General features: G+C 45.1%; 55 protein-coding genes (1 of these 55 running past the window's edge). 39 read left to right on the top strand and 16 right to left on the bottom strand.

Features of this window, described 5'->3' with window-relative positions; all coding sequences use genetic code 11:
- Both F8C82_RS00275 and F8C82_RS00270 read left to right on the top strand, forming a co-directional pair.
- A protein-coding gene (locus tag F8C82_RS00275) for a tryptophan 2,3-dioxygenase family protein (RefSeq protein WP_151691440.1) crosses the window boundary here: on the top strand, positions 1–125 show its final stretch. 841 nt of this gene lie to the left of the window's left edge; the window shows 125 of its 966 coding nt (coding positions 842–966); its start codon lies off the left edge, out of view; the stop codon is at positions 123–125.
- Positions 126–128: 3 nt separating this feature from the next.
- Positions 129–1,427, top strand: coding sequence for a peptidoglycan DD-metalloendopeptidase family protein (locus F8C82_RS00270; RefSeq protein WP_151691439.1), 1,299 nt, complete (start codon positions 129–131; stop codon positions 1,425–1,427).
- Positions 1,428–1,512: 85 nt separating this feature from the next.
- On the opposite strand, the gene groL is transcribed toward F8C82_RS00270, so the two are convergent.
- From groL to miaB, 8 genes are all read right to left on the bottom strand, one after another.
- A complete protein-coding gene (groL, locus tag F8C82_RS00265; protein WP_151691438.1) occupies positions 1,513–3,144 on the bottom strand; it encodes a chaperonin GroEL in 1,632 nt (543 codons plus the stop codon).
- A gap of 49 nt (positions 3,145–3,193) precedes the next feature.
- Complete coding sequence (locus tag F8C82_RS00260; RefSeq protein WP_151691437.1) at positions 3,194–3,481, bottom strand: co-chaperone GroES; 288 nt, start codon at positions 3,479–3,481, stop codon at positions 3,194–3,196.
- A gap of 169 nt (positions 3,482–3,650) precedes the next feature.
- A complete protein-coding gene (secG, locus tag F8C82_RS00255; protein ID WP_151691436.1) occupies positions 3,651–4,013 on the bottom strand; it encodes a preprotein translocase subunit SecG in 363 nt (120 codons plus the stop codon).
- A 30-nt stretch (positions 4,014–4,043) separates the two neighbouring features.
- The gene (locus F8C82_RS00250) at positions 4,044–5,516 is read right to left on the bottom strand and encodes a hypothetical protein (protein ID WP_151691435.1); all 1,473 of its coding nucleotides are present in this window, start codon (positions 5,514–5,516) and stop codon (positions 4,044–4,046) included.
- Between the two features lie 2 nt (positions 5,517–5,518).
- A complete protein-coding gene (locus F8C82_RS00245; RefSeq protein WP_151691434.1) occupies positions 5,519–6,022 on the bottom strand; it encodes an LptE family protein in 504 nt (167 codons plus the stop codon).
- Positions 6,022–7,275, bottom strand: coding sequence for a sigma-54 interaction domain-containing protein (locus tag F8C82_RS00240; RefSeq protein WP_151691433.1), 1,254 nt, complete (start codon positions 7,273–7,275; stop codon positions 6,022–6,024). The genes F8C82_RS00245 and F8C82_RS00240 overlap by 1 nt, the downstream gene beginning before the upstream one ends.
- Positions 7,272–7,676, bottom strand: coding sequence for a hypothetical protein (locus F8C82_RS00235; RefSeq protein ID WP_151691432.1), 405 nt, complete (start codon positions 7,674–7,676; stop codon positions 7,272–7,274). Before F8C82_RS00235 ends, F8C82_RS00240 begins: the two co-directional genes overlap by 4 nt.
- The gene (gene miaB, locus F8C82_RS00230) at positions 7,673–9,136 is read right to left on the bottom strand and encodes a tRNA (N6-isopentenyl adenosine(37)-C2)-methylthiotransferase MiaB (protein WP_151691431.1); all 1,464 of its coding nucleotides are present in this window, start codon (positions 9,134–9,136) and stop codon (positions 7,673–7,675) included. The genes F8C82_RS00235 and miaB overlap by 4 nt, the downstream gene beginning before the upstream one ends.
- Positions 9,137–9,352: 216 nt before the next feature.
- Here miaB and topA point away from each other — a divergent pair, with 216 nt between their 5' ends.
- From topA to F8C82_RS00190, 8 genes are all read left to right on the top strand, one after another.
- On the top strand, positions 9,353–11,671 hold the full coding sequence (gene topA, locus F8C82_RS00225) for a type I DNA topoisomerase (RefSeq protein ID WP_151691430.1): 2,319 nt from the start codon (positions 9,353–9,355) through the stop codon (positions 11,669–11,671).
- An 8-nt stretch (positions 11,672–11,679) separates the two neighbouring features.
- Positions 11,680–12,843, top strand: a complete 1,164-nt coding sequence (locus tag F8C82_RS00220; RefSeq protein WP_151691429.1) for a formimidoylglutamase — start codon at positions 11,680–11,682, stop codon at positions 12,841–12,843.
- Between the two features lie 102 nt (positions 12,844–12,945).
- On the top strand, positions 12,946–13,965 hold the full coding sequence (locus F8C82_RS00215) for a PorP/SprF family type IX secretion system membrane protein (RefSeq protein ID WP_151691428.1): 1,020 nt from the start codon (positions 12,946–12,948) through the stop codon (positions 13,963–13,965).
- A gap of 58 nt (positions 13,966–14,023) precedes the next feature.
- Positions 14,024–15,442, top strand: coding sequence for a T9SS ring complex lipoprotein PorK/GldK (porK, locus tag F8C82_RS00210; RefSeq protein WP_151691427.1), 1,419 nt, complete (start codon positions 14,024–14,026; stop codon positions 15,440–15,442).
- Positions 15,443–15,495: 53 nt separating this feature from the next.
- Positions 15,496–16,176: a type IX secretion system motor protein PorL/GldL gene (gene porL / locus F8C82_RS00205; RefSeq protein WP_223279400.1), complete on the top strand. Its 681-nt coding sequence runs from the start codon at positions 15,496–15,498 to the stop codon at positions 16,174–16,176.
- 38 nt (positions 16,177–16,214) lie between these two features.
- Positions 16,215–17,756 (top strand): type IX secretion system motor protein PorM/GldM, encoded by a 1,542-nt coding sequence (gene porM / locus F8C82_RS00200; protein WP_151691426.1) that lies wholly within the window; start codon positions 16,215–16,217, stop codon positions 17,754–17,756.
- A 20-nt stretch (positions 17,757–17,776) separates the two neighbouring features.
- Positions 17,777–18,634, top strand: a complete 858-nt coding sequence (porN, locus tag F8C82_RS00195; RefSeq protein WP_151691425.1) for a type IX secretion system ring subunit PorN/GldN — start codon at positions 17,777–17,779, stop codon at positions 18,632–18,634.
- Positions 18,635–18,685: 51 nt separating this feature from the next.
- Positions 18,686–19,720, top strand: a complete 1,035-nt coding sequence (locus tag F8C82_RS00190) for an NAD(P)/FAD-dependent oxidoreductase (protein WP_151691424.1) — start codon at positions 18,686–18,688, stop codon at positions 19,718–19,720.
- Here the strand turns inward: F8C82_RS00190 and F8C82_RS00185 are convergent.
- Complete coding sequence (locus tag F8C82_RS00185) at positions 19,710–20,093, bottom strand: DUF983 domain-containing protein (RefSeq protein ID WP_151691423.1); 384 nt, start codon at positions 20,091–20,093, stop codon at positions 19,710–19,712. The two genes, F8C82_RS00190 and F8C82_RS00185, sit on opposite strands and share 11 nt — an antisense overlap.
- Before the next feature lie 62 nt (positions 20,094–20,155).
- On the opposite strand from F8C82_RS00185, the gene F8C82_RS00180 reads away from it, so the two are divergent.
- From F8C82_RS00180 to F8C82_RS00170, 3 genes are all read left to right on the top strand, one after another.
- Positions 20,156–22,084, top strand: a complete 1,929-nt coding sequence (locus F8C82_RS00180; RefSeq protein ID WP_151691422.1) for an ABC-F family ATP-binding cassette domain-containing protein — start codon at positions 20,156–20,158, stop codon at positions 22,082–22,084.
- On the top strand, positions 22,048–23,658 hold the full coding sequence (locus F8C82_RS00175; RefSeq protein ID WP_151691421.1) for an alkaline phosphatase family protein: 1,611 nt from the start codon (positions 22,048–22,050) through the stop codon (positions 23,656–23,658). The genes F8C82_RS00180 and F8C82_RS00175 overlap by 37 nt, the downstream gene beginning before the upstream one ends.
- A 139-nt stretch (positions 23,659–23,797) precedes the next feature.
- Positions 23,798–26,593: a hypothetical protein gene (locus tag F8C82_RS00170; protein ID WP_151691420.1), complete on the top strand. Its 2,796-nt coding sequence runs from the start codon at positions 23,798–23,800 to the stop codon at positions 26,591–26,593.
- Between the two features lie 143 nt (positions 26,594–26,736).
- Here F8C82_RS00170 and F8C82_RS00165 read toward each other — a convergent pair whose 3' ends face one another.
- A complete protein-coding gene (locus F8C82_RS00165) occupies positions 26,737–27,354 on the bottom strand; it encodes a response regulator transcription factor (RefSeq protein ID WP_151691419.1) in 618 nt (205 codons plus the stop codon).
- A 116-nt stretch (positions 27,355–27,470) separates the two neighbouring features.
- Here F8C82_RS00165 and F8C82_RS00160 point away from each other — a divergent pair, with 116 nt between their 5' ends.
- Positions 27,471–28,376 (top strand): sensor histidine kinase, encoded by a 906-nt coding sequence (locus F8C82_RS00160; RefSeq protein ID WP_151691418.1) that lies wholly within the window; start codon positions 27,471–27,473, stop codon positions 28,374–28,376.
- Here the strand turns inward: F8C82_RS00160 and nadE are convergent.
- Entirely contained in the window at positions 28,373–29,161 is a 789-nt protein-coding gene (nadE, locus tag F8C82_RS00155; RefSeq protein ID WP_151691417.1) for an NAD(+) synthase, read from the bottom strand. The genes F8C82_RS00160 and nadE overlap by 4 nt on opposite strands.
- A gap of 43 nt (positions 29,162–29,204) precedes the next feature.
- Between nadE and gldB the strand changes: the two genes are divergently transcribed.
- Positions 29,205–30,206 carry a gliding motility lipoprotein GldB gene (gldB, locus tag F8C82_RS00150; RefSeq protein ID WP_151691416.1) on the top strand — a complete coding sequence of 334 codons (1,002 nt, stop codon included), beginning with the start codon at positions 29,205–29,207 and terminating at the stop codon, positions 30,204–30,206.
- Between the two features lie 14 nt (positions 30,207–30,220).
- A complete protein-coding gene (gldC, locus tag F8C82_RS00145; protein ID WP_151691415.1) occupies positions 30,221–30,559 on the top strand; it encodes a gliding motility protein GldC in 339 nt (112 codons plus the stop codon).
- Between the two features lie 59 nt (positions 30,560–30,618).
- Here the strand turns inward: gldC and yihA are convergent, their stop codons facing one another.
- Complete coding sequence (gene yihA, locus F8C82_RS00140) at positions 30,619–31,257, bottom strand: ribosome biogenesis GTP-binding protein YihA/YsxC (RefSeq protein WP_151691414.1); 639 nt, start codon at positions 31,255–31,257, stop codon at positions 30,619–30,621.
- 247 nt (positions 31,258–31,504) lie between these two features.
- Here yihA and F8C82_RS00135 point away from each other — a divergent pair, with 247 nt between their 5' ends.
- The 16 genes from F8C82_RS00135 (at position 31,505) to F8C82_RS00060 (ending at position 50,145) form a co-directional block, all read left to right on the top strand.
- Positions 31,505–31,975 carry a division/cell wall cluster transcriptional repressor MraZ gene (locus F8C82_RS00135; RefSeq protein WP_151691413.1) on the top strand — a complete coding sequence of 157 codons (471 nt, stop codon included), beginning with the start codon at positions 31,505–31,507 and terminating at the stop codon, positions 31,973–31,975.
- On the top strand, positions 31,962–32,876 hold the full coding sequence (rsmH, locus tag F8C82_RS00130) for a 16S rRNA (cytosine(1402)-N(4))-methyltransferase RsmH (protein ID WP_151691412.1): 915 nt from the start codon (positions 31,962–31,964) through the stop codon (positions 32,874–32,876). The genes F8C82_RS00135 and rsmH overlap by 14 nt, the downstream gene beginning before the upstream one ends.
- A complete protein-coding gene (locus tag F8C82_RS00125; protein WP_151691411.1) occupies positions 32,873–33,196 on the top strand; it encodes an FtsL-like putative cell division protein in 324 nt (107 codons plus the stop codon). The genes rsmH and F8C82_RS00125 overlap by 4 nt, the downstream gene beginning before the upstream one ends.
- A gap of 37 nt (positions 33,197–33,233) precedes the next feature.
- Positions 33,234–35,180, top strand: a complete 1,947-nt coding sequence (locus tag F8C82_RS00120) for a penicillin-binding protein (RefSeq protein WP_223279399.1) — start codon at positions 33,234–33,236, stop codon at positions 35,178–35,180.
- On the top strand, positions 35,177–36,640 hold the full coding sequence (locus F8C82_RS00115; protein ID WP_151691409.1) for a UDP-N-acetylmuramoyl-L-alanyl-D-glutamate--2,6-diaminopimelate ligase: 1,464 nt from the start codon (positions 35,177–35,179) through the stop codon (positions 36,638–36,640). The genes F8C82_RS00120 and F8C82_RS00115 overlap by 4 nt, the downstream gene beginning before the upstream one ends.
- Positions 36,640–37,878, top strand: coding sequence for a phospho-N-acetylmuramoyl-pentapeptide-transferase (gene mraY, locus F8C82_RS00110; protein ID WP_151691408.1), 1,239 nt, complete (start codon positions 36,640–36,642; stop codon positions 37,876–37,878). The genes F8C82_RS00115 and mraY overlap by 1 nt, the downstream gene beginning before the upstream one ends.
- 3 nt (positions 37,879–37,881) lie before the next feature.
- Entirely contained in the window at positions 37,882–39,228 is a 1,347-nt protein-coding gene (gene murD / locus F8C82_RS00105; RefSeq protein ID WP_151691407.1) for a UDP-N-acetylmuramoyl-L-alanine--D-glutamate ligase, read from the top strand.
- Complete coding sequence (locus tag F8C82_RS00100; protein WP_151691406.1) at positions 39,229–40,416, top strand: FtsW/RodA/SpoVE family cell cycle protein; 1,188 nt, start codon at positions 39,229–39,231, stop codon at positions 40,414–40,416.
- Positions 40,409–41,506 carry an undecaprenyldiphospho-muramoylpentapeptide beta-N-acetylglucosaminyltransferase gene (murG, locus tag F8C82_RS00095; protein WP_188477435.1) on the top strand — a complete coding sequence of 366 codons (1,098 nt, stop codon included), beginning with the start codon at positions 40,409–40,411 and terminating at the stop codon, positions 41,504–41,506. Before F8C82_RS00100 ends, murG begins: the two co-directional genes overlap by 8 nt.
- Entirely contained in the window at positions 41,503–42,849 is a 1,347-nt protein-coding gene (murC, locus tag F8C82_RS00090; RefSeq protein ID WP_151691405.1) for a UDP-N-acetylmuramate--L-alanine ligase, read from the top strand. Before murG ends, murC begins: the two co-directional genes overlap by 4 nt.
- 2 nt (positions 42,850–42,851) lie before the next feature.
- Positions 42,852–43,577 (top strand): cell division protein FtsQ/DivIB, encoded by a 726-nt coding sequence (locus tag F8C82_RS00085; protein WP_151691404.1) that lies wholly within the window; start codon positions 42,852–42,854, stop codon positions 43,575–43,577.
- Between the two features lie 7 nt (positions 43,578–43,584).
- Positions 43,585–44,991, top strand: a complete 1,407-nt coding sequence (ftsA, locus tag F8C82_RS00080) for a cell division protein FtsA (protein ID WP_151691403.1) — start codon at positions 43,585–43,587, stop codon at positions 44,989–44,991.
- A gap of 63 nt (positions 44,992–45,054) precedes the next feature.
- Complete coding sequence (gene ftsZ / locus F8C82_RS00075) at positions 45,055–47,256, top strand: cell division protein FtsZ (RefSeq protein ID WP_151691402.1); 2,202 nt, start codon at positions 45,055–45,057, stop codon at positions 47,254–47,256.
- Between the two features lie 130 nt (positions 47,257–47,386).
- The gene (locus F8C82_RS00070) at positions 47,387–47,722 is read left to right on the top strand and encodes a helix-turn-helix transcriptional regulator (RefSeq protein WP_151691401.1); all 336 of its coding nucleotides are present in this window, start codon (positions 47,387–47,389) and stop codon (positions 47,720–47,722) included.
- Between the two features lie 231 nt (positions 47,723–47,953).
- A complete protein-coding gene (locus F8C82_RS00065) occupies positions 47,954–48,367 on the top strand; it encodes a hypothetical protein (protein WP_151691400.1) in 414 nt (137 codons plus the stop codon).
- Between the two features lie 602 nt (positions 48,368–48,969).
- Positions 48,970–50,145, top strand: a complete 1,176-nt coding sequence (locus F8C82_RS00060; RefSeq protein WP_151691399.1) for a tyrosine-type recombinase/integrase — start codon at positions 48,970–48,972, stop codon at positions 50,143–50,145.
- A 31-nt stretch (positions 50,146–50,176) separates the two neighbouring features.
- On the opposite strand, the gene F8C82_RS00055 is transcribed toward F8C82_RS00060, so the two are convergent.
- From F8C82_RS00055 to F8C82_RS00040, 4 genes are all read right to left on the bottom strand, one after another.
- On the bottom strand, positions 50,177–51,064 hold the full coding sequence (locus F8C82_RS00055; RefSeq protein ID WP_151691398.1) for a DNA adenine methylase: 888 nt from the start codon (positions 51,062–51,064) through the stop codon (positions 50,177–50,179).
- 5 nt (positions 51,065–51,069) lie between these two features.
- The gene (locus F8C82_RS00050; RefSeq protein ID WP_151691397.1) at positions 51,070–52,320 is read right to left on the bottom strand and encodes a hypothetical protein; all 1,251 of its coding nucleotides are present in this window, start codon (positions 52,318–52,320) and stop codon (positions 51,070–51,072) included.
- 681 nt (positions 52,321–53,001) lie between these two features.
- A complete protein-coding gene (locus tag F8C82_RS00045) occupies positions 53,002–53,289 on the bottom strand; it encodes a Bor family protein (RefSeq protein WP_151691396.1) in 288 nt (95 codons plus the stop codon).
- A gap of 142 nt (positions 53,290–53,431) precedes the next feature.
- The gene (locus tag F8C82_RS00040; protein WP_151692886.1) at positions 53,432–54,067 is read right to left on the bottom strand and encodes a S24 family peptidase; all 636 of its coding nucleotides are present in this window, start codon (positions 54,065–54,067) and stop codon (positions 53,432–53,434) included.
- Positions 54,068–54,219: 152 nt separating this feature from the next.
- Between F8C82_RS00040 and F8C82_RS00035 the strand changes: the two genes are divergently transcribed.
- The 7 genes from F8C82_RS00035 (at position 54,220) to F8C82_RS00005 (ending at position 57,634) form a co-directional block, all read left to right on the top strand.
- Positions 54,220–54,456, top strand: a complete 237-nt coding sequence (locus tag F8C82_RS00035; protein WP_151691395.1) for a hypothetical protein — start codon at positions 54,220–54,222, stop codon at positions 54,454–54,456.
- 208 nt (positions 54,457–54,664) lie between these two features.
- Positions 54,665–55,021 carry a hypothetical protein gene (locus tag F8C82_RS00030; RefSeq protein WP_151691394.1) on the top strand — a complete coding sequence of 119 codons (357 nt, stop codon included), beginning with the start codon at positions 54,665–54,667 and terminating at the stop codon, positions 55,019–55,021.
- Between the two features lie 158 nt (positions 55,022–55,179).
- Complete coding sequence (locus F8C82_RS00025) at positions 55,180–56,097, top strand: hypothetical protein (protein WP_151691393.1); 918 nt, start codon at positions 55,180–55,182, stop codon at positions 56,095–56,097.
- Between the two features lie 11 nt (positions 56,098–56,108).
- Positions 56,109–56,483 (top strand): hypothetical protein, encoded by a 375-nt coding sequence (locus F8C82_RS00020; RefSeq protein WP_151691392.1) that lies wholly within the window; start codon positions 56,109–56,111, stop codon positions 56,481–56,483.
- 88 nt (positions 56,484–56,571) lie between these two features.
- The gene (locus F8C82_RS00015) at positions 56,572–56,982 is read left to right on the top strand and encodes a hypothetical protein (RefSeq protein ID WP_151691391.1); all 411 of its coding nucleotides are present in this window, start codon (positions 56,572–56,574) and stop codon (positions 56,980–56,982) included.
- Positions 56,979–57,335: a hypothetical protein gene (locus tag F8C82_RS00010; protein WP_151691390.1), complete on the top strand. Its 357-nt coding sequence runs from the start codon at positions 56,979–56,981 to the stop codon at positions 57,333–57,335. Before F8C82_RS00015 ends, F8C82_RS00010 begins: the two co-directional genes overlap by 4 nt.
- On the top strand, positions 57,323–57,634 hold the full coding sequence (locus F8C82_RS00005) for a hypothetical protein (RefSeq protein ID WP_151691389.1): 312 nt from the start codon (positions 57,323–57,325) through the stop codon (positions 57,632–57,634). Before F8C82_RS00010 ends, F8C82_RS00005 begins: the two co-directional genes overlap by 13 nt.
- The last annotated feature ends 37 nt before the right edge of the window (positions 57,635–57,671 follow it).

Genomic DNA, 57,671 nt, shown 5'->3' with positions numbered 1-57,671 from the left:
AGAAATACCTCCCTCCACGTTTCCAAAAGCGAATTTTTTATCCAGAAATCTGGACCGATCACGAAAAAGAAGAATGGGGTCGCGGTTGGGTAAACGACGTCCTAAACGACTTGAAGGCGAAGTAATTCATGAAGTGGAAAAAGAAGACCATTCGATTTGCCATCCTTGCAGGTCTGGTAACGATTACGGCCATTGTTATTAGTATTCAACTGGTACCTGAGCGCGTGGAGGTGGAAGAAAACCTCAACGAGCTTGCAGTTACTGAGCCGATAGAGACTCCAACGCTTTACGGCATTGATATGACCGGCCTCACGGTGGAGAAGAATACGATTAAATCAGGCGAGACCTTTGGATTAATCCTCGATCGCTATGGCATCCCTAGCTTGGCAGTCCACAAAATCGTAACCGCTTCTGATTCCGTATTCGACGTTCGTCGATTCCAAGTGGATAAATCGTACGCAGTCCTTCGCCGTAACGACTCTGCTGCTACTGCGGAATACTTCATCTATGAAAAATCGCTCACGGATTACGTTGTATTCCACCTTCAAGACTCTATCTGGGCCAAAGCTGGAGTGCGTGAGGTTACGGTAAAGCGACGTGAAGTAGCTGGTGTTATTGAAGGAAGTTTATACGTATCGCTTCAAGAACAAGATGTGAGTCCTGTACTCGCAGTCCGACTTTCTGAGATTTACGCTTGGACCATCGACTTCTTTCGCATTCAAGCAGGGGATACCTACCGTGTTATTTTCGAAGAAGAGTACATCGACGACTCCATCTTTGTAGGCACAGGCAAAATCATCGCGGCGAACTTGAATCACATGGGAGACGATGAATACGCTTTTGGCTTTTTAGATTCTACCTATGGCACCTATGAGTATTACGATGAAACGGGCGAGAGTTTGAGAAAAGCATTCTTGCGAGCTCCGCTTCAATTCGGCCGTATATCATCCAGATACACCCAACGACGTTTCCATCCCGTTCAAAAGCGTTGGAAGGCTCACTTGGGCACCGATTACGCCGCACCTACCGGAACGCCTATTCTCGCCACTGCAGACGGAAGAGTTATTCGAAGAGCTTATACTAGTGCGAATGGAAACTACGTGAAGATTGAACACAATTCCGTTTATACTACCCAGTATTTGCACATGAGCCGATTTGCTAAAGGGGTAAATGTTGGCGACAGAGTTCGTCAGGGAGATGTCATTGGATATGTTGGATCTACGGGATTGGCAACTGGCCCCCATGTATGTTACCGCTTTTGGAAGAACGGGCAGCAAGTAGATCCACTGAGAGAGAAACTTCCGGATGCAGAACCTATTGCCGAGTCCATCCGACCACATTTCATGGCCATCATGGAACCTTTGAAAGAAGAACTCGACGCATTGACCATACTCAAAACTAGAAACAGAGAGGTCGCATCGCGATAACTTCAGACGATTTCAGTTCAAATCGACACCAAATAAAAAGGGCCACCTCAATGAGATGGCCCTTTTCTATTCTAGGGATGTGATCTTACATCATGCCAGGCATACCACCACCCATAGCTCCGGCAGCGCCGTCGTTATCGCTAGGGATTTCTGTGATTGCTGCTTCGGTAGTCAATACGAGACCCGCAACAGAAGCTGCGTTTTCCAAAGCTACACGTGTAACCTTAGTTGGATCGATGATACCTGCTTCATACATGTTGCAGTAAACATCATTCTTCGCGTTGAAACCGAAGTCGCCCTCGCCTTCTTTCACTTTCGCTACTACAACGCTACCTTCCATACCGGCATTTGCCACAATCTGGCGAAGTGGTTCTTCAACTGCGCGATAAATGATAGCTATACCTGTAGTTTGATCGTCGTTGTCGCCTTTCAAATTCTCTAGGGCTCCACTCACGCGAACCAATGCTACACCACCACCAGGCACAATACCTTCTTCGATAGCAGCACGAGTTGCAGCAAGTGCATCGTCAACGCGATCTTTCTTCTCTTTCATCTCTACCTCTGAAGCTGCACCTACATAAAGAACAGCAACACCACCAGCGAGTTTAGCAAGACGCTCTTGCAACTTCTCACGGTCGTAATCTGAAGTAGTATCTTCAATTTGAACCTTGATTTGATTCACGCGAGCAGTGATATCCGACTTATTACCTGCACCGTTTACAATCACAGTGTTGTCTTTGTCGATATCCACTTTCTCAGCCGTACCCAACATGTCCAGTGTTGCGTTCTCCAATGAGAATCCACGCTCTTCTGAAATCACGGTACCACCGGTTAGGATAGCGATATCTTCCAACATCGCTTTACGGCGATCGCCAAAGCCTGGAGCTTTAACAGCAGCCACCTTCAAACCACCACGTAGTTTGTTCACTACTAGAGCGGCCAAGGCTTCGCCTTCCACGTCTTCAGCAATAATCACCAAACCGCGACCGCTTTGTGCAGCGGGTTCGAGAATTGGAAGCAACTCCTTCATCGTGCTGATCTTCTTGTCGTAGATCAAGATGTGTGGGTTCTCCATTTCGGTGTGCATCTTATCGGTGTCCGTTACGAAGTACGGCGACAAATACCCACGGTCGAATTGCATACCTTCTACTACGTCAACGTACGTATCGGTACCCTTTGCTTCTTCAACAGTGATTACACCTTCTTTCTTCACTTTAGCCATCGCTTCAGCAATCAACTTACCGATAGCAGGGTCGTTGTTTGCAGAAATGGTTGCTACTTGCTCAATCTTCTCGTTGTTGTCACCAACTTCTTGGCTCAACTTTCTCAATTCAGCAATAACAGTTTCAACCGCTTTGTCGATACCGCGCTTAAGGTCCATTGGGTTGGCACCTGCAGCCACGTTTTTAGCACCGTGGTTGATGATGGCTTGAGCGAGTACCGTAGCAGTAGTTGTACCGTCACCTGCAAGGTCTGCAGTTTTAGACGCTACTTCTTTTACCATCTGAGCACCTAAGTTCTCAAGCTTGTCTTCTAATTCAATTTCCTTAGCCACACTCACCCCGTCTTTTGTTACGGTTGGAGCGCCAAATGATTTTTCGATAACCACGTTACGACCTTTTGGTCCGAGGGTTACTTTAACAGCATTGGCCAATGCGTCTACACCACGACGAATTCCGTCGCGAGCAGTTACATCAAAGTCGATGTTCTTTGCCATTTTCCTTGATTATTGGAATTTAACTTTCAATGATTAATGAGGGGGTGAATTAGATAATCGCTAGGATATCTGACTCACGCATGATGAGGTAATCTGCACCTTCGTACTTGAACTCCGTACCAGAGTACTTGCCGTACAATACACGATCACCCGCCTTTACTGTAGGCTTACCATCTTCAGCGTCTTCGCTTACTGCGCGAACTACACCTTGTTGTGGTTTTTCTTTTGCGGTGTCCGGGATAATGATTCCCGAAGCTGTTTTTGTTTCAGCTTCTGCAGGTTCTACAACTACTCTGTTCTTTGTTCCTGCAATGGGGCGGATGCCAAAGTCTGCCATGTTGGAATCGATTTTATTTGGGTTAGACCTCTTTTGTTTTACTGCTCGCAATAAGTCACAAAATATGCCAAGCCCATTACCGTGCTGCAATTGTCAGTCTAGGCATAAAAAAAATGCCACCCTGTGTCAGGATGGCATTTTTTAAGTGACAGTACTCTGTCAAATGAGTTTATTCACCTTCAGGCATTTCAAGGTCTTGCTGAACTGGACTAGCTGAAGGAACGCCTTGAGTAGCTCCGTCGTACGTCCCTGCATCCATTTCCATTTCAGACTGGGCTGGGATGTTTGATTGAGTTTCAGATGATGTACCTGCACCTGTAATATTGGTAGACAAAACGAGTACCAACAACGCAGTTGCCAATCCCCAAGTTGCTTTGTCCAAGAACTCGTTGGTCTTTTGAACGCCACCCAACATGTTGGCTGAACCTCCAAAAGAAGCGCCCAATCCGCCGCCTTTTGGCTTCTGGATCAAAATGATGCCAATCAAAAGAAGGCATACGAGGATGATGAGGATAGTTACTAACAGTGTCATATTTAAAGTCTTAGATCTTGTCTTGTTGTGTCACGACTTCTTAATCTGCCTTCGCAGCTCGGAAATCTGGTTTGCAAAGAAACTACTTTTCTCAGGATATTTCAAACGTAAAATTTCATAAGCACTCAGGGCTTTTTCCAATGCCCCTTGTTGCCTGTATACTTGAGCAAGTGTTTCTGTAATAAAATCGTCTCCTACTTCACTTCCCATGGCCGAAACATCAATGCGCGGTTTGGACACCGAGGTTGACTTAGAAGGGTGATCAACGTGCTTAACGGGCTTGATCTTGGGTTGTTCTTGAATAAACCTATCGATTAAATCCATCTTAAGCGCGCGTTCTTCCGCCTTATTTGAACGAGTTTCAGTGTGCTTTTCTTCCTGCTTCTGTTCAGTTGCAGGCTTCTTAGTTTCCACTTCTTCTTCTGGCAACATCACGAATTCATAAGCCGGTGCATCGGCTACGGTTTCGTCTTCATGTTGATTTTTCTGCTTGAGCCAAGAAACGAAGTCAAGCTCTACAGATGAGGACAGCAACTCTTCCATGGCATCTTCCTCTTGAGAATCTCCCGTCAAATCGTCTAAAACAATGGGACGTGCAAAGATTCTCTCTTCTGGCTCTGCCTGTACAGGTTCGCTTTCTTCTACTTCCTCTTTAGAAGAGACATCTACCAATGGAGGCAAAGCTCCCAAGGCACTCAAATCAAGGGGTGTCCCTGCTGAAACTTCTTCTTGAGGCTCTTCTACATCTTCAGATGATTTCTCCTCTTGCACGATCTCAGCAGCCGACTCTTCCGATTCTGGACGTTGGTCTGCTAGAGCAATGGTATCAGCAACCTCTGTTGGCTCGTCTTGAACGTCCTCTATTATTGGAGATTCAACAGCTTCTTCTACATCCTCGGTTTTTGCAACCGATTCTTCCGACTTCGGGTCCGTCTCATGTGGATGACCGTATTCCGATTGCAGTTTGCGACTCTTCTCAACGATGGCACGAACGCGTTCAGGAAGGTGACTCAAATCATCACCTAGAACAGTTGGCTTTGCATGGACGGCAGGTTTAGAAGCGGGTTGAACTGGCTTCGGCAAAGGAGCTTTCAGTTCTTTCTCCACGTTTGGCTGAACATCCACGGGAGGTTTTGAAACCGAGTTCTCATCTTGAGGTTTGCGTTCGGGCTGACTTACCGTTTGAGGTTCAGGCTTGGACGATGGCTTGTTAACTGCGGGCTTATGGATGGATTTCGCTGCCTCTGGAACCTCCAATGGAGATCGATCATCCTCTCCTTCTACCCATTCCATCAACACGCCACGATTCCCCGTGAGCATGGAAGTCTTCTTCAATTGAGCCGTTGCTAAATAGCTCTGCTGATTTTGAAGACCTTTTAAGTATAGCTGATGTAAAATAGCGGAATACGGGAAGTCCTTCAGTGCGTTTTCCAAAGCAAGGGTAGCCTGCGCATCAATAGATGCAGGATCTGCTAACCAAACTTGTAAATCTTCCCTTCTCACTTTTACCAGTTCACTAGTGCCCTGTTAAAAATATTCTCGGCAAGTTCTTGATTGATCTGCTCTACCAATGCGGCTTCAACCGAGCTGAAATCTTGATCAGCTGGGAAATCACGAAAGCGAGAGAACACCTGCTCGAAACTCTTATCAGGGTCGAGATTATTGGTAAATATAACGTTCACACTAATGGTAAGGCGGTTTTGCGACGTAGTTTCGGTTGTCGTTGCCGCTTTTGCACTAATCGAATAGCCAACGATAGATCCCTCAAAATGCAAATCTCCTCCCGATGAAATCATGGACAGAGAAGTCTGTTGAACGAAAATCTGACGTAGTTGCTCCGTGAAAGTCTGACTTAATTGTGGGTTTACGTATTCGGCGTAGTTGGGAAAAATAGCCACCGAAATGGTTTTGGCATTCCCAATATCTCCACCGGTAAAAGAATAACCTCCGGTACAGCCCGACAAAAACAGAAGTGGCGCAAAAACCAAAGTGTAGAGTAACTTTCGCATTACGTGAGGTTGTATTGTTTGATCTTGCGGTAAAGAGTTCTCTCGCTGATTCCAAGTTCCTCAGCGGCATCCTTTCTTCTACCTCTATTTCTTTCGAGCGCCTTTTTGATCAATTCCACCTCTTTATCTTGAAGGGAAAGGTTCTCGTCTTCTACCGTTTCTGTGTCCTCAAATTCCTGGCGAAGTATTTCGCTCGGTTTTTCAATCACTGGAACATAACTATCACCAAAATCTCGGAACGAGTCTTCGTTGTTGCCTCCGATAATCTCTCGAACCAATTGCGGATGGTCCGCTTGGACTGTTCCCAAATCGCCTTTTCGAATCAACTCAGAAACGAGTTGTTTCAAGTTGGTGATATCCTGACGCATATCAAACAAAACCTTGTACAGAATTTCGCGCTCGGAACTAAAATCACTACCCTTACCCGATGCACCAGAAGCATCTTCTAAGCGCATTGGCAAGCGAGAGGCCGTAATGTCTGGAATGTACTCTTTCAGCGTAGCTGCGTCCAATTCTCGATCGCCTTCTACTACAGAAATCTGTTCTACCAAATTTCTCAGCTGGCGAATATTACCCGGCCAGCGATACTCTTCTAGAACTTTCACCGCCTCTGGACTCAATCGAACCGTTGGCATGTGGTACTTATCTGAAAAATCCATCGCAAACTTGCGGAACAAGAGGTGAATATCCTCTGTGCGTTCTCGCAATGGCGGAAGGTGAATTTCAACCGTATTCAAACGGTAGTACAAATCCTCGCGAAACTTATTTCGCTGAATGGCTTCCATCATTGCCACGTTGGTTGCCCCAACCACACGAACATCCGTCTTTTGAATTTTTGATGAACCCACACGAATGAATTCACCTGTTTCCAAAACACGAAGAAGTCGAACTTGTGTAGGCAGCGGTAGCTCCCCTACTTCATCCAAAAAGATGGTACCTCCATCAGCTTCTTCAAAGTATCCCTTTCGCGATGACGTTGCACCGGTAAAGGAACCTTTCTCGTGACCAAACAATTCTGAATCGATCGTTCCCTCGGGAATTGCCCCACAGTTAACTGCGATGTAAGGCGCGTGCTTGCGGTGACTAAGGTGGTGGATGATCTTTGGTATCGATTCCTTACCCACACCGCTTTCTCCTGTAACCAACACTGAAATATCGGTGTTCGCTACTTGAATCGCCTTCACCACCGCTCTGTCCAAACCTGGTGAGCGACCAATCAATCCAAAGCGTTGCTTGACTTCTTGTACGTTCATCGTACGTCGTATTTCAACTCTAGAGGTTTCCCCGTATAAATGCGGGTCCCCGTGTTTATATTAATAACAAAGTCTCGCGTTGAACGGATCACGACATACTTGGCTGAAGGAAAGGCCTTCTTGAACTTCATTTCCGTGTACATACCTGTCCACATGGAAGTCCACAACAAGTTGTCGTTTTCGTTATAGATCAATACTTCAAAGGGAGTGACGAGATTATCGATGCACATTTCTTTACCGATGTGATAAACGCAAATCGATAACTCTCCAAACTTCTTTATCTGTTCAGACTGAACGACAAAAGACAGACTATCGTCGTGCCACGTTCCATCTTCAGATTGAACTTGACCAAAGGCCCCAAGCCCCAAAACGAGGGCCAACATCGTCAATATACTTCTCATCTACGAACGAGTTCAATCGCCTCACCAATCATGGTTGCTGAGGTGCATGAATTTACTTTAACTCTCACCAAATCTCCAGCGCGGTAATCTTCTTTTGGAAATACAACTACACTGTTCTGGTCATTTCTACCAAATAGGTCTTGGTCTGATTTCTTCGAAAACCCCTCCACCAAAACGACCTGTTCGGTTCCTACAAAACGCTCCATACGAGCCTGTCCATCGCGATTTTGTTGTTCGATGATTTCGCGAAGGCGACGTTTCTTCACCTCCAGTGGAACATCATCTTCCATCTTGCGCTCCGCATAAGTGTTTGGACGTTCGCTGTAGAAGAACATGTAACCAAAATCGAATTGAACTTCCTTCATCAAGCTCAACGTCTCTTGGTGATCTTCTTCCGTTTCGGTTGGGAAACCAGCGATGATATCGTGAGAAATCCCACAGTCAGGAATGATAGTGCGCACGCGACGAATCAAATCGAGATATTGCTCGCGTGTATGTCCGCGGTTCATCAATTCCAATACACGTGAACTTCCCGACTGGAAAGGCAAGTGAATGTAATTACAGATGTTGTCGTATTTCGCAATGGCGTGCAAAACGTCATCCGTCATATCTTGTGGATTACTGGTAGAGAATCGAATTCTCATTTCAGGAGCTGTTTCTGCCACCTTACCCAGTAAGTCGGCGAAAGAAACGGCCGTAGCCTTCGCCATGTCTGAAGCCTTGTCGAAATCCTTCTTCAAGCCTCCTCCATACCATAAATAGGAGTCCACATTTTGTCCGAGGAGTGTAATCTCTTTGTACCCTCTATCTCTAAGATCAATCACCTCTTCCAAAATAGTTTGAGGATCGCGACTGCGTTCTCTACCACGAGTAAAAGGAACCACACAGAAGGTACACATGTTATCACAACCTCTCATAATAGAGATGAAGGCCGTAATCCCATTTCCACCCAAGCGCACTGGCTCGATGTTGTCGTAGGTTTCTTCTTTAGAAAGAATCACGTTCACCGCTTTGCGACCTTCGTCCAACTCTTCCAAGAGGTTTGGTAAATCGCGGTAGGCATCTGGCCCAACAACAAGGTCTACCAACTTCTCTTCATCCAATAGTTTGCTTTTCACGCGCTCAGCCATACAGCCCAACACGCCAATGCGCATATCTGGACGTTCCTTCTTAATGGTATTGAAGTTCGCGAGGCGATTTCTCACCGTTTGCTCTGCTTTATCTCGAATGGAACACGTATTCAGCAAAACGAGGTCTGCTTCCTCCATATTCCCAGTCGTCTCATATCCTTGCTTATCTAAAATAGAAGCAACGATTTCAGAATCTGAAAAATTCATTTGGCAACCGTAGCTCTCAATGTAGAGTTTGCGCTTGCCGTTCGTTTGTCCCTCGATAATGAGTGCTTCGCCTTGGCGACCCTCATCCATGGTCTTTTCTTCGAGGTTGTTTTCTTGCATCATCGAATCACATTTTCATAGTGCTGTGCAAATGTAAGCAATATGCCCGCTCTATCTGTCAAAATGACAGCAACAGTTGATGAACGAAAGTGAAGTGGAAAACGTATAGAGTAGGTCAATTCTAAACCGAGGAGCATATAAATTGCCTCCAAAAAAAATTTGTCCTTTACTTTGTACGCGCAAGACAGTAACGGTCACCTTACCTAAACCAAGGAACGCATGTCCAAAAATCTCGTAATAGTTGAGTCACCTGCCAAGGCAAAGACCATTGAAAAAATCCTGGGAAAGGAATTTAAAGTGGAGTCGAGTTTTGGCCATATACGAGACCTCGTTTCGAAGGGAATGGGTGTTGAGATTGAAAATAACTTCAAGCCGATCTACGAAGTTTCCAAAGAGAAACGCGATGTAGTGAAGAAGTTAAAGAAAATGGCAAAGGAAGCAGAAACCGTATGGCTCGCTTCCGATGAAGACCGCGAAGGGGAAGCTATTGCATGGCACCTAGCGGAAGCTCTAGACCTCGACCCAAAAACCACCAATCGAATTGTATTCCACGAAATCACCAAGACAGCGATTGTACGTGCGGTAGAAAACCCTCGTAGAATTGACACCAACTTGGTCAACGCTCAACAAGCGCGTCGAATTCTTGATCGCTTGGTGGGGTTTGAACTATCTCCAGTCCTTTGGAAAAAGGTTCGCCGAGGCTTGAGTGCTGGTAGAGTTCAGAGTGTGAGTGTTCGTCTCATTGTAGAGCGCGAACGCGAAATCAGAAACTTTGAGACCAAGAACAGTTTCCGGGTAGTTGCTCAGATGAAGAACAACAACGGCGACATCTTCCAAGCGGAACTCAACCACCGTTTTGAAAAAGAGGAAGAAGCCATGGCTTTCCTCGAAACGTGCAAAACGGCGGACATGAGCATCGTCAATTTAGAGACGAAACCCGCCAAACGCACTCCCGCACCACCGTTCACTACATCTACCCTTCAACAAGAAGCGAGTAGAAAATTGAGTTTCTCTGTGAGTCAGACGATGTCGGTTGCCCAACGCTTGTACGAAAGTGGTATGATCACCTACATGCGAACCGACAGTGTGAACCTATCTCAAGATGCATTGAGCGCCGCGCAAGCTGAAATCTCTTCCTACTACGGAGAAGAATACAGCCACACGCGTCAATACAGCAATAAAAACAAAGGAGCTCAAGAAGCACACGAAGCCATCCGCCCAACCAGCATGGCCAATCACGCCGCCGGAGCCGATCGTCAACAAAAGAGATTGTACGATCTCATTTGGAAGAGAACCATCGCCTCACAAATGGCCGATGCCAAATTGGAACGAACCACCGCGCACATCGAAGTGAATGGAGCCGTTTACCAATTCGTTGCAAAGGGAGAGGTGATTCAATTTGACGGATTCCTTCGTGCCTATTTAGAAGGTACAGACGACGAAGAAGTTGAAGAAAAGAACATGCTCCCGCGTTTAACACTCAACGAGAAACTATCCGCAGAGAGCATCACAGCTACCGAAAGATTCACCAAGCACCCTCCTCGTTTTACAGAAGCGAGTTTGGTAAAGAAACTCGAAGAATTGGGGATTGGTCGTCCTTCTACCTACGCACCTACCATCTCTACCATTCAAAAGAGAGGGTATGTAGAAAAGTCGGACTTAGAAGGCGAGCTTCGCGATTATCAGCAACTCACTCTTGAGAATGGTACTATTGAAGTGGTGACTAACCAAGAGCGAACAGGTGCAGATAAGGGCAAGATGATTCCAACCGATATTGGCATGGTGGTGAACGACTTCCTTGTAGAGCACTTCGACTCTGTGATGGACTACCATTTTACGGCCAATGTTGAAAATGAATTTGACCGCATTGCAGAAGGCAATGAAGAATGGGTTGAAATGCTCAATCAATTCTATGGACAATTTCACGCCAAGATTGAAGATGCGGCGGGAGCCGAACGTGCAAGCGGAGAAAGATTGCTCGGGCAGCACCCTGACTCAGGCAAACCTATCTACGCCAAAGTAGGCCGTTATGGCCCCATGGTTCAAATGGGCGACGCCGACGATGAAGAGAAACCGCAGTTCGCCTCGATCCCAAAAGACATGCACATCGATTCTATCGAATTGAACGATGCCCTCGAGCTCTTTAAACTTCCTCGAGTAGTTGGTGAATACAAGGATAAGCCGATCAAAGCTGCCATTGGACGATTTGGCCCATACGTTCAGCACGAAAAGACGTATGCTTCACTCAAAGACGATCTCAATCCACTAACTGTTGATTTGGAAACGGCGATTCAGCTGATTGAAGAGAAGCGCGAACAACAGGCCAACCGAAACATCAAGGAGCTTGTAGACGGAGAGACCAAGATTGAAGTACTGAATGGACCTTATGGCCCGTACCTCAAGAGTGGCAAACGCAACTTCAGAATTCCGAAAGGCACTGATGCCGCAGCCATCACTTTAGAAGAAGCAAAAGAGATCATTGCAGCAGCGGGCGAAAAGAAACCAGCGAAGAAAAAAGCTCCTAAAAAGAAAAAATAGTCAGCTTCATGCTCAACGACATACTGTCTCCTATTCCCGATCACATCGTTCAATCCGCATCGGAACTTCATCCTGGAGCATTAGGAAAACGCCTTCACCTCCATTTGGAAGTTGAAGGCATTCCCGATTTGGAAAACATCCGAATTGCTCTGGTAGGCATTCAGGAAGACAGAGGCAGTAAATTCAATAGAGGCTCAGCAGAGGGCCCGGACGCCATTCGTCCCTACCTCTATCAACTCTTTTTTGGACATTGGGGCTTTGAGGCTGCCGACTTGGGAAACATTTACCGTGGAGAGACCTTAGAAGACAGTGTTGCTGCTGTTCGCATCGTTGTAGAAGAGCTAAGAAGATCCGACGTGATCCCTGTCCTTATTGGAGGTAGTCAAGATTTGACCTATGCCGCCTATCGCGCATACGACAAACTCGAGCAAACTGTAAACTTGGTGAGCATCGACAACCGGTTTGACCTTGGCCAGCATCAAGAAACCTTCAACTCCGGCAATTACTTGAGCCATATTGTACTCAACAAACCGTACAATTTATTCAACTACTCCAACCTGGGCTATCAGACCTATTTCATTCCACCGGAAGAAATAGACCTGATGGAACGCATGCACTTTGAGACCCATCGCATTGGCAAATTGCGTGCGGACATGAGCGAAGTAGAGCCGGTGGTTCGCGATGCGGATTTGGTATCCTTCGACATAGGCGCCATTCGTCAAGGGGACTCTCCTGCCTGTAATCACGTTTCACCCAACGGATTTTCTGGCGAAGAGGCCTGTATCATCTCTCGATATTCTGGCTTGAGCGATAAAGTTTCCTGTTTTGGAATCTTTGAATTCAATCCATCCCAAGACATTCATGGAATGAGTGCTCACTTAATGGCACAAATGATTTGGTATTTCATCGAAGGGGTTCAGCAAAGAAGAGGCGATTATCCATTTGCCAGTAAAAAAGAATACACCAAGTTCACGGTGTTAATTGATGAAGGGGATCTAGAGTTGATCTTCTATAAAAGCCCACTGAGTGAGCGTTGGTGGATTGAAGTCCCCATCCAACAAGCTCAACACATGCGTCATGCGCTAATTCCATGCAACGCCAAAGATTACGAATTGGCATTAGACGGTCATATTCCAGACCGTTGGTGGAAAGCGCAACAGAAAAGTGTGTAGCCTCACACCCCTCTCAAAACCACCTGAGAAGGCCTTCATTTTTTTGCTTGATGTGCGAAACAACGCACAACCTGTAAAAAAACTTCCGTCTAAATTGCAGGTGTGAAACTAGCGAAGAGAAATAATATTAATATCTTAGGCGGCTACAAGGCTGTACAAAGCTCAGAGCACGCTTATATGAAGAAACTTCTTACTCTATTGGTATTGGGGGCTGGACTCCCTGTTTTCGCACAGCAGGACATTCAGTTCACTCAGTATATGAACAACCGTTTGTACTACAATGCTGGTGTTGCCGGAAGCAGTGGTTCAATCTGTATCAATGGTACACACCGCACACAATGGGCAGGCTTCACAGGCGCCCCTGTCACTCAGAATTTGAATGCTGAAATTCCTATTCCACTATTGCACGGTGGAATTTCATTGGGCTTTACCAATGATGCAATTGGGGTTTATAACAATCAGATATTCTCAGTGGGTTACGCCTACCAAATGCCATTTGCAGAAGGGACTCTAGGTATTGGAGTTTCATTCGACTTCAACACAAGTCAAGTTGCAAATGGAGTTTGGATTACACCAGACAACAACCCCATTGATCCACAAATCGCAGCACGAGACGCTACGGGTTTTGCGGTAGACGGAACCTTTGGTCTTTACTACCAAGGCGGTCCACTATGGGCTGGGGTGAGCACAAGAAAATTGATTGGTGCACAAACCGATTACTCAAGCATGACGGGTGAAGTGACCCAATTCACCAACGCTCGTCACTACTTTGTAATGGGTGGTTATGACATCAATCTTCAAGGAACGAACATCGTATTGACACCTTCTACCATGATTAAGTTCGACGAGAAGGGTCTAAACCCACAGGCTGACATTAATGTGACAGCCATGTATAATAACCAGATCTGGGGTGGCGTTACATATCGTATACAAGATGCATTTGCTATTATGGCTGGCTATCGCATCTTGCCAAACCTACGAGTAGCCTACTCCTACGACTTGACTACCAGCGACCTTAACGTGTCCAGTTCAGGTAGTCACGAGATTACTGCTAGCTATTGCTTTAAAATTGAAATTCCTCCTCATCAACAAGAGCAGTCAGGAAACCATACTTTTTTGTAATATAGCAGGCTTCATTCGCAAGTAAAGTTTGACAAAGACAAGGAAACACCGTTTCGCTATGAATAAATTTGGATTATCGGTTATCTCTATTGCCTTATTAGCCTCGTGCTCCAGCTCGGACCACGGCGAATTGGTAGGGGTGCAAAATCGTCCGGAGTGGTTCCCCACGGAACCGTACGGGATGGTCTTCGTACCACAGGGATCCTTTAACATGGGGTTGTCCGATCCGGATGTGCCAGCTGCCTTTTCAGCTCCAACTAAGACGGTTTCAATCGCTGCGTTCTACATGGACCAGACTGAAATCACGAACAATGAGTATCGCCAGTTTGTGAACTGGGTACGCGACTCGATTGTACGCTTCCGTCTTGCTGAGGACATGATTGAAGGATACGAGTGGGTAGATGTCAATGAGAAAGAGGAACAAACGTTCTATGATGAATACGTTGCTATGGAGGCTCCGGATTCGCTACAACGTCACCTCAATTGGCAGACTTACCTCGAATGGGATACCGAGAGATACCCAAGTGTGGAATACACCGAAGTGATTGAGTCTATCTACCTTCCTTTCGAAGAACGTTTCTTCAATGGAAAGATGGTTGACGCTCGTCAGTTGAACTACGTGTACTTCTGGATTGACAAGTTAAAGGCTTCCAAGAAGGGGTACAACCGTGTTGAATTCGACTACAAAGACGAAGACGGTGATGGCGAATACTGGTCATACAACGACTATATCAAGGCGACTCAAGAAGAGTCAAACCGTTCATCTTTCTTCAACAAGGAAGTGATCAACATCTATCCAGATACCTTAGTATGGATTGCTGACTTCGCATATGGTTTCAACGAACCAATGCACGATAAGTACTTCTGGCACCCAGCATACGACGACTACCCTGTAGTTGGTGTTAGTTGGAAGCAAGCCAATGCTTTCTGTAACTGGAGATCGAAGTACCGTCGTGACTACTTGCGCGACAACCACATGATGCAAGAGCACGAGTTCCGTCTTCCAACGGAAGGCGAATGGGAGTACGCAGCACGTGGTGGTAGTGAATTGACTACATACCCTTGGGGTGGACCATACGCAACCAACAGTTCTGGTTGTTTCTTGGCGAACTTCAAGCCTTCTAGAGGTAACCTTACGGCAGATGGTGGTTTCTACCCTGTAAAGGCTACATCATACTCTCCTAATGGTTACAACTTGTTCTGTATGGGTGGTAACGTTGCGGAATGGACAAGCACGGCTTATGACGAAGCATCTTTCTATTACGTGAGCGACTTCAACCCTGACTATCAGTACAACGCACAAGACTATGAATCTGAGACCATGAAGCGTAAAGTGATCCGTGGTGGATCATGGAAGGATATCGCATTCTTCATGCAAAATGGTACTCGTACTTACGAATATCAGGATACTGCGAAAAGCTATGTTGGCTTCCGTACTATCCAAAACTTCTTGGGAAGAGATCCGGGTGATTTCTAATTCTCTTCTCAAGTCCCCTTTTGATTGCTAACCCTTAATTATCTGTTGGAAAAATGGCATTAATTGACGTAAACGGAAAGCGCTTCAAAAACTTTATGGCGAAGCTCTATGGTATCGGTGCAGCGGTTGTAATCCTCGGTGCATTGTTCAAGATCCTTCACCTTGAAGGTGCTGACTACATGCTTATCGTAGGTTTGACTACTGAGGCTGTGATCTTTATCTTCTCTGCTTTTGAGAAGCCGCACGAAGAGTATGACTGGGCATTGGTTTACCCAGAATTGGCTGGAATGGAAGATCCAGATGCTGAGATCCGCGGAGGCGGTCGTTCAAGTGCACCTGCATTGAGCCCATCTCAAGAACTTGATCGCATGTTGGAGGACGCCAAAATCGGTCCAGAATTGATTCAAAGCCTTGGTGACGGAATGCGTCGCTTGGGTGATACCGCAGCAAGCTTGAACACTGCTGTTGATGCTGCAGGAGCTACTGCAGAGTACAGCCAGCAACTTAGCGCTGCTAGCAAAAACATGGAGTCATTGAACGCACTTTACGCTGTTCAACTCGAGAACACATCTAGCCAAGTTGAAATGCAAAACAGCTTGATGGAGAAACTCGGTACTTCTGTAAATGATTCTGAAAAACTTGCCACTGAAGTTTCTACTTTGGTTCAGAACATCGGCAACTTGAATACCGTATACGGTAACATGTTGAGCGCTATGGGCGGAAACCGCAACTAAGCGAAAGATTACTGAATAACCTATAGAAGCTAAAAACAATGGCAGGAGGTAAATTATCACCACGTCAGAAAATGATCAACATGATGTATCTCGTGTTGACCGCTATGCTGGCGTTGAACGTGTCGAAAGACATCTTGAAAGCTCTTGAGAAGCTCGATCAAAACATGGCGATGAACGTAACCACTGTTGAAAGTGGTAACGCGAATCTTTACGATATGCTTGATCGAGCTGCTGCTGAAAAAGAGCGTGCTAAAGAACCAAACAGAAAGGCAAAGGAGCTCAAGCCAAAAGCTGAAGAACTCGTTTCTTTTATCGCTGACATCAAAGATCAGTTGATCGAAGAAACTGGTGGTACGGAAGATGGTCACATGAAAGGTTCTGATAACCGTGACGTTCCGACTCGCTTGCTTGTAACTCCAAAAAACCTTGGTGGTGGCGGTTTAGCAGCTGAACTCAAGAGCAAACTGGAAGATTACAAAGCTTGGTTGATTGAGAATGCAGGAGAAAATCAAGAAATGATTAACTCCATTAACTCTACTTTCGACCTTTCTAACCGCAAAGAAGATGGCGAGGACACTCCACGCTCATGGGAAGAAGCAACTTTTGCTGAGCTTCCATTAGCGGGTATTGTTCCATTCTTGACGGACATTCAAGCTTCAGTACGACGTGCCGAATCGAACATGTTGGAAGAGCTCGCTAAAGAGATTGACGCTGGTACAATTAAAGTTACAGGAGTTAAGGCTGTAGTGCAGGCGAAATCAACTTACGTTACAACAGGTAACCAGTACGAAGCTGAAGTTTTCTTGGCCGCTTTTGACGCAAATCAAGAGCCAATCTTCACACTAGATGGAGAAAATGTAGCCGCTGAAAATATTTCAGGTGGACAAGCACACATCACTATCCCAGCGAATAGTGTAGGTGAAAAGACTCACACAGGTATGATTAGTCTTCCTGGGTCTGACGCACCTCCAGTTCCATTTGAAATTGTTTACACCGTTGCTCCTTCTAGCGTAGTAGTTTCGCCAACAGCGATGAATGTTCTTTACCGTCAGGTAAGCAACCCAATCGCGGTATCGGTTCCTGGCGTTGAACCAGAGCGTCTTGTTGTTACAGGACCTGGAATTCGTCAGACTGGTAGTGGTACCTACGAGGCAGTAGTAACCAATGTATCTGGAACTGAAGCTACGATTACAGTAGGTGTAAAAGAAGATGACGGCACGACCCGCCCAGCTGGAACGCAGAAGTTCCGTATTAAAGGGCTTCCACCAGCACAGGCGATGATCTTTGGTCGTTCTACTTCAGGTCCGTACTCGGCGAACGCCATTGGCAACGCACCTATTGAAGCTAAGTATGTTGACTTTCCTTTTAACTTGAACTTGACCGTTCGTTCATTTGAACTTGTAGTTCCAGGTGAAGCACCGTTCCAAATTCAAGGTACGCAAATGACCTCTGCAGCCAAGTCTGCATTGAGTGCTGCTCGTCCAGGTTCTACCATCATTATCCGTAACGTGAAAGCGGTTATTTCGGGTTCAGGTGAACAAGTACGAAACATTGGTCAACTTTCGTTAGACCTTAACTAAGAAGTTTAAAAGCGACGATTATGAATCGATCTATTTTATCACATACATGGATTGCCGGACTTACCATCGCAGGTGGCTTGTTCTTCAGTTCGCAAGCTTGTGCACAAGTTTTGGAACCAGAGGATGACGGTATTGTCCCTCGCAAGGACTTGCATTTCATGAATACGGCTCCAATCCCTTATCCTTTCCTACGTCAGGATGATATCATGTGGTCTACACGCCACTGGGAACGAATCGATGTACGTGAAAAGATCAATCATCCGCTATACTACCCAGTACAGCCTCTTCCAGACCGTAAGAGTCTCTTCGATGTTCTCGTAGATGCCATTACTGTAGAAGGATCTATTCAGGAAGTGTTCCGCGATGACCGATTCACTCGTCCTTTGACAACTGAAGAAGTTACTCAACTCGTTGCTACCAACGATACCATTCGCGATCCAGATGATCCAAGCAAGATCCTCTTCATCGACGAACTGAAGATTAAAGCTCCAGATGTTGTTGCATGGGAGATTAAATCTGACTGGTATTTCGACAAGCAGCGCGGTGAAATGAAAAACCGCATTATCGGAATTTCTCCGGTAGTGAAAGATCTTCGTAACAAGTCTACGACTTACAACTTGTTCTGGATTTGGTTCCCAGATGCACGTCAAGCGATGGCTACGCATATTGCTTACAATCCGACAAACAATCAGCAGCGCCTCACTTTCGATCAAATCTTCCACAAGAGAATGTTTAGTTCTATCATCTACAAGGAAGACAATACATACGATCGTGAGATTGCCGATTACAAACGTAACACAGCAATGGACCAACTTCTAGAGTCACAACGCATTCACGAAAACCTTCGCGAATACGAACACGACTTGTGGGAATTCTAAAACGAAGTTCTATAATTTAAAGGTCGCCTAAGGGCGACCTTTTTTTGTACTATGAAAGACGCACTTATCATTGGCCAGGGAATAGCTGGTACGCTCGTTTCATTTGAATTACTTCAAAGAAATTGGTCTATCGATGTAGCGGACCATATCGAACCTTTAACGGCCTCTAAAATCGCTTCTGGCCTCTATAACCCCCTTGTTCTGAAACGACGTAGAGTGGTTTGGAAAGCACATGAAATGATCAACGTAGTTGAGAAGTCATACCGAACCATAGAGAAACTATCTGGTGAAAATTTTCTGCATACTACACCTGTATGGGAATCACTTCCCGATCCTGGAACAGAAAACGACTGGATGTCCCTTTCCGACAATCCGCACTTTGAAGATTTCATCGGAGTCATCCTATCTCCATCTAACGACGCGATAAAAGCCCATAAAGTAGGTGAAGTAGCGAAAAGTGGTAAAGTGGATGTCACGACCATGATTAGCGCATGGTCTAATTACCTCTACTCTATCCAATCAAAAATTGACGTCCGAATTGATCCAGAAGACCTTGTACAACGCGGAAACCACTGGGAATACAAGAATCAACTCTACAAAAATGTAATTTGGTGCAATGGCTTTGCTGAAGAGCATCCACACTTTGGCCAACTCCCCTTCTCTCCAACTAAAGGCGAAGTGCTGATTGTAAATGCCCCCACCCTTACACTCGACCATATCTTACATGGCAATGTCTTTATCATGCCGCTGGGAGGTCACACCTATAAAGTTGGGGCAACCTACTCGTGGAAGGATCTAACTCCCACGCCGACACTTGAAGGCAAAGAAACCCTTCTTGAAGGATGGAATAAGCTCGTGAATGCAGAATGTGAAATAATCGTTCATCAAGCAGGTATTCGTCCCAATGTAAAAGACAGAAAACCGCTTATCGGGTCCAGCCATATTCACGACGGTGTACACCTGTTCAATGGCCTAGGTTCACGTGGAATCCTCATGGCGCCATGGTTAGCCCAAAACTTTGCCGACTATCTAGAGGGAAAAGCTGAACTCTACCCAGAAGTAAACGTCAATCGATTTACTGCTTGATTGCATCCTTCTTGTACTTCACATTAATGTGAAGCCAAGTAATACGACTCAAGCGGAAAACAAATGGAGATAATAGAATCAGAGATCCCACCGTGATGCCAATAACATAACCGATGCTCAAATCAAGAATTAAGCTCGAAATCACATAAGATGCTACAAAGATGGCCACTGTGTAAGCGTAACTTACGTACATGGCTCCATAATAGAAATTAGGCTCAGGTTCGAACGTCTGACCACAAACGCTACACTCAGAATTAATCTCAGTCATGTGCTTCAAATCGTATGGGTTGCGATTCTGAAACATTTCTCCTTCATGACAACGTGGACATTTCCCCTTCGCTATTCCGTAAATCTTACTGCCTTTGCCAAACATTTGTGTGGAATTTCCGGCAAAGGTACTATATAGGACAATCGCCTGTCTTACTTTTGTCACACATGTTGAGTCTAAATAAAATTGCACTGCACTTTGGAGGAGAAACACTCTTCCAAGATATTTCTTTCCTCGTCAATCCAGGAGATCGAATCGGTCTGATTGGACGAAATGGAGCGGGTAAATCGACCTTGCTCAAAATCATCGCAGGAAAGATCAGTCATGATAGCGGCGAGGTAGCTCGCCCGAACGGTTACAAAATCGGTTTCTTAACCCAAGATATCCAACACAAAAAAGGAATCACCATTTGGGAGGAAACTGCAACGAGTTTTGAAGAAATCCAACACCTTGAGAAGAAGTTGGAGCAGCTCAATTCGGAACTGGCTACTCGTGAAGACTACGAGAGTCAGGCGTATATGGACTTGGTCCACGACTTAACCGAATTCCAAGAGCGATATCAGCTGTTAGGTGGCTATACCTATCAAGCCGACATGGAGCGCGTACTTATCGGTTTGGGTTTTACTCAGGCTGAATTCAGTAGAAACATTGAGACATTCTCTGGTGGATGGCAAATGCGTGTTGAACTCGCGAAAATCCTCCTTCAAAAAAACGACTTACTCCTTCTGGATGAGCCGACGAACCACTTGGACATTGAATCCATCATGTGGTTGGAAGAATTCTTGAAAGAGAATCAACAAGCGGCTATTATCGTTTCGCACGACCGTGCCTTCTTGAACAATGCGACCAACCGAACCATTGAAATATCATTAGGTCGCAGTTACGATTTTCCAGTTCCATACCACAAATTCGTTGAGCTTCGCGCCGATATTCGCGAAAAGCAGATGGCGGCAAAGAAGAATCAAGAAAAGGAGATCAAGCAAACGCAAGAACTTATCGACCGATTCCGTGCAAAAGCCAGTAAAGCCTCCTTTGCCCAAAGCTTAATTAAGCGATTGGACAAAATGGATATTCTCGAAGTGGATGAGGAAGACGACAGAGAGATGCACTTCCGCTTCCCTCCCGCACCTCATTCTGGAAAGGTTGTTCTGCGAGGTACTGATATCGAAAAATCGTACGGTGAAAAGCAGGTATTGACCAAGGTTGATATCGAAATTGAACGAGGAGATAAAATCGCTTTTGTTGGACAAAATGGTCAGGGTAAAACCACGTTGGTGAAAGTACTTCTGGAAGAAGTGGAACACGGTGGAAAAGTAGAGACAGGCCACCAAGTAAAAGTAGGCTACTACGCTCAGAACCAAGCCGATGCTATGGACGGCAATAAAACGGTTCTCCAAACCATTGAAGATGCCGCTGACGATGAAACTCGCAAGCGTGCCAGAAGTCTATTGGGCAGTTTTATGTTTACAGGAGAAGATGTAGACAAGAAAGTAAAAGTCCTTTCCGGTGGTGAACGCGGTAGATTAGCACTTTGTAAAATGATGCTTGAACCGGCGAACGTCCTCATTCTGGATGAGCCGACCAACCACCTCGACATGCGTGCAAAAGACGTTCTACAAAGAGCGCTTCAGCAGTATGACGGCACCTTGATCTTGGTATCGCACGACCGTGACTTCCTCAAAGGCTTGGTGAACAAAACCTACGAATTCCGTGAAGGAAAAATCACTCCTTACCTCGGTGGTATCGAGTTCTTCCTCGAGCAGCGCAAAATTGAAGACATGCGCCTCATTGAGAAGAGATCCGTAGAGCAAAAAGAGAGAAAAGAAAAAAGAGATACGCGCAAGGATAGCAGAGCCGAACGCGACGCTGAAAAAGCAAAGAAGAAGGTTGAAAGAGACCTCCAGAAGGTTGAAGAAGACATTGAAAAACTAGAAACTCAAATAGCCGAATGGGATGAGCGCTTGCTCGACTCGGAAGAGTATGCAAAACTCAGTGCCCAAGATGGTTTCTTTGAGGAATACGAACGTACCAAGAAGCAACTTCAAACCACGCTGGAATCATGGGAAAACCTACACGAAAAATTGTCGGAATTCTAAGTCTTTTAGCTTCCATTCCCACATTTGCCCAACAACCCAAAGCGGTGATTGGCATTACTGTGGATCAAATGAAAGCAGAATATTTAGAGCGATTTGAACCTTACTTCAAAGAGGGGTTTAGAAGACTCCTCGACGAGAGTTTGGTGTATAGAAACAACCACTACTCACACGTACCTACTTATACAGCACCGGGTCATGCCACCATTTTCACCGGTGCTCAACCCACCGATCATGGAATTATTGCCAATGATTGGTACGACCCCTTTCAAAAGAGAATGGTGTACTGCGTGGAAGATTCTACGGTAGAAAGTGTGGGTAGCGATTCGGACAATGGAAAAATGTCTCCTCGGAACTTACTCACCACTTCCCTTCCCGACGAAATTGCTCTCTCCACTGCAAATAAAAGCTACATTGGCTCTGCTAGCATCAAAGATCGCGGAGCGATACTCCCCGGTGGCCATGCCGCCGATGATGCCTACTGGTTCAGTCCTGATGATGGTTTTATTACCAGCACCTACTATCACAACGAATTGCCAGAATGGGTGGCGAACTTCAACACTAATCACAGTGATTTAGCAGCCTATGTTGAAGACTGGGATTACTACGTAGATGAAGAAGCCTACGCGAGCTGCTTGGCGAACGACAATAGCTATGAAGCCCAGATCGCTAGAAATGGCCAATCGGGTTTTCCCTATGCAACATCCGACCTGATTAAAGTTGCGGGTCCGGGTGTTATTCGCGTCACACCATGGGGCAATCAACTCGTTACTGATTTTGCTCTAGCAATGCTCAATGCCATACCCGACACTCTTTTGGAAGATGAAGCTGTCGATTTCCTGGCTTTCAGTTATTCCTCTACCGACTATATTGGACATGCCTTCGGTCCCCGAAGTCGAGAAGTCATGGATGCCTATCTCCGTCTGGATCACGAAATCGGCCGACTTCTCGAAGCGCTCGATACGAAATTTGGCAAGGGGAACTACATCCTCTTCCTCTCTGCCGATCATGCTGTTGCAGAAAACCCAGCACATGTAGCGGAAGAAATCGGACTTCCCGTAAAAAGTCACAGCGGGGCTGATATTGAAAGTGAGATGACCGACTTGGCCATTGATGTCCTTGGGTTCAATCCCATCGAAAAATTACAACGCGATCAGATCCACTTTAATCGAACAAAGCTGGAGGAACACAACATGACAGCAGAGGAATGTGCACTCATCCTCCAAGATGCCTTCAGAAAATTTGACTGGTTATCTCACAGTTATACCCGCAACCAAATCCTCTCCTCTAGCAATAGAGCAGCTACACAACGTAGCTCAACTCTCGATAGACGATCTGGAGATTTGTTCTTGGAAATGCGCGATAACCACCTCATTTATGGCCGAACTGGATCTTCTCATGGCTCTGGATACACCTACGACACCCATGTGCCAATGATCATTTATGGAACCGATAAACCCGCTGCAAACATTTACCGCAAAACAGCAGTAGTAGACCTCGTTCCTACCTTATCATTCCTCCTAAAAATACCACTTCCACACAGTGCTTTTGGTTCTGTACTCCATGAAGCTTTGTAGTTCATCGTGTATAAACAACCATTCATCGAAGGACAGCTGTCTATAATCGAAAACCCTTACTTATAGGCATCATTGCGATGATTCGTGATTAGTTTTGTAGTCGGATTCCTACTGGGATTCAAAACACTAAACACGAACATTGAGCACTTCAAAATTTCATATTGATTCGATCCGTACGAGCTTGCTTGCATTGGGAGTTTTCCTAAGTGTATTTGCAATGGGTCAAACATGGAATGGAAGTACTTCTAGTGACTGGAACAACAGCGCAAACTGGAACGGAGGCGTACCCGGCTCAAATTCTACGGCTACCATTCCAGGCAATACTACACATAGCCCAAGCATCACCTCCAATGTTACGGTGAAGAACTTGGTGATTGGTGACTGGAACAACCCGACTACGCTTTCTGTAGATGGAGGTTCGCTTACCGTAAAGGAAGACGTCTCTCTCTACAACTTCGGTGAATTGAAAATGACATCGGGATCCATCCTTCTTGATCGAACCAAGAATGCAAGCTTCAGTTTTGCATACACAGATGCTAAAATTACACTGCTTGGGGGAACCTTTACCAGTGACCTTGACATTCAAGTGAACGGTTCCTTTGATGCCGGCAACGCCAATGTAATCATGAACGGCAATCTCACCATTGGCTCGAATAAATCGGGATCAGCTATTGGTGGAACGTGGACTATCAACAACAACCTCAATGTGTTAGGTAGTTTAGACCTTGCCTCTACAAACCTGAATGTTCAAGGAACCTTGGCGATTGGCAGCGGAGGTATTCTTTACGCCGGAACAGGAAATCACAACCTATACGGAATCTTTGATGTAGGCAACAACGGAACATACTACGGTGAAGACGCCTATACCATTGTATACACTGCTATTACAGCAAAAAACTCTGCTTATATCAGCGTTGACAATGGAACGATAGAATTCAGAAATGACGTTGATCTGTTCCAAACAGCCACTTTAGAAGTCGTGGGATCAGGTACCGTTAGCATTGTCGGTTCAGGTAAATTCAAACAAGACGGACACCTCTTGATTGGAGATGGTAACCTAGCCGTTTCTGGTGATGTCACCTTTCAACAAGGAGGAACACTTGACATTGAAGCTGGAAACGTAAGTATCTCGGGAAATGCAACCTTTAGCCACTCGGGAACCATGAACGTTGCAACCGGTACGGTTACCATTGATGGCAACGCCGAGTTTGATCAAACTGGAACGGTGAATACCGACAGCGCTACTATCAACATTTATGGCAACCTGACCTTGGGTTCGAACGGATCTACCTTTAATGCAGGTGAGTCTACCATCAACCTCAATGGGGGTACGTTTACCAACAATGGTACTTTCAACCCAGATAGCAGTACTGTGAACTTTACAGGAGATGCGGGTCAAACCATCAATGGAGATATCACCTTCTACAACCTGAATGTTGAAACCAACGGTGAACTTACTGCCAACGGTGATGTGATTGTATTGAATTCAACCGCCGTAGATTCATCTTCAACCGTTAGTGTGGAAGATGGACACGACTTGGACCTTCAAGGTGAACTCACAGATCCAAGCGGAAACATCGACATTACACGTCCGTATGTTCGTCACATTACGTCGGTAACCACCACCTCTGTGAAACTAGAGTTCAACGAACCAGTAACGCTTGCTAGTGGAAACACTACTTCCAACTATGCGGTAAACCGCGGACTAACCGTCACATCAGCAACGGTTCAGTCGGATGCAAAGTTTGTGGTATTGACACTTTCCGGCGCGATGAACTTGTCACAAGAGTACAGTTTCACGCTGAACAACATCATTGGTGCCGTTCACGGTGCAACGATTAGTACCGATCACATCAAGAGATATATTTACAAGCCAGCGACTAACCCTCCTGGAACCGGAATTAGCAATCTTCGCCTTACTGTAAGCAATACAACTTCAGCCAAACTGAATTGGGATATGAACGGCGCCTCTGGTGTGCTCATCATCCTTAGTGCTAAATCTGCCGTATCTGTATCACCTGTCGATTTTCAAGAGTATACTTCTTCAGCCATCTTTGGCTCTGGCAGTGAAATGGGAAACCAACAATTCGCAGTTTTCTCAGGCAGCGACTCATCTGTAACGATCTCAGGCCTTACACCAAACAAGGAATATCACGCCGCAGTCTTTACATACAATGGCAATTTCCCTAGCGGAGCATCGTATAACACCTTACAGGTTTCCCGCATTCGTTTCTCAACTTCCTTTGAAGTGAATGCCAAGCTCTTCTTGTCCGGAGCAATGAACGATTCTGGAGACGAAATGAACAACCAGTTGGTACAAGCAGGAGTACTCCCTATGTCTCAACCCTTCCAATCGATCTATAATTACGACGGGACAGAGAGTATTTCATCCTATCCTAATACAGATATTGTAGATTGGGTAATGCTTGAATTGCGGAAAGCACCATCGCCGGGTGAGGCTTTAGACAGTACAGTGGTCGCTAGAAGAGCACTCTTCCTTTTGAAAGATGGTCGTATAGTAGATATTGATGGAAGCTCACTTCCCGTGTTCAACCTTAACCACCCAGGAAGTTTTGTAGCAGTCGTATATCACAGAAATCACTTGCCGTCTATGAGTGGAGATACTCTTACCATTGATGGCAGCAATCACTACAGTTTAGACTTCACCGCATCAAGCGACGCGTGGTACGAAACCAATAGTGCTGTAATATTGGAAACAGGAGCATTTGCAGTTTCCAGCGGAAAGACAGTGCAGGGTAATGATTACGAAGTGGATGAGCAAGCCTACATGAATTCTTGGAACAACAAAAACCAAGCTGGCTATCTATCGAATGATGTAGATTTAGATGGATATGTAGACTCCTCTGATAGGGCTAAAATTTTCAATTCAAGAAATGCGAAAATCACAATGCCCGCTCAAAGCAACGGGAAGTAATAGCCCTCAATAATTAAGTTCTTTTTTAGCATAAAAAAACACGGATTTTTACCCGTGTTTTTTTTATTATTTCTAGCGCTCTTTTATCAGAATAATCCTACATGATAAAACGATAGTGTAAGAATAATAGCACTGAAAACTGCCTATTCTTCCATCTCCATAAAGCGGTGTCCGAAGTTCACCAAGTCCACCACACTTTTAGCACCGAGCTTGTTCATTAGACGAATCTTATAAGTACTCACCGTCTTCTCAGAAATGTCCAATTGGTTGGAAATCTCCTTATTTGTGAGTCCATTACTCAGCAGCTTAAGCACTTCACTTTCACGCTTGGAAAGCTTCATGGCACTCACTTCACCTCGTCTATTTTTACGATAGAGATTCTCGTTAAAATACTCATCTCCTCGCATCACAAGTTTGATAGCCTTTATAACTTCCGAAGGATCTACATCCTTAGACACATATCCTGAAGCCCCCATTTTACGGGCAGTTACGCCGTAAATTTCTTCGGGATGCATACTTAATATGATAACTCTAAGTTCTGGATGATTCTCTTTGATATCGCGAATAGCGGTGATGCCGTTCATGCGTGGCATGTCGATATCAAGTAGTAAAATATCCAAATCCTTCTCGGCCAATTTCGCCTGAAGATCCTCTCCATCCATAGCTTCCATCACCAAGGTCATTTCCGACTCTTGTGAAATGAAAAGCTGTATCCCTCTACGGATAACAGCATGGTCATCTGCAATTCCTACGTGGATCATTTTAAAAGTGGTTTAAGGCTAAAGTAAGGATTAATGCGATTATGTGTTACATTAATATTTTTTACGACTTTTGGGAAAGAGAGCGCAAGAGAATATAAAAAGAACACATCTGCCTTATGGTTATTTTTGAGGCAATTTGTTTAGTCATTGCATCCATCTCCCTTATTGGATTTATCTGGACACTGACCCGGTTATCTAAGAGTGCGAGAGTGGTGGAACGACTAGAACAGGAGCTCGAGGAATTGAGCAAGGAGAGGGACGACCTGGATTCGCATGTTGCGGATTTACGAGCTGCAGAAAACTTACTTAGGACCACAAATTACACTCGTGCAAAGATCATGTCGATCATCTCGCACAATGTGAAGGGACCCCTAAAGTATTTACATTATGTTTCCAACTTCCTAGACCAAAACTGGGACAACCTTACCAATGAAGAACTGAAGAAGTCATCTTTGGCCATCATGGACACTTCGCATTCGCTGTATGACCTCGTGGACAATGTCCTCAAATGGTCGAAGCAACAGAATGCTGAAATTCAATTTAATCCAGAGCGTTTCTCAGCGAGGGAACTCATCGATGAAGAGATTAAAATTCAATCTCCACTTTTCGCCCCTAAAAATCTGGATGTAAAGAATTTAATTGACGACAGCTTTGAGCTTATTGCCGATAAACACTTGCTCCGATTGATGTTGCAAAACATCTTTAGCAATGCGATCAAATTCTCCACTGAAGGCGGAACCATTCGTATTAAAACGAAGAGAAATGGCGATAGCGCAAGCATCTTAATTGAAGATGAAGGCGTTGGGATGAGTAAGCGTGAAATCGAGCGAATCTTCGACATCAACGATCACTACACTCGCCCTGGCACCAATAATGAAAAGGGAAATGGAATTGGTCTATTGATTATTCAAGACCTCATCTCACTTCACGGTGGTAGCATTCACTTTAGAAGTCGGCCAGAGAAGGGAACAACTGTAGAATTGTCCTTCCCTCTGCAAGAAGAAACGGCTAACGTAGCTTAGCGAAGCACGTCGGGGATTTCGCAAACTGGAATGGGTACCATCTTGTGACGATTGGCTCGGTTGAGACGAATGTAGATTTCAAACACCTCTTTCTCTCTTCCGAAGAAATCTGAAGCTAACTTACCTGCTTCATCCATCTTCATAGCCCACTCTAGCTCAGGGTAAGAAGCTCCAATTTGGTCTTCATCCGTCCGGTCGTCTCCCCACAAACCATCGGTTGGAGGAGCCACTTGAATAGCCTCCGGAACACCCAGCGCTTTTGCCAATTCGTACACTTCCGTTTTCACTAAGTCGGCAATAGGCGAAACATCTACCCCGCCATCTCCGTACTTGGTGTAAAAGCCCACGCCGAAATCCTCCACCTTGTTTCCAGTGCCAGCCACCACGGCATTTCGCAATCCCGCATAGTAATATAAGGTGGTCATACGCAATCTCGCACGTGTATTCACCAAACTGTGATGGTGTCGAGCCTCATCCTCCACTTCCGGCAAGGCATCCACAAAATCGTCAAAAATCTGGGTCAGATCCAGTCGTTCTTCACTCACATTGGGAAAGCGTGATTTCAACTGTGCAATGTGCTCTTGAGCACGAGTTACCTGAGATTGGGCTTGATGAATCGGCATTTCAACACAAAGCGTAGGCAATCCAGTGAGGGAACACAGCGTTGAAGTCACGGCGGAGTCGATGCCGCCGCTTACTCCTACCACAAATCCCGTGGTTCCGGATTGCTCAACGTAGGACTTTAACCAATTAACAATGTGATCGATGACTTTTTCTGTATTCATGACTCGTGCTTTGTGGCTACCTTTGTGGCGAAAATACGACAGAGTGAAGAGAACATTCCACAAATCGATAGGGTTCTGCGCACCCGCCCTACTTTTTCTGGGAGCATGCGACAGCAACCGTTTAGACGTAGATGTGAGCGACATTTCTGCAGGGGTTCAGATTGAACATTTTGCGGACGCTTATTATGGAGGAGATAGTGCGGATTTCTACAGCAAACTCCCCTCCCTCCGAGAAATGTGCCCTGAGTATTTTGTGGGCACAGATAGTTTGATTTGGGTTGATCGCCGATTCAACAAGAGTTTAGTCCAATTGTACAACGACTCTAAGATTGGAATCCCCGAAGCGAAGATGGAGCGTGTTGAAGCTGAACTAGAAAACGGTTTCAAACACCTGCACTACTATTTCCCGAATGAAGGAGAATTCACCGTATTCACATATATCAGCAACTTATTCTTTTCTTCTCCAGTTCTGGTTAATGACAGTACGAATACAGTGTTTATTGGGCTTGATCTCTACCTGGGAATTGACCATCCAGCCTATAAACCCGTTCCAGAATACATTGCGAGACGATTCAATTCACAATACATTGCACCAGATGTGTTTGGCGAAATTGCCCTAGAGAAACTAGGAGAAAGTGAAGTAGACGAAACCCTCATTCACGACATGATCCGAATGGGAATTGCTCGCTACTTTCAAGAGGCCATGCTTCCCACTACGCCACCCCATCTGTTCTTCGGGTATTCCAAAGACGAATTCGACTTCTGCACAAGCCACGAAGTTAACATCTACACCTACTTCGTAGAAAATCAACTTCTGTTTGACAGCAGCATCGACTCCAAACGTCGCTTTATGTTCGAAGCGCCGTTTAGCAAGTTTTACGCCGACATCGACAACGAAAGTCCAGGTAGAGTTGGCGAATGGTTAGGTTGGAAAATTGTACACTCCTACATGGACGCCCATCCAAACACTTCCTTGGATGACCTGTTAAATATGACCGATTACGAAACTCTTTTTCGCGAGTCTCGTTATAAACCCGTTCGATAAACAAGCCCACAACTATGAGCGACACACATAAATCTCAAATCACAATAGACATTGAATTGGACGTTAACCGCGTTCCCGAGAAAATGTCATGGCACGCACCAGACGGCGGTGTTGACCACCAAGACACCAAGGCATTTATGCTAGGTGTTTGGGATGATAATGCACAAGAGACTCTTCGCATTGACCTATGGACCAAAGACATGCCAGTAGATCAAATGAAGAAATTCTATCATCAGACCTTTTTATCCATGGCCGACAATTTTGAACGTGCCACCGACGAAAAAAACATGGCCGACGACCTGAGAGATTACGCTGCGCACTTCGCCGACAAGTTCAATCTCTTGAAGAAGTAATAAAAAAGCCACCTCAATTGAGGTGGCTTTTTTTGTATTTCAAATCCGAGGATGGAAGATTACTCCCCTCCTCCGATAAACAGATTCTTTGTTTGATCCACCAAAGTGTTGATGTATTGAAGAATCTCCATTCGACCAATTTTTGAACTTGCCGAAGTGCGAAATTGAGGTGGAAGCTCCTCCCAACGGTTCAGCATCTTTTTCGAATACGCCGCAAGGTTCTTCTGCAATTGAGTACTGCTCAACTTATCGAGTTTGGTAAACACCATGCTGAACGGAACGCCCTCCTCACCCAACATCTCCATGAACTCCAAGTCCAATTTCTGCGGTTCATGACGACAATCGATTAGAACGAACAGATTCACCAAGTTCGAACGTCCTGTCACATAGTGATGAATCATCCCGGCAAACTTCTTTCTATCCGTTTTACTCACCTGTGCATAGCCGTAACCCGGAAGATCGACGAGATACCACTCATCGTTCACATTAAAGTGGTTAATCAGTTGCGTTTTCCCTGGCCTCCCAGAGGTTTTCGCAAGATCCTTATGATCCACGAGCATGTTGATCAGACTACTCTTCCCCACATTGGATCTGCCGATAAAAGCAAATTCCGGGCGATCGGCCTTTGGACACATGTCGGCACGTGGACTACTGACTACAAATTCCGCTTTTCGGATGACAAATGGTGATTCACTCATGCCGCAAAGGTAGGGTTTTGAGCGTGTCTTGCCTACCCACTTTCAATCCTGCATACGAAGGTCCATTTTCCATCGTTAACAACTTATTCCCACTTTCTCCCACTTGCTAATTATCAGTATTTATCGCACTTTAGCAGAGTGAACAGTCCACATAAGGCCGAAAGTTATCAACAGCACGGCTAATTGTGGGGAAAAGTGGGAGGTTATTTTCTACTTTTGAATCAGAACGAATCTAAAATCCAACCGATTGAATCTCATCGGAGTACATGAATGTAAGATGGACGCCAAAGGGCGTTTACTCCTGCCGGCGGGGCTGAAAAAGCAGCTTTTGCCTGTACTGGATCGTGGATTCGTGCTCAAACGAAGCGTTTTTCAAAAATGTCTGGAACTCTATCCTATGACAGAATGGGAAAGCGTAATGGGTCGAGTTAACAAGCTCAACCGCTTCGTGAAAAAGAATAATGACTTTATCCGCATGTTCACAGCCGGTGTTAAGGTGATCGAAATCGACGGCTCGGGAAGAATCCTCATCCCAAAGGATCTCATGCAGTATGGCGGACTCTCCGGCCATCTGGTATTATCAGCTTCGGTTGATATGATTGAGATTTGGGATAAAACAGCTTACGAGGCTGTTCTGGATGACCCTGAGGTAGATTTCGCCTCTCTTGCAGAGGATGTGATGGGCGGTGCAAATAGTGCCGACCATGAGCTATCATAACCCCGTACTACTCAACGAATGCATCGAAGGGCTCAACATTGAGCCGAGTGGCACTTATGTGGATCTCACATTTGGAGGCGGCGGTCACAGTAGAGCGATTCTCGAAAAACTAGGACCTGACGGACGCTTGTTCGGATTTGATCAAGATCCAGATGCACAAGCCAATATTCCTGACGACCCTCGTTTCACGTTGATCCCACAAAACTTCGCGTTCCTTGAGCGCTTTCTGCGATTCTACAATGCCATTCCATGTGACGGCATCCTTGCAGACCTCGGTGTAAGCTCTCATCAATTCGACGAAGTTGAAAGAGGGTTCAGCATTCGCGGCGATGCGGATTTGGACATGCGCATGAACCCAACGTCGGGTAAAACGGCTGCGGACATTCTTGCCGATTACGAAGAGGCTGATCTAGCCAATGTCCTGTATCGATACGGAGAGATTCGCGCCTCGAGAGCCATCGCAAGAGCCATTGTAGCCCGAAGGGAAGAAGAACCCATTAAGCGCGTGAGCGACTTGTTGAATGTCATCTCTAAGTGGACTCCAAAATTCAAGGGTCACAAGTTTCAAGCTCAGGTTTTCCAAGCCTTGAGAATTGAAGTAAACGGAGAACTTGACGTACTGAAGGAAATGCTCGCCAGCACTCCTAAAGCACTTCGCCCGGGTGGTCGACTAGTGATTATGAGCTACCACTCTCTGGAAGACCGAATGGTGAAGCAATTCATCCGTGAGGGAGTATTTGAAGGTGAGGCCGAAAGAGACATGTACGGCAATCGCTTTGTCCCTTTTGAACCAGTAGTGAGAAAAGCAATCGTTGCGAACGAAAGTGAAGTGGAAGAAAACTCACGTGCGCGAAGCGCTCGATTGAGAATTGCAGAACGAACGGAATACAATCCGAAATGAGCAAAACAGGGTCAGCCATAGCAGACATTGTTAGAGGGAGCTTCCTCGGAAATGAGAGAATCACAAAGCTTCTCCCATTTGCCGTGTATGTGACCTTTCTCGCTTTGGTAGTGATCTACTACTCGCATTCAGCGGATAGAAAGGTCCATCGAATAAACGCCCTTAGAACGGAAGTAGACGAACTGAAATCTGAATACCTCGATACCAAAACGCGATTGATGCAATTAGGACTCGAGAGCACTGTAGAAGATCGCGTAGCTGAACTCGGACTTAAAACATCGGAACACCCACCCATAGAACTGGTCGTAGAAAATGACTGAACAGGGAAAAAATATCATCACTAAACGCACTATGCTCATGGGTATCCTCATGGGCGTTTTCGCATTTTCCGTGATGGGAAAACTGTTCTACACTTACTTTGGCGAAGGAAGAGAACTGCGTGCACGAGCAGAACGTCTCGCAACCCGCGACATGACACTAGAAGCCGAGCGCGGCAATATCTACAGTTCTGATGGAAAACTCTTGGCCACCAGCATGCCCGTGTACGACATCTACATGGATCCAGGCGCTCCTAGCGATGAGAACTTCAACGCCAATATCGCCGCACTTGGCACCGAACTTTCCAAGATGTTCCCTACCCGCTCAGCATCTCAATGGACGGCCTATTTGAAATCTCGCCGTGCAGACGGCGATCGCTATGTTCGCTTGGGAGACGACCTCACCTTTAGCCAGCTGCAACGCGTGAAATCCTTCCCACTTTTTGAGCTAGGCAAGTACAAAGGCGGACTCATTTCTGAAGAACAACACTACCGCAAAATGCCGTTGGGTAGAATTGCTGAGCGCACCATTGGATATGACGGCGAAAACAACCAAGTAGGCGTTGAAGGAGCTTTTAGCACCTACCTCACAGGGAGAGACGGCCACCGCCTAATGCAAAAAATTTCCAACGGCAACTGGAAGCCATTGGATGATGAAAACGCAATTGCCCCAAGAGATGGTCAGGATGTAATCACAACCATCGACACCAGAATTCAAGACGTTGCCAATCGCAGCCTACTGAACGCACTTAGCCACTATGAAGCCGATCACGGTTGCGCTATTGTGATGGAAGTGGCTACAGGAAAAATTATCGCTATTGCCAACCTCGGCAGAACTGCAAACGGAAATTACTACGAGCAACTGAATTACGCCGTTGGAGAAAGTACAGAACCTGGGTCTACTTTCAAGCTTGCCTCACTTATGGTAGCACTTGAAGATGGAGTGATTGACACCTCAGACATCGTTGACACTGAAAATGGAATTTACACCATCTACAACCGAAAAGTAAAAGACTCCAACGTTAGATGGGGGCGAGGTGGATACGGCGAAATCAGTGTAGCCGAAGCCTTCCGCAAATCGTCGAACACAGGAATTGTCAAGGCGATTTATCCCGCCTACAAAGACCGTCCTCAAGCGTTCATCGATCGACTTTACCAGATTGGACTTCACGAAAGGACCGGGATTCAGATTCGCGGTGAAGCATTGCCAAAAATCCCAACTCCTGAAGATGCCAATTGGTCGGGAACAAGCTTACCATGGATTGCCTTTGGCTATGAGGTTCAAATGACACCACTTCAAGTTCTAACCTTCTACAACGCTATTGCGAATAACGGGAGAATGGTTCGCCCAAGAATTGTCAGTGAAATCAAAGAAAGTGGAATCACCATTCACGAATTCTCTACAGAGATTATCAATCCTGCAGTTTGCAGCGAACCCACACTAAAGAAGCTTCAGACACTTTTATCAGGTGTCGTTGCCCACGGAACCGCTCGCAACATCCGGTCAGAAACTTTCAACATGGCCGGAAAAACAGGCACATGTCAATTGAACTACTGGCTAGCAGATCACAATGACTATCAAGCATCATTTGCCGGATACTTCCCTGCTGAAAACCCTCAGTACAGCTGCATAGTAGTAGTGAATAAGCCAAACCCCGCCCTCGGCTATTACGGCTCCACTGTAGCGGCTCCAGTTTTCAGAGCCATTGCAGATGAAGTTTACAGAAGCACCCCGAGAAGACAGGAATTGGAAGAATTGGAAGAGCCTGTTCTCACTCACACCACTGGAAACGAATCCATTGAGACCAGTTTAGAAAACGGAGTGATTCCTGACTTGCGCGGAAGAAACGGAATGGAAGTCATCAGCCTCCTAGAAAACATGGGATATAGAGTTCAGATTGAAGGTGCTGGAAAAGTACAACGCCAGTGGCCAAGTCCCGGAACTCAACATTCAACACAGCAAACCGTAGTACTCAAATTGGGATGAGAATACTAAAGGACATATTGTACAAAACCGGAATCGACGAGATCCAAGGTAGCACGAACGTAGCCGTTCAGAGCATTGTCTTTGATTCACGCAAAGTGAAAAAGGACTGCCTGTTTGTTGCGGTTCGCGGAACTCAGGTAGACGGACATCAATTCATCCCTCAAGCCATCAGTAGCGGAGCCCGTGCGGTTATTTGCGAAGAAGCTCCAAAATGCGACTTAGGCACCACAACGCTTGTCATTGTAAAAGACTCCGCTCAGGCCCTGGGCCAAGTTGCCGCGAACTACTACAACGATCCGTCAACAGAACTGAAGCTCGTTGGAGTAACCGGAACCAACGGCAAAACCACAACGGCTACATTGATGTATGAGCTATGCATGGCCTTAGACAAAAAAGCAGGCCTACTCAGCACGGTTCGAAATAAAATTGGCAAAGAGGAAATTCCAGCAACGCACACCACACCTGATCCGGTAACGATCAACAAACTACTGCGTCAAATGGTAGATGCAGGCTGCAAATATGCGTTCATGGAAGTGAGCTCGCACGGCCTTCACCAAGGCAGAGTAGACGGTATTCAGTTTGCCGGAGGCGTGTTTACCAATATCACCCACGACCACCTAGATTATCACAAGACGTTTGACGACTACATTCTCGCCAAGAAGAAATTGTTCGACATGCTCCCCGCTTCGGCGTTTGCCCTTGTAAACGTGGACGACCGACATGGAAACACCATGCTTCACCACACCAAGGCGAGAAAACTTGGATTTGGACTTCGTAAACCGACCGACTACAAAGGGCGGATCATGGAACAGCAGCTCAATGGGACTCTCCTTCGAATCAACGACAAGGAGTTCTGGACAAAGTTGATAGGAGACTTCAACGCCTACAACATCACTGCGGTTTACGCTGTAGCTCGTGAATTGGGCTTTGATGAATTGCACACACTCACTGCACTCAGCACATTGGGAGCGGTTGAGGGAAGATTCCAATATGTTCGGTCACCAAAAGGCTTAATCGCCATTGTGGATTACGCCCACACGCCAGACGCCCTTAAAAACGTGCTCGAAACCATCGAAAATCTTCGCACAGGTAACGAAACCGTGTATTGCGTGGTGGGCTGTGGCGGCGACAGAGACAAGAGCAAGCGACCTGAAATGGCACACATCGCAACCTCTATGGCCGACAAAGCCATACTGACCTCCGACAATCCTAGAACCGAAGATCCAGAAACCATTCTTCGCGATATGGAAACCGGAGTAGAACCACAGAACTACGGAAAACGACTCACAATAACTGATCGAAAAGAAGCTATTCGAACCGCATGCTCTTTGGCGAACGCTGGAGACATCATACTCGTGGCAGGAAAAGGACACGAGAAGTACCAAGACGTCAATGGAACCAAGCATCCATTTGACGATATCGCCGAATTGAACAACGCCTTTACTGAATTACAGAAGTAATGCTGACTTATCTATTTGACTACTTAGACACACATTTCGACTTCCCTGGAGCCGGTGTATTCCAATACATCTCCTTCAGAGCGGCTATGGCTATTGTCACTTCACTTCTGATTTCCATGGTAATCGGCAAGCGAATTATCAGCTTCCTTCAAATCAAGCAGATTGGAGAAACCGTGCGCCAACTCGGACTTCACGGAGAAGACCTCAAGAAAGGAACACCTACCATGGGCGGTATTATCATCCTTTCTGCCATTCTCATTCCGGTATTGCTCTTCGCAGATCTCGGCAATGTCTATATCCAAATGTTGTTGATTACAACCGTCTGGATGGGCGCCATTGGCTTCCTAGACGATTACATCAAAGTCTTCAAGAAAAACAAAGAAGGCTTGCGCGGAAAATTCAAAGTAGCTGGGCAAATTGGGCTGGGCATTATTGTGGGCTCCATGTTGTACTTCCATCCGGACGTCACCATCAAACAAGAAGCTCAAACCATGCATGCCGCTACCGAATTTCACGGCGAAAACTTTAAAGCGACACCCGCTTTCACCGATCCAGAGAAATCAACCAAAACCACTATCCCATTCTTTAAGAACAATGAGTTCGATTACAGTCGACTTATCACTTGGATCAGTGAAGATCTAGCAGAATACTCCTGGTTGGTATTTATCCCTATCGTGATTTTCATCATCACCGCTGTATCGAACGGCGCCAACTTAACCGATGGACTAGACGGATTGGCGACAGGAACCTCCGCCATTGTTGCCACGGCACTGGCTGTGCTGGCCTACGTAAGTGGTTCCGTAATATTCGCCGACTACCTCAACATTATGTACATCCCTCTTTCTGGAGAGATGGTAATTTTTGCAGCGGCATTCATCGGAGCATGCATTGGGTTCCTATGGTACAACAGCTACCCTGCCCAGGTATTTATGGGAGACACAGGTAGCTTAGCCATTGGCGCTATCATCGCGGTATTTGCAATCGCCGTTCGAAAAGAGCTCCTCATCCCTATTCTCTGTGGAGTGTTCTTGGTTGAAAATCTAAGTGTGATTCTGCAAGTGAGTTACTTCAAATTCACCAAGAAGAAATATGGTGAAGGAAGACGCATTTTCCTCATGTCACCTCTCCATCATCACTATCAAAAGAAAGGATACCACGAAGCTAAGATTGTCAATAGATTCTGGATTGTAAGCATCATGCTTGCGGTCTTGGCCATCATCACCCTAAAACTCAGATAAAAAGTGGGCAAAAAGTCCCTAAATATCACTGTACTCGGAGCCGGCGAAAGCGGGGTTGGCGCAGCTATCCTAGCCGTAAAGCTAGGTCACCAAGTCTTCGTGAGCGATGGCGGCCCGATCAAAGACTCCTTCAAAGCGGAGTTGGATGCGGCTGGTATTGAATACGAAGAAAACGGTCATGACAAAGCGAGAATCCTCAAGTCGAAACTCGTAATTAAAAGTCCGGGCATCCCCGAAAAAGCAGCCATCATCAAAGCCATTCGTCAACGCAGAATTGAGGTCATTTCAGAGATCGAATTTGCGTATCGAAACACCGACGCCACCATTGTTGCTGTGACCGGATCCAACGGAAAGACCACAACAGCAAGCCTCATCTACCACATTTACAAAAAGGCTGGTTTGAATGTGGGATTGGGCGGCAACATCGGAAACAGCTTTGCCAAGATGGTAGCAGAAGATCCGAAGGAAATCTACGTGCTCGAAATCAGCAGTTTCCAATTGGATGACTGTGTGTATTTCGCACCGTACATCGCCATCCTTACAAACATCACACCCGATCATTTGGATCGATACGACTACAAACTTGAGAATTATGTCGATTCCAAGTTTAGAATCATTCAGAAACAAGAGAAAACAGACCATTTCATTTACTGTGCAGACGACCCTGAAACTCTCAAGGCCTTTGCCCGTAAAAAAATTAAGTCGAATGCCCACGCATTCAGCTACAACCACAAAGTAGACGACGGCGCCTACTGGAACGAAGAACAGCAACACATTACATTAACGATAGACGAAGACCCAATGAACATTGAAGACCTAGCCCTGCAAGGAAAACACAACGCGTACAACAGCATGGCAGCCGGCATGGCCAGTCGATTGTTGAACATCCGCAAGGAGACAATTCGCGAAAGCCTTTCGGATTTTGACGCACTAGAACACCGCTTGGAGCCCGTAATGGAAATCCACGGGGTTGAATTCATCAACGACTCTAAAGCTACCAACGTAAACTCCACCTTCTACGCACTAGAAAGCATGAAGAAAAACTTGGTTTGGATTGTTGGTGGTGTGGACAAAGGAAATGACTACGAGCAGCTGATTCCAATGGTCGGTCAGAAAGTAAAAGCCATTGTTTGCCTTGGTAAAGACGTGAGCAAGATTCACACTGAATTTGAAGGCGTAGTGGAAACCATCACGGACGCACACAGCATGAAAGAAGCGGTAACTGCAGCGTACAAACTAGCAACAAAAGGAGATGCCGTATTGCTCTCTCCAGCCTGTGCAAGCTTTGACCTCTTTGAAAATTACGAAGACCGCGGTAGACAGTTTAAAGAAGAAGTTCGAAATCTGTAAATGAATAGAGTACTCAAATACTTTGAAGGAGATCGCACTACTTGGGTGATCGTATTCCTCCTTGCCCTTTTCTCGTTTATGCCAGTGTATAGCGCGAGTAGCAATCTCGCGTTTCGGTACGGCGATGGAAACGTGATAAGTATGCTCGTGAAGCACGCTGTTCACATGGGGCTGGGCATTGCTTTGATGTATTTGGTACACCGGGTTCAATACCGATATTTTGCACCGTTGAGCTTGTTGATTTTCCCGCTTATTGCCGGACTCCTCCTCTTCACTCTTGTAAACGGACACGAAGTAGCTAACGCCAGCAGATGGGTACGTATTCCTATCGTTAATGTTACGTTCCAACCTTCTGCCCTGGCTTCCATTGTGCTTATCACCTACCTCGCCAGATTCATGGCGAAGTACGGCGACAATTTCAAGAGTTTTAGAGACACCTGGCTCAAGGGACTTCTACCCATTGGTATTATCTGTGGGTTGATTTTTCCCGCCAACGTTTCAACAGCGGCCATCATCTTCACCCTGTCCATGATTGTACTCTTTGTAGGCGGCTTCCCGCTTAAGTACATTCTAAACATCTTCATGATTGGAGTGGCCTCACTCGGCTTGTTCATTCTAACGGTGACAGCATTCCCAGGCATCAGCAACCGACTTGACACTGCGGTTACTCGTCTATCCAGTTTCTGGTCGGGCGACGAAGAAGCCAACTACCAAGTGGAACACGCGAAAATGGCCATTGCACGCGGTGGAATTGTTGGACAAGGCCCTGGTAAAAGCGGACAAAAGAACTTCTTGTCACAAAGCGAAAGCGACTTCATCTACGCCATTGTGAACGAAGAATTCGGACTTATTGGCGGCTTCCTCATCTCGATGGGGTATGTCTGGCTCTTCTTCCGAATCATTCGAATTAGCATGAAAGCCGAAGATAAATTCGGACGACTTCTAGCATTTGGTATTGGAACAGGAATCATCTTCCAAGCCTTTATCAACATGGGAGTAGCCGTAAACCTACTTCCTGTAACCGGACAACCTCTCCCCCTCATTTCCTCTGGCGGTTCATCCCTTTGGATGACATGCATTGCCTTGGGAATGGTTCAGAGTGTTGCAAGAGGATTGACCCCATCTGCAGAGATTGTAGACGAAACTAAAATGTACAACGACAATATACCAGCAGACGCTTATGCCTAACGTGAAGAAATTTATGGTAAGTGGCGGCGGAACTGGAGGACATATTTTTCCAGCATTGGCCATTGCCAACGAACTAAAAGCAACCTACCCCAATTGCGAAATTGAATTTGTAGGCGCTCAAGGTCGTATGGAAATGGAGCGAATTCCTCGTGAGGGATATACGATTCACGGGTTGCCCATTGTTGGCCTCAACCGCCAGAGCATGGCAGCCAACTTGAAATTTCCTGTTAAGCTCATTCGAAGCATTGCGCATTGTCGCAAGATCCTTAAGAGTTTCCAGCCTGACGTAGTGATTGGCACTGGTGGATTTGCGAGTGGCCCACTCTTGTACGTTGCACAGCTTATGGGAATCCCAACCGTGATTCAAGAGCAGAATAGCTACGCTGGCATCACGAACAAACGATTAGGCGCTAAAGCCAAGGCGATTTGTGTTGCCTATGAAGGTATGCACCAATTCTTCCCTAAAGAGAAAGTACACCTCACAGGAAACCCCGTTCGACCAGCAATTCTCAACAGCAACACTTCTGCGGAAGAATCGAAAAGGGAATTTGGCCTCGATCTCAACAAGCCTACCCTTCTCGTTTTAGGCGGATCTCTAGGGGCTCGAAGAATTAATGAAGCCATAGAAAGCCTCATAGATTGGGCGAAGGAGAAGGATGTCCAGATTCTATGGCAATGTGGGAAGCTTTACTATGAGGCCTTGGAAACCAAGCTCGGCAATCATCCTGGTGTATTCTTGCATGCGTTCATTTCCGACATGAATAAGGCATACGCTTGTGCCGATATCATCCTATCGAGAGCAGGTGCGGGAACCATATCGGAGCTAGCCATCATTGGTAAGCCAACCATCCTCATTCCATCTCCTAATGTTGCCGAAGATCACCAAACCAAGAACGCATTAGCATTGGTAGAAAAGAAAGCGGCATTGCTCATTCGCGAAAGTGAAATAGACAGTCGATTGGAAGCTGACCTCGAGCGACTTCTCCAGGATGAACCCAGGAGAAAATCATTGTCAGAAGCCTTGCTCAAACTCGCTATACCAGACGCTACGCAACGCATTGTGAAACTCATTGAACCACTCATCAAGTGAACGCTAATTCGTACAGCCATATCTTCTTTCTAGGCATCGGTGGCATCGGTGTGAGTGCTCTTGCGCGGTATTTTCATGCCAAGGGCAAGCAGGTGGCTGGTTACGACAAAACCGACTCCCCTCTCATTCGCCGTTTGGCAGAAGAGGGAATCAACGTCACGTTCGACGATCAGTGGAATCACTTGCACAGCGACTATAGAGATATTGAAAAAACGCTTGTTGTTTACACTCCGGCTGTTCCTAAGAACACCAACTTGTTCAAGTACTTCGCTGAGAACAAGTTCGAAATGCGCAAAAGAGCCGCCGTACTTGGTGAGATCGTAAACAGCGGAAAAGGTGTTGCGGTTGCAGGCACCCATGGAAAAACCACCACATCCAGTATGGCTGCACATTTACTGCACCATGCCGGCATCAATGCGAGCGCCTTCCTCGGAGGAATTGCCAATAATTTTGGCAGCAACCTCGTAATAGGTCGAGCCCAAGAAGTGGTGGTAGAAGCGGACGAATACGATCGTTCCTTTATGTCCCTACACCCTAGCTTCACTGCCATCACTTCCATGGATCCAGATCACATGGACATTTACGGCAATGCCGAAGAAATGGTAGCCACGTATAAGGACTTTGCCAAGCAGGCATCCGAATCGGGCATTGTAATTCACAAAGCTGGACTCCCATTGGAGGGTCCGAGTTACGGTGTTGAAGTTGAAGCTGATTATAGCGCAAAAAACATTCGGGTTGAGAACGGCTGGTTCGTCTTCGACTTGATCTTCCCTCACACCACACTCAAAGACGTAAAGGCCGGATTACCTGGTCGACACAATATTGAAAATGCGGTAGCCGCTGCAGCCTTAGCCTATTTGGCGGGAGCTCGAGTGAAGGATATCGCTTCAGGCATTGAAACCTTCAAGGGAGTGAAGCGCAGATTCGACTTCGTACTGCGCGAAGACGATCATGTTATTATCGATGATTACGCCCATCACCCACAGGAATTGAAGGCCATCATCTCTGGAGTTCGTGAGCTTTATCCCGACAAAAAACTAACCGTTCTCTTTCAGCCTCACCTGTTTAGCAGAACGCGCGACTTTATGGTAGAATTTGGAGAAGTATTGAGTTCGGCTGATCAATTGAGACTGCTGGACATCTATCCAGCTCGAGAAGAAGCCATCCCGGGAATCACCAGTTCTGCCCTGTTGAAAAAGTGCAGTGTAGAAGGTGCAAAAGTCCTTTCCAAGGACGAAGTCATTGACGACATTCGCGGCCTCAATCCAGAGCTCCTTCTCATCCTTGGAGCTGGAGATATTGACAGACTTGTAGAACCCTTAGTCAACACCCTTCAATCGTGAAAATGAAGCGCATCATAAAAGCACTTTCATGGCTCGCAGGTATCGCGTTGTACTTGGGTGTGCTTGGATTTTCGGCAAACGAAGCCGAGAACCAACGCGCTTCTAGTCTGGAAATCAACCTTGAACAACCGGTTGATCAACTCTTTATATCCGAGAAAAACATAACTGACATCATTGATAATCAGGTTGATAGCATCATCAACACCCCTCTTCATTTAATTAACACTGCATTGTTAGAAGAAAGCATTGAGAATCACCCGCTTATCGATGAGGCAGAGGTATATTACACCTTAGACGGTCGTGTTTCCGTAGATGTCATTCAACATGTAGCAATTGCTCGAGTTAGAGCCCATGGTGAAGATGTGTATATGAACAAATACGGAAAGCCGATCCCAAGAAGTAGAAACCACTCAGCCAACGTACCCATGATAACCGGGCACATCGACAGCAGTCAATGGCGGGAAGCATACCACTTCCTCCAGCTGCTCGACGACTCTCCTTGGCTGGGAGACAACCTTGAGGCCATCTCTCGAGATTCAGCAGGAAAGTATACCGTATACCCGAGAATGGGTCGCCACTCCATCACCTGGGGTGAACTCGACGCATTTGAGGATAAGATGAAAAAACTCGACGTGTTCTACAGCTATCTGACGCGTGAAGGTCAGATGGATTCTGTACGCACGATCGACGTGCGATTCGATAAGCAAGTAGTAAGCACGAAGTATTGACCAGATCATGGAAGGGAAACGCATAGCAGTAGGATTGGATATTGGTACAACCAAGATCGTTGTGGTGGTCGGTCAGATGAACGAGCACGGCAAGATTGAGGTGCTGGGCATCGGCAAAGCAAAGAGCTTAGGTGTTCAGCGCGGCGTGGTTACCAACATTGTCCAAACTATTGAATCAATAGAAAAAGCTGTTGCCATGGCTGAAGAATCTTCAGGATTGAAGATTCGCAGCGTGGTTGTAGGCATTGCGGGTCAACATATCCGCAGCCTTCAACACAGCGACTACATCACTCGTGAGGATGCCGAAAGTGTAATTGAAAACTACGACATCGACCGCCTCATCGAGAACGTCCACAAACTGGTAATGATGCCAGGTGAAGAAATCATCCATGTACTTCCTCAGGAATACAAAGTAGATGGTCAGCCTGAAATCAACGAACCACGTGGTATGTATGGAGGGAGATTGGAGGCCAACTTCCACATTGTGGTTGGACAAATCTCTTCCATTAAAAACATTGGCCGCTGTGTGAAGAACACAGGCTTAGAATTGGCAAACATCACACTAGAGCCCCTTGCATCAGCAGAGGCCGTGTTGAGTCAGGAAGAAAAAGAAGCAGGTGTTGTTTTGGTGGATATTGGTGGCGGCACAACCGACATCGCCATTTTCAAAGATGGAATCATTCGCCACACCGCCGTAATTCCTTATGGTGGCAATATCATCACCAGCGACATCAAAGAGGGATGTAGCATTATAGAAAAGCAAGCTGAATTGCTGAAGATCAAGTTCGGATCAGCTTGGCCCGGGGAAAACAAGGAAAACGAAATTGTTTCCATACCGGGATTGCGTGGAAGAGAACCGAAAGAGATCTCTCTTAAGATGCTTTCAAAAATCATCCATGCTCGCTGTGTGGAGATTATTGAAAGTGTGTTCCAAGAGATCAAGAATTACGGCTACGACGAGCAACGCAAGAAACTTATTGCGGGGATTGTCCTTACTGGAGGAGGCTCCCAGCTTCGCCACGTAAAACAACTTGTGGAATACATTACGGGAATGGATACTCGTATTGGCTTCCCAAATGAACACCTAGCAAGCGGTGGCGATGAAGAACTGAGTAGCCCTCAGTACGCCACGGGTATTGGTCTATTGATGAAGGGACTCACCTCGAGTGAAATCGACATCATGGCCATGGAGCCTGGAGCAGATCCAGAAGCCATTAAAGCCGCAGTGGAAGCAGCGAGAGACCAGGCTATCATTGAAGCCGCTGAAGAAGCTGAAAACACAGAAGAAGACGAAGAGACCACAGAAACTACCAACGAGGCAGAAGAAGCCCCAACTACCCCTGCAAAACCTAGAAAGGGCGTTTTCGAATCGTGGGTTGAGAAGTTTAAGCAGTTTTTAGACAACGATGTTTGATTGCTGCGAAGACAAAATAGAAGAGTACTACAGGAATAAGAGGCAACAGAGTAAGAAAAAGTGATGGAAGAAGGTTTGAATTTCGATTTACCGAAGAACAGATCATCAGTAATTAAGGTCATTGGTGTTGGAGGTGGCGGTAGCAACGCAGTCAACCACATGAAGCGTTTGGGCATTAACGGGGTAGACTTCGTAGTCTGCAACACCGACGCTCAGGCCCTAGACCACAGTCCGGTTGAAAACAAAATTCAACTTGGCGCTAACCTTACTGAAGGACTTGGTGCAGGTGCGAACCCGGAAGTGGGTGAACGCGCTGCGTTAGAAACTGTGGAGGAGATTAAAGACGTATTGGGGACCAATACCAAGATGCTCTTCATTACGGCCGGAATGGGTGGAGGTACCGGAACAGGTGCCGCTCCAATCATTGCCCGTGCGGCGCAAGAACTCGGCATCCTTACCGTGGGGATTGTAACCATTCCGTTCGCCTTTGAAGGTAAAATTCGCCTTCAACAAGCCAAAGATGGAATTGAGAAATTCAAGCAACACTTGGATTCACTCATTGTCATCAACAACAACAAACTGCGCGAAGTATACGGAAACCTTGGATTTAAGGCAGGCTTCGCAAAGGCAGATGAAGTCTTAGCTACCGCAGCTAAAGGCATTGCCGAAGTGATCACGCATCACTACACTGCAAACATCGACTTAAAAGACGCCAAAACCGTATTGGCGAATTCAGGAACTGCCATTATGGGTTCTGCCGTTGCCTCCGGACAGAATCGTGCAATGGATGCCATTCGAGGTGCATTGGATTCACCGTTATTGAACGACAACCACATTGTAGGCGCCAAGAACGTATTGCTACTTATTGTATGCGGCTCTGATCAACATGAAATCACTTTCGATGAGATTGGTGAAGTCAACGACTACATCCAATCCGAAGCAGGTGGCGATGCCAATATCATTATGGGTATTGGGGAAGATGAAAATCTCCAAGACGCCGTTAGCGTGACCATTATTGCCACAGGTTTCTCGGCACAGGCAACGGTTCAGCCGTTTACTAAAGCACCAGAACGCGTGGTTCACAACTTGGATGATCGCGCATCTGCTACCGATCAACCTCTTACTGCTGCGCCAAAAAAACCAATGGAGGCAGCCCCTGAAGAGCCGAAAAAACCTGCCATTGTTCAACGAGGTCTTTTCGACTTCGACGAGCCTACTCCTGACGCATCTACCCCTGCAACCGAAGCACCTATCGTAGAAAGCGAAAAAGTGCCTGAGGTGATTGGTGAAGATGTACACGAAGAGATCATCACTCCAGATATTCACAAAGCCGAAATCGAAGCAGCGGCTAACGAACCGTTGGAAAACACCGTTCGTGAGTCGAGTGTAGAAACTCCGGAGGACAGGATTGAAACACCACAACCCGAAGCTAGCACTGCCGACGAGCGCGTTGTTTTCGATTTGGGCGAATTCGACATTACAGACGATGTGGAAGACTTTGTGATTGAGGACGAACACGTTGAAGAACCTGTAGCTGAAACCGCCGAAGAACCTGAGGCCGAAGTGGAAATGGACGTATTTGAATTCTCCATAGACGAAGCCTTCACATTGGATTCATCGAACAGTGACAACAGCATCGAATGGGATGTAGAATCACCAATTGAAACCGCAGCAGAAACACAGACCGAAGAGCCTGTTGCCGAAGCTGAACAGGAAGTAGAAATGGAGTCGTACGAAGAGGTTCGCTTTCAGCTTGAAGATGAAGAGCAACCATCTGCAAAGGCTGAAGAACCGGTTCAGAAGGAACCTGAAATGAAGAGCAGTGGTTCACAGCGCGTGGTTCACACCTTAGACGATTTGCGCGAATTGGAAGAACGTTTGGGCATGAAAAAGCCCGAAGTAAAGAAAGAAGCGCCGAAAGTTGAAGAAGATGCTGATTTACAGTTTGAAGTTCGCCAGGCTAAGCCTGCTGCTGCGCACTTAGAAGACGACAGTGATCCACTTGACCGTCCTATTGAAGAGAGTTTGCGCAGAAGAAACGAAGAGCGCAAGTCTAGGCTAGAGGCTTTTAACTACAAGTTTAAAAACCTTCAGAACAATATTATTGAAACCGAAAAGGAACCCGCTTACAAGCGCGCTGGAGTAGATCTAGACGCTTCTAGAAGAAGCGACAAGAGCCATTTTGGCAACACAAGTATTGGCGGTGACGGCGATGGACTTGAATTCCGAAGCAACAACAGCTTCTTGCACGACAACGTCGATTAAGCGACATACCAAAACTAAAGCACAAACTCTAAAATGGCTCTGATGAAAATCAGGGCCATTTTTTGTTGGGTGAGATTCGGGAGTTTCAATTTCACTGTGGCTAACTTGAGAGTAACCAAACTCAAAAGTCATGATGTGCACCACTCTCCTCGGGATCTCTCTGCTTGTAAATGCCCTATTCCTCATTCACTTTAAATCCCAAAAAACACATTCTAAGAGAATCGTAATTATTCATAAAGAGAAAATCATAAGCGGCTCCTTTACAGAGCGACTTCTTCACAACTATCCAGAACTCAGCCATAGAGAAGTGGAATTGGCACTTCAAATTCACAACGGATTGAACAACGCTGAGCTCGAAGACCATTTATGCATCAGCTACTCCAGTGTGGTCAAAGCGAAATATCGATTGAGGAAGAAACTCAGAATCGAAGACCAGAAACTAGACTCTTTTCTTCGGAGTCTATAAATCGTCTAGCCCAAATGTCCATTATTTGTCCGCATGAGAATCCACCTGGCTCTTTTTAAATGAAGGATGTTTGAGGAAGCAAACACGGTAAGGCAACACCTCAGTTCATAAGTACAAACCAAGGGCGGGTTTGCGAAAAACAGGGGTTGCCTTACTTTTCTTTACAGATACATGAAGCACACATGTGGTAAGTTTAGTAACTTCACAAGTGAAACACTGATACCCTGACGTATGAAAACGAAAAGACTTGAACAGCTTGTTCTGACATTGGCCGCCTTGTTAATTATTGGCTATGTTATCGTGTACACGGCTGGGGCTTCGAGTAAGCAGTCTCAACTCATGAACTACATCGCGGGTGCAGGTGTAGCGATCTTTATCGGATACTCATATATCGTGCAGCTTCGTGAACGCCGACAAATTGATGGGTTGCGCGATAAGAACGAAGAACTAAAGCACAAAGTTGCTGATAGAGAATATCAGATTCGTGAACAAAACGAAAATATCCGCAGTCTCAACGAACAGATTGAGCAGCTGAACAACGACATTGAAACCGAGCGCAGTAAATATTCTCAAGCAGAGAGTGAATGGAAGAATAAGATCAAGTCGCTCGAAGCCGAACTGGCCGACGCTAAGAAAGAGGCTTGAGAATTTTGAGTTCGGGGTTCGTCCTTTTCTGAAATGGATTGACCGCAAAGCATGTGAGGTTACACACACTAACTTGCTGTCCTAAAGAAACATCGGAATTACTCTGCAGAGTTCAGGATGTCAATTGGACAACCGAGTGAATCATTTGATTTTAGAGGCAAACAGCACCCTATTCAGTCATTGAACGGATAGGTTTGTACTGGAACATCCATTATACATCGGTTAACGATTTGTCAGTAACAAAATTGGCGGTCTTTCGGGGTGTATGTTAGAACCATGCATAAAACATTGTAATATCAATAACACCCCTCTCTTTTCAGCTGGAAGCAAATAGTATGGATTGGATTTGTACGACACACGCCCCATCTCATTCTACAAATCCCCTTCACTCCAACAATACCAGACATCCGCCTTACCCAAATCCTATTTCAATCACTACATTTGCCAAAGTTTTATCGGCCCTATAGTACAATGGATAGTACGTGGGTCTCCGGAACCAAGGAACACTATCCACCCTCCCCTCCTGCACACCCCTCAGACGCTGCGAATTTGACTTATTGAATTGGGTAAACTACTTTAGTGCGCCACTTAATGCGCCACCTATGATTGACCCTAACAACTACGGAAAAGTCAAAATCCATGATCGAGATGGAGACATCTCAAAACGGTGGTACGTCTCATACAGCTTTAGAAATCCCGTTACCGGAAAAATGGAGCGATTCAGGATTTATGGCCATGTTAATCGATTCAAGACGCGTAAAGAACGAATTGAGAGATTGAGATCATTAAAGCGAGCTACTGAGAAGCTTCTACAGGAAGGATTCAACCCATATCAAACTGCTGATAATAGTAACCAATCTATCGATACAGTACCATCTGCAATTAACTATGTGCTTGAGATAAAAAAACAACAACTAGCGGAAAGTTCTTATGATTCCTTTCGTAGCCACGTATTGAAGTTTCAAAAGTGGACTGAGGCGACATTTCAAGATCACCTGCCTCCGAATAGATTCTCCAAACAGGATGTGAATACTTTTCTTGAATGGTCACAGAGGAAATATGGACTGAACGCACAAACCAGGAACAATTACCTCAGTGATACACGTTCATTCTTTACCGCACTTTTGGACAAGGATATAATCAGTCACAACCCCGCCTCCGGAATATCCAAACTAAAAGTAGATCCAGTTAAGAACCGAGCTTTCACAAACGCTCAACTTGACTCTATACAAGAATTCCTCAACCGAGAGGATCCATACTTTTTATCATTCCTTCGATTCATGTCTTATGAATTCATGCGACCGATTGAAGTATTGAGAATCAGGGTTGGAAACATCGATCTTCAAGAAGGTATTTTGTACCTAGACACTAAAACGAAAAGGGACAAGAAGAAAATTATTGTATCACCACTACTTGCATGGCTGAAAAACTTAAATCTTGAGAAATATGACAGCTCTGACTACCTTTTTACAAGATTTGAGAGACCAGGAGGATGGGAAGCAAAGGAAGCTACTAAAAGGAGGTGGTTCTCCGCGAAGTTTGCACACGTAAAGTCCAGCCTTAAGCTAGGAGAAGAATACGGAGTGTATAGCTTTAGACACACTTACATCACTAATCTCTATCACTCTCTTAGAAAAAGCAGCTCCAGCAGTTATGAAGCGAAGATGAAACTAATGCCAATAACTGGACATTCAACCTTGGACGCACTAAACTCATACCTCAGAGATATCCAAGCAGAATTACCTGAAGACTACTCTGATCAAATTGTCCAAATTTAACGTATCGGTATTCGACACATACTTTAACTTCTTAGACGTGGAAGTTGACATGGCTTTGCTTAGCCAACAGTCGAGCTGCTTTAAGATTCTTTACCGAACGGTCAAACTTTAACCTGGGATCGAAGATAATAACTTCATCTCCTATACGATTCGAAGTGTTTTGAGACAATCTATAATGTACAATGTTATAGCTAGAGTAGAGGTCAACTATACTCTCATTAAAGTCATACGAAGTGAACCAAAACTTAGTCAATCGGTGTGTCTTTCGAGCTATTCTTTGGTGATCCTGAGCCTTAAAAGCATTCAGATACAGTTGACTACCTTTTACAAAATAGGGTGGATCTATGTATATGAGTACAGAGTGGCGATATTCATTTAACTTCGAGAGGAAATCTTCACCATCTAAGTTGGACAGTTCAATACGATCTCTATAGGATGCTAATTTTTCAATTCGCTTCTGAAGACTGGCTTTATTGAAACGAGCGTCCATTTTATACTTTCCATCCTGTTTCAATCCTCCAATAGGACCACCCTTTAAGACTCCAGAGACATTTGTCCTGTTTAGGAAAAAAGTTGATTTTGCTAAATCTAGATAAGAGTGATTCTCGGGGTTTCTAGATATTTCCTTAAAGTGCTGCCAGTTATCAATATTAATATCGACATTCTCAATCCAATCTAACAATCTTGTAGTGTCTAATAGCGATGTACGCCAAAAGGAATAGATAGCTGGATCAAAGTCGTTCAGCATGATAGATTGTACCTTCTCATCGTACAGAAGGCTCAATGCCAATCCAGCTCCTCCGGCAAAAGGCTCAGCATAGCTAATTCCAGTTAAATCATTCTCATCAATTAAAGATGAGACAAACGCTCTTATACAATACTTTCCACCGGGATATCTAAGTGGCGAAGGAAAATTCATAATGCCTATTTACCGTGTGATAACATTAGTATTTGGCCAATAATCAAGCTGATAGCAATAGCTTGATCAATATTGTTGGCTTGGGTATACGACCCACCATGCGCTCCAATTTGAAGCAAAGATACAATGGTACTTTTCGTTACACTTTGCGCATGAAGTGTCGTTTTCTCATCGGCAGATAGCTTCTTTTTTGCGTTATCAAAGTGAGTATTAATTAAGTCGTTAAGACGCATGTTATTATCTGAAGCGCATTTTTCAGAGAGCAACCGGAGTGACATTCTAATTATTGAAGGAAACTCTTCGCTGTATTGATCTTTGTTGGTGTACCAATGCGCGTATAGGTCTTTAATGTCAATAGCTAGATTGTTAAGCGCTCCTGGCACTAGAACCAGTTCATTCGCTAAAAAAGTAGGCTTTTTTGATCGGACTTTACGTGTTTGTCTAGGTTTCTTTGGGGGGTGAACATCTCCTTGTTGAGATTCGTACTTGAAACCTTGATAGGCCTTACCTTTATTTTTATCAATCGTGTCCTTAAGTTCATCACTCAAAGCGTCATAGGGCTTACCTCTTAAAGGTCCGCGTGTCGTGATTCTTTTTGAAACAATTAAGTCGACTAAGGAATTTAAGATTTGATTCGCCTCTTCTTCAGAGTGGATTGATTTTAGTTGATTCCCTTCAAATTCAAACCCGATTTGCTTTAGCTTGCTTTCTGTGATAATTTCCTTTTTAACAAAACCTTGATCTAGTGATTTTGAGTGTTGAGAAATCAAATTAGTTGCCTGCTCAAATTTTAAAAACGTCGTCCGCTCTCGGTTCAAATGTATATGATGGAAATAATCCCTTTGCAGAGAAGACCAGGAGCCAGAATTCAAGTGTTTTTGCTCTATGTTCTTCAAGGCTACAGCTTCTGAACAAACATTACATGCAATAATACTATCAACGAATGGTAGAACATCGGTATCAATTGTGTCATGTTTCAGGTATCCTAAACGTAGCTTTGCTAAGATCATTCTTCGATTACCATCATAAACAACAGGTTTATCGTCCTTGTAAACAACAGTAGGAAGGTCAGACAACATGTAATAGTCCCCCATTTGTTGAACTAGTTTGGCTAGTTGCCAATGACCGTCAACGTCAATTATTGCTTTCTCGAGAATATCTTCGTCACGGGAGTCTGGGTCAATTGGGTCTCTTGGATTTTCGGTCCAAAGTACTAGGTCTTTAACAGCTATATTTTCTATTGACTGGCCTTTCATAATAGGTTTGTTAGTGTAGAGCGTAAATTGATTCTATCCATACTTCAACATGAAGCATATCAATCTGTACTAGGTATTCTCAAATAACGTACAGGTTAGTAATATTTAGCTACAATAATATTAAGCGAAGATCATATTCAGGTACGTAGTTTTACTACTCTTTATAGGTATTTCTCGCTAATTAACAATTGAATTTACGACTCAGCGCCTATAGGCCTACCGGCGCTGAAGTCGTGCTATTAGATCAAGCGTCATTTTAAAATTCTCGTAAAAGTAGATCCAGTAGCTAACAGGTAAAAATGTAACTCATTTCATCACAAGGTACTCAACCCTGGACACAATCAACCCGCACTTGAGAGACATTCAACCCGAGCTACTGGAAGACTACTCTGATCAAATTACTAAGATTCAAGCAACGCCGTTAATCGCAATGTTCTATCGTTAAACAGATGTGAGAATATCAATAAACACTCCCCTACTATCGTTCAATGCGCCTAAACTTCAAGAGCTTAATGCTAAAAAAAGAAGCGACAACAAGAATAATGATTTTTCCAGAGAGAAATCCTAAACCATAGTTTGTAGGCGTTTCCCAATTGAAGAGGAAAATGTTCAGAAGTTGAAGAAGCACAGCTAAAGCAACAAGCCCTAGCAGTATTCCAAAGATGACTCTAAGAACTTTCATCAATAGGTAACGGTAGTTGTTGTGGGAGTGTATATTCCAAATGTTATTGCAGCAACAAGGCCATTCACAAAGGTGTGTCGAACATGGACTTCATAGTTTTCTTCACCGTTTGCCATTTCACTTGCGTCACTAACATCTACAGGCGCTAATCCATATATAACGTAGTGGTTCCATTCAGTTTTTTGACGGTTCTGCTGAGCCCCTTCACCTACGGTCATATGATACGAATAGCAGCTCTGTAGAAAGAATGCGCCAAAGATTAGGGTAATTGAAAGAATTTTCTTCATAGTTAAATGTTTAGGTGGTTTTACAAACCTTAAAAGAATAAAAAACTCAGATTAGTCAAGTACGTAGTTTTACTACTATTTATACGTATTTCTACCCAATTCGATGCAGTGTCCTGCTGCTTGATAAGTTTCTTCACTACCTCTACCCCTCTACCCGAACCATCCCTAAGATAATAGCAATGCTTTGTATCGAGGTAGTTGGCACCTCAAACGGATCATACTCTGGATTATCGCTCACAAATTTATAAGATCGATCATTGGATCCAGGTTTAACCCGTTTCACCAAAATCCCCCTGTCCTCAACAGCAAGAACATGCGGGCGATTCCACTCGATAAAGCTTGGCTCATGTAGTGTTTTACAGGCAATAACGTCGCCCTGGTAATAAGTAGGAGTCATGCTATCACCTTTGATGTGCATCATAAAGTCAGCTTCTCTGAACTCTGGAGCGTAATACTCAGCAAGCACGTTAGCGCTCTCTATTGCTAAATCAAAGTTAGAGGATCCACCAAGTGCAGCTGATGACACCAAAGGAATAGCTTTTAGACCTTTTGGCAAAGATTTACCATCAACAGGATATGCGCTAGGTTTCGATAACCCCGCTTTTTCAGACGGCAATTGACGCAATCCAAACTCATATTCGAGAAGCCTTTCCATAGCTGGAGGGAGCACTTCTGTATTCTCCCAGTTGGTAACAGTAGTCACAGTCACTCCAACAAGTTTAGCTAAGTCAGTTTTAGAGAGATTGTTCTCAGTTCTCAATCTTTTGATATTCAGCATACTATAAAATATTCTCCAATTTTTAGACTCTATTATTTGGAGTAGTCTAATAATTAGAGTTACTTCGCTTTGTTGTTAGTTCATAAAATTCAATCGTTATACCGCAATTCGATAGCGATTGAACACAATTCAGCAAGGTAAGAAATCAAGTTATGGCAGAAGTATTGAATTCGAGATCAGAACGAGCTCAAGCCAAAAACAAAATCCTAAGACGTCAATACCAGGCGTATTACGCTCTTGGATATCGTTCAGATTTAATTATCACTCACCTTGCAGCTGAACATCTTATCGCTAAATGGACTGTTCGCGATAAACTTGGATCTGTGATTGATCTTCAGAGATCCACAGAAGTAACATGCGACCTATCAACAGTGTCAATTGACCACTAAAGATGAGTCTCGAGCTTCAAATACAAGAACTAATAGAACAAGCCCGGCAAGAGGGTTATGAGCGTGCCTTGAGAGAGCGCAAAATCACGCCGCAACCTTGCTCTAAGCCACGCTCGAAATCGAGACGCGAGCAAATGGACTTGGAGAGCCGGGCTTTCATTTTAGCTATCCCAAAACGAGATCCACGTAACTCAATAAAGCAAGCCTCATGAGAACAGTAAAGCTTGGATCTAGAATCCTTCAGTACAAAGGGTTGAATCTTGATAATGCGCACATTAACGCACTAAAAAGATTAGAAGCGTCACCAACTGCAATTGTCGTAGGACTCTCTGGAGATATTCTCGCACTCAAATGTTTGAAGAAAGTACTAATCGTAAAGTCCGGACAAAGCGTAGGCCTGCAGCAATTAGTGTACTACCCTTTCCTCAAAGCTTCTCTTGTTGTCCCAGTGTCAATTGACCAGTATGATCGATTGCATCATCTATTTATGAAGTCAGAAACTCGAGGAGATTTTGAAAAGAAGTTCAACGAGTACGCAAGAACTCAAAATTGGAATGCAGCATGAACCGATCAAAAAGGAAGAAAAGAATGTCACCACGAGAATCTGATCTGATTGCGGCACTCTGTATCAATGCTGTCGTTTGTGCTCTTATGGTGGTTGTAATAGCTAGCTCAGAAAGCGAATGATTCACGATTGACATCATTCACACTAAAAATTGTCAAATGAAAATTCCAGAGACATATTCCCATTACATCCCGCCGAGACAAGAGATTCTTGAGTATCGGGTGCCTTTCTATTTGAATATTAAAGGGAAGTCTAAGAATAGAAAAAAAGAACTCACATTCATTTTCAACTCCATTTTCAAGGTCGTCCAACAAGAGTTGTGGCGACATGGATTAGCTGAGTGGAATGAGTTCTCTTTTCTCAATAAAAAAGCGTCAAAAGACACCCTCTATATCGAATATTTTGTCAAAGAATTCTCGGGATCAATGCAAAGAATTAGACGAACTCAACTGATCGTTTTGGAGTTTGCTAAAGCTTTTGGTTTGCTAAACATGTTAAAACCGGATGAATTCACTTACGTTGGATCCTTCAATGAATCGAGTTTACTCCCTTATCCTGGCGACGATCGTCCAACAACAGAATTCTACGTCAAGCATGATTCAGAGATGCGGAACGCATCTGAAGAGTTGCAAGACATACACAGAAAACCTGTTAAGTATCAAGTGTGTGACATTGTACTATCGAATGATCTTAAAAAAGGAGAAACGAATCTCACTCATTTGATAAAGAGTTCAGTGTTCCGCAACGCTGCCGAAGAGGCTTTTTATGAAGCCGGAATAGGAGTAGCTATTGATATAGAGACTCGGTTAGATGTATCAGATCTAAATTCACTCAAATTACCGAGTTTCTCCTTTATCGTAAACACCAACGCCTCCCAATTGATTGATAAAGCGGTGAAAAAAGCCGCAAAAGTCCTAGGTGTCAAGATTGAATCAATCGAATATCATAAGAAGAAGGGCCGAAAATACCCTCCCTCATTTATTGATAAAAGACTGTCACAAGTAGGGCGGTTTAAGCTGACGATCCATCGCGACGAAAAGATAATCGAATCTACGCGACTCGATAAATGGAAATAACTGAGTAGACTATGAAAAAAGTAAATCACTTCCATTTCCACATGGACAACTATAGCGTGCCTGTAAACAAGGCAGAAAAAGAACTCTTAGCGCTAGTAGAAGCATACAACGGCACCTTACTGATCGGCCTAAAAGCCAAGAAAGAGTTTAAGACATTTCTTGAGATGTCCTTAAAGCAAATCAATCGGTCGCACCCAAGATGTAAGGACTTAACTATCACTCACAGGAAATACAAGATAGGAAGACGTCAACAAGAACTCAGTCAATCGCGTGTTTATAGCGCTGAGTTCATCCCCATTCATAAAATCTACCCATCACCACAGCTGTCAATTGACGGTAGTGTAACGCTAGGGATTGAAGCAACAGAACTACAAGAGCAAGAATAGCAATCAGGTTGGTTAAGTGAAGCTATCTGCTTCCGTTCCCCGGGTATTAGAGAGAGGCCCGGGGAACAACAACCAAAAATCAAACATCATGGATCTAACCATCTTCAATGAAACTTCGCTCCCAAAGTTGGGGACAAGACAAAAGGATCAGAAACCTTCAGTGTATATCACAAGAAAAGGTGCGATACTATTCAACCGAGCAGCTTCAGAAACACTTGGATTGATCAATGGATCTAGGATTTCTTTTGCGTTAGACTCGAGCTCGAATGACTGGTATTTGATCACTGGTAATTCAGGAGGATTCCAGGTACGTCCTAAATCTAAAGACGGTTTAAAAGAAGGGGTGCTTTTTTCTCACGCCGAATTAGCGAATAAAGTCTTGGATGCCTTGAAGGCGAACCCGGAGAGATCCGCGACAATTCCCATCGCCTCTCTTTGTGTTGACGACACACGTCCAGACACATTCGCGCTCTTCACATCTTCAGCAAAGATCCGATGAGACGAATAGTTCAAGTTGAACAGTGTTTTATAACACCACGTTCGCTCGATTTAGCACGGCCAATCGGAGTGACAATTGCCGATGAGTTCGGAAATCGATTCGAAATCATTGAACGATTCACTATTGGAAGACGCAGGGATAACAAAGAATACTGGGCATCTTACAAAGGTGACTTGATCAAGTTTGGCACTAACCCAAGGTTCTTGGCTGAAGGAATTGGAATTGATACACGTCAATTGACGCAGTATTTCGATGAATTAGAGGAGGATGAAATTAAAGCTCCAGTAGCGCGTGTACATCTTTTGAAATCCATCGCTACAGACTCGGTAAATCAACAAGCATGGAAAGACTAGACTTCACAATCCTTAAACAGCGCTTGGAAACCTGTCACGCAATGCTGATTTGCGCTTTGAAAATCATACAAGGTCATACAAGCCTAGCTCTTTTACGAAAGGACTGGATACAAGCTGCTGAAGAAGATGATGAAGCTCTGATGTACACTTTGGCTTCATGTATTCACGCCGCGACGAAGACCTTAAATAGCTATAAGAGCGAATACGAAAAGCTAGAACAGAAACTAAGACTAACACGCACACGCACAGAGGAACGTGTCCAGGGCATAGAGTCGTCTAAACCTACCATGGTCAATTGACGCGCCCTGGCCGTTTTTTAAAACTGGCTTAGTGCCT

It is taken from the genome of Phaeocystidibacter marisrubri, from assembly GCF_008933165.1.
GTDB classification, from domain to species: domain Bacteria; phylum Bacteroidota; class Bacteroidia; order Flavobacteriales; family Schleiferiaceae; genus Phaeocystidibacter; species Phaeocystidibacter marisrubri.
This window is presented reverse-complemented; position numbering and strand designations above follow the sequence as displayed.

Coding starts and splice junctions, on each gene's coding strand:
- F8C82_RS00005 (WP_151691389.1), top strand. CDS start 57,323: ATGGAAAGACTAGACTTCACAATCCTTAAACAGCGCTTGGAAACCTGT.
- F8C82_RS00015 (WP_151691391.1), top strand. CDS start 56,572: ATGGATCTAACCATCTTCAATGAAACTTCGCTCCCAAAGTTGGGGACA.
- F8C82_RS00160 (WP_151691418.1), top strand. CDS start 27,471: ATGGTTATTTTTGAGGCAATTTGTTTAGTCATTGCATCCATCTCCCTT.
- murG (WP_188477435.1), top strand. CDS start 40,409: ATGCCTAACGTGAAGAAATTTATGGTAAGTGGCGGCGGAACTGGAGGA.
- F8C82_RS00060 (WP_151691399.1), top strand. CDS start 48,970: ATGATTGACCCTAACAACTACGGAAAAGTCAAAATCCATGATCGAGAT.
- F8C82_RS00260 (WP_151691437.1), bottom strand. CDS start 3,481: ATGGCAGACTTTGGCATCCGCCCCATTGCAGGAACAAAGAACAGAGTA.
- F8C82_RS00055 (WP_151691398.1), bottom strand. CDS start 51,064: ATGAATTTTCCTTCGCCACTTAGATATCCCGGTGGAAAGTATTGTATA.
- F8C82_RS00175 (WP_151691421.1), top strand. CDS start 22,048: ATGGGAAAACCTACACGAAAAATTGTCGGAATTCTAAGTCTTTTAGCT.
- F8C82_RS00035 (WP_151691395.1), top strand. CDS start 54,220: ATGGCAGAAGTATTGAATTCGAGATCAGAACGAGCTCAAGCCAAAAAC.
- F8C82_RS00165 (WP_151691419.1), bottom strand. CDS start 27,354: ATGATCCACGTAGGAATTGCAGATGACCATGCTGTTATCCGTAGAGGG.
- F8C82_RS00270 (WP_151691439.1), top strand. CDS start 129: ATGAAGTGGAAAAAGAAGACCATTCGATTTGCCATCCTTGCAGGTCTG.
- F8C82_RS00180 (WP_151691422.1), top strand. CDS start 20,156: ATGTTGAGTCTAAATAAAATTGCACTGCACTTTGGAGGAGAAACACTC.
- F8C82_RS00120 (WP_223279399.1), top strand. CDS start 33,234: ATGGGTATCCTCATGGGCGTTTTCGCATTTTCCGTGATGGGAAAACTG.
- porM (WP_151691426.1), top strand. CDS start 16,215: ATGGCAGGAGGTAAATTATCACCACGTCAGAAAATGATCAACATGATG.
- F8C82_RS00040 (WP_151692886.1), bottom strand. CDS start 54,067: ATGCTGAATATCAAAAGATTGAGAACTGAGAACAATCTCTCTAAAACT.
- miaB (WP_151691431.1), bottom strand. CDS start 9,136: ATGATGCAAGAAAACAACCTCGAAGAAAAGACCATGGATGAGGGTCGC.
- porN (WP_151691425.1), top strand. CDS start 17,777: ATGAATCGATCTATTTTATCACATACATGGATTGCCGGACTTACCATC.
- groL (WP_151691438.1), bottom strand. CDS start 3,144: ATGGCAAAGAACATCGACTTTGATGTAACTGCTCGCGACGGAATTCGT.
- ftsZ (WP_151691402.1), top strand. CDS start 45,055: ATGGAAGAAGGTTTGAATTTCGATTTACCGAAGAACAGATCATCAGTA.
- F8C82_RS00115 (WP_151691409.1), top strand. CDS start 35,177: ATGAGAATACTAAAGGACATATTGTACAAAACCGGAATCGACGAGATC.
- F8C82_RS00065 (WP_151691400.1), top strand. CDS start 47,954: ATGAAAACGAAAAGACTTGAACAGCTTGTTCTGACATTGGCCGCCTTG.
- porK (WP_151691427.1), top strand. CDS start 14,024: ATGAATAAATTTGGATTATCGGTTATCTCTATTGCCTTATTAGCCTCG.
- F8C82_RS00020 (WP_151691392.1), top strand. CDS start 56,109: ATGAAAAAAGTAAATCACTTCCATTTCCACATGGACAACTATAGCGTG.
- F8C82_RS00235 (WP_151691432.1), bottom strand. CDS start 7,676: ATGAGAAGTATATTGACGATGTTGGCCCTCGTTTTGGGGCTTGGGGCC.
- F8C82_RS00045 (WP_151691396.1), bottom strand. CDS start 53,289: ATGAAGAAAATTCTTTCAATTACCCTAATCTTTGGCGCATTCTTTCTA.
- F8C82_RS00025 (WP_151691393.1), top strand. CDS start 55,180: ATGAAAATTCCAGAGACATATTCCCATTACATCCCGCCGAGACAAGAG.
- F8C82_RS00220 (WP_151691429.1), top strand. CDS start 11,680: ATGCTCAACGACATACTGTCTCCTATTCCCGATCACATCGTTCAATCC.
- F8C82_RS00190 (WP_151691424.1), top strand. CDS start 18,686: ATGAAAGACGCACTTATCATTGGCCAGGGAATAGCTGGTACGCTCGTT.
- F8C82_RS00240 (WP_151691433.1), bottom strand. CDS start 7,275: ATGAACGTACAAGAAGTCAAGCAACGCTTTGGATTGATTGGTCGCTCA.
- gldC (WP_151691415.1), top strand. CDS start 30,221: ATGAGCGACACACATAAATCTCAAATCACAATAGACATTGAATTGGAC.
- F8C82_RS00010 (WP_151691390.1), top strand. CDS start 56,979: ATGAGACGAATAGTTCAAGTTGAACAGTGTTTTATAACACCACGTTCG.
- F8C82_RS00085 (WP_151691404.1), top strand. CDS start 42,852: ATGAAGCGCATCATAAAAGCACTTTCATGGCTCGCAGGTATCGCGTTG.
- rsmH (WP_151691412.1), top strand. CDS start 31,962: ATGAGCTATCATAACCCCGTACTACTCAACGAATGCATCGAAGGGCTC.
- secG (WP_151691436.1), bottom strand. CDS start 4,013: ATGACACTGTTAGTAACTATCCTCATCATCCTCGTATGCCTTCTTTTG.
- F8C82_RS00245 (WP_151691434.1), bottom strand. CDS start 6,022: ATGCGAAAGTTACTCTACACTTTGGTTTTTGCGCCACTTCTGTTTTTG.
- porL (WP_223279400.1), top strand. CDS start 15,496: ATGGCATTAATTGACGTAAACGGAAAGCGCTTCAAAAACTTTATGGCG.
- F8C82_RS00030 (WP_151691394.1), top strand. CDS start 54,665: ATGAGAACAGTAAAGCTTGGATCTAGAATCCTTCAGTACAAAGGGTTG.
- F8C82_RS00070 (WP_151691401.1), top strand. CDS start 47,387: ATGATGTGCACCACTCTCCTCGGGATCTCTCTGCTTGTAAATGCCCTA.
- ftsA (WP_151691403.1), top strand. CDS start 43,585: ATGGAAGGGAAACGCATAGCAGTAGGATTGGATATTGGTACAACCAAG.
- F8C82_RS00100 (WP_151691406.1), top strand. CDS start 39,229: ATGAATAGAGTACTCAAATACTTTGAAGGAGATCGCACTACTTGGGTG.
- nadE (WP_151691417.1), bottom strand. CDS start 29,161: ATGAATACAGAAAAAGTCATCGATCACATTGTTAATTGGTTAAAGTCC.
- F8C82_RS00050 (WP_151691397.1), bottom strand. CDS start 52,320: ATGAAAGGCCAGTCAATAGAAAATATAGCTGTTAAAGACCTAGTACTT.
- yihA (WP_151691414.1), bottom strand. CDS start 31,257: ATGAGTGAATCACCATTTGTCATCCGAAAAGCGGAATTTGTAGTCAGT.
- mraY (WP_151691408.1), top strand. CDS start 36,640: ATGCTGACTTATCTATTTGACTACTTAGACACACATTTCGACTTCCCT.
- F8C82_RS00125 (WP_151691411.1), top strand. CDS start 32,873: ATGAGCAAAACAGGGTCAGCCATAGCAGACATTGTTAGAGGGAGCTTC.
- topA (WP_151691430.1), top strand. CDS start 9,353: ATGTCCAAAAATCTCGTAATAGTTGAGTCACCTGCCAAGGCAAAGACC.
- F8C82_RS00185 (WP_151691423.1), bottom strand. CDS start 20,093: ATGTTTGGCAAAGGCAGTAAGATTTACGGAATAGCGAAGGGGAAATGT.